This is a genomic window from Lebetimonas sp. JS138, from assembly GCF_000523335.1.
Classification (GTDB): Bacteria; Campylobacterota; Campylobacteria; order Campylobacterales; family Nautiliaceae; genus Lebetimonas.
In genome coordinates this window covers 1-40,514 of record NZ_ATHT01000003.1, presented here as the reverse complement: position 1 = coordinate 40,514, position 40,514 = coordinate 1, and the positions used below count along the sequence as shown (strand labels likewise).

Below are 40,514 nucleotides of genomic sequence, written 5' to 3'. Positions count from 1 at the left end.
ATCTCTTTGATTAAATTTTTTAATTCATTTTCAAGCTCTTCAATTGTCACTGGATTTCCTGATTTTAATCTTCTTTTATATTCTTCAATGTTTAAAATACTCATGTGTAAATCCTTTACTTTTATTTTTTTATTTTATCATCTCTCAACATCTATATTAGGATTTACACAGTTTTTTTGATGGGGCCACTATATCCGGATACTCTTATTGACATCTTTTTCAAAAGATGTATAGACTTCTTCCTATTCAAATTTAGAACACAAAAGAATAAGCAGAAAAAATAAAACTATTTTTTTCTGATATGAATTGACATTAAGACCTAATTACCTTTTAAGAGTTGAGGGTTGTGAATTTTTTGATATTTATAAAGTTTTGTAATTTGTTGTGGTATTTATTAAAGATTTGTTTGTTTTCTATTTCAAGTTTTCTGTTTTTACTTATTTTAAGATATTCATCCTCAATATCAATTCCCAAAAATTTCCTTTCTAACAAATTTGCAGCTATTCCGGTAGTGCTACTTCCGGTAAATGGATCTAAAACCCAATCTCCTCGTTTACTTGAAGCAAGAATTATTCTTGTTAATACGGATAACGGTTTTTGTGTTGGATGCTTTCCGCACGATTTTTCCCATTTTGCTATGGCTGGTAATGTCCAAACATCTTTCATTTGTTTACCAGCGTTGATTTCTTTCATCAATTCATAGTTAAAATAATGTGGAACTTTTGTATTTTTTCTCGCCCAGATGATTTGTTCTGTTGAGTGTGTAAAATAACGGCACGAAAAGTTTGGCGGTGGATTTGTTTTTTGCCAAGTAATTATGTTAAGAATTTTAAAATCTAATTCTGTTAAAATCTGTCCGATACTAAAAATATTGTGCATAGTGCCACTTATCCAAATAGTAGCGTCATCTTTCATTTTATCTCGAACAAGTTTTAGCCATCTGCGGTTAAAATCATTTATATATTCAAAACCTTTAGATTTATCCCATTTCCCTTTATTAACACTGGTAATTTTCCCGTTTTTTATGGTTAAACCATCGTTTGATAAAAAATATGGCGGATCGGCAAAAACCATATTAAACTTGAAATCAAATTGCGGTAATAATTCAAATACATCTCCGTGTAATAAGATAAATTTTTTATCTTTTGATTTAAAATAAGATTTAATCATTTTTAATTTTTTCTCTAAATTCTTCAATACTTTTCCACGACATCTCACGTCCTTCACCATTTGGATAGTTTACATCTTCTTGCCCCCAAATCCATTTATAAGCCTTTAACAGAGCTTCTGGACTTTCTCCAGTATTAAATTTTAATAGGTCAATTTCTTCTATAAATTCATTTGGTTCTTCACCATTTTTTACTCGTTCTAATAAATCAATAAGTTCGATAGTGAGTTTTTTATTCTCTTGCGATTTTTCTTCAATATCTTGGAATATCTGTTTATGTGTTATTTGCCATAATCCACTTTCTTTCGGATTATAAATAAAAACGAGAAAGTCTTCTTTTTTAGGTCGTCCGTAAACTGTCTTTCCACCAGGTTTTGTAATAACAATTTTATTTCCATTTTTTAATTGTTCGACTTCATAACCTCGGTATTCTATTTTTTCAAGAATTTTCACAAATTCTTCTCGTGATTTATTTTTTATCTCAATTTTCTTTAAATCAACAGAATGTGTGTAGTAGTTTTTTTTCATTCCAATATCCTTTTTAATACTCCGTTTCTTAACATTTCCAAATTCAAAAGATAATCCGCTTTATCAAAATATTCTCTCAATGGTTTTAAAGTTGATTTCCAGCCGGCTCCATCGGTTATCCAAATAAATTCAATGCCTTGGTTGTTCCAATAATCATTCATTCTAATATATTCAGTTGCAGTAGATTTAAGTTTGGAACCCCCGCCACCATAAAAATTAACCTCGATAAAATAAAGCTTACCGTTTTTGTTAACAGCAAAATCAATAATTCTTGATGACTTATCAACTTTAACATCAATATTCCATTTGTCTTTAATTTTCTTTGCGGTCGCTTGTGGCATATATTTAATGTTTAATTCTTTTGTTGTATCTCTTACAAACTCTTCCACAATATTTTCCATTAAAGTTCCTCCACGATTTTTTCTGCCATTACTATCCAAACCGACTTCAACACCGGTTGCATAATCAACCAAATTCTTAATTTTCTTATCTTTTAAAAGCTCTCCCAAACCACTTTTTAATATGAAATCAGAAAATATTTTTATTTCATCTTTTGAATAACTTTTCTTTGAAAAATTAAATTCTCGATAAATAAAATTTCTTGTATCTATCAAGACCTCCAACGATTTGTCTCTAATTGCAAGAAGCAAAGGAATTGCTTTAATTGTTTCGGGGTATTTCAGCAATAAATCAACTGTTTCTTTGTGTAATTTCTTTTTGCCAATAAGGTAGTTAAGTAAATTCAGTTCTTTTTCAATGGGCTCAATATTTTGTAAAACTTTTTTCCAGTTTACAAAATAATCCCATTGTGTAATCTTATCTTTAAAAGATGATGTAATCTCTTCAAAAAGTTCATCTTCTGTTTTATTGAGCAATTGACATAATTTTTTCATAAGCATTATTTGTAATTAACAATTCTGTTAATTCTCCTCTTTTATTTGGTTTTGAGTTAATATTCCTTCTTGCTAAAACTCTTTTTATCTTAAATTCACTATACAGCTCATCAAAGAAATTGTTATTTGAATCTTTTCCTTTAACATCTGAATTACTTAATATCCATTGATATCCGAGTAAATCAATTTTTTTACAGAATTTAGCAAGCCTTATTTGTTCGTTATCATCGAATTCATCTTTTACATAAGAATTAAAACTTGATGTTTTGCTTAAAGGTTTATAAGGTGGATCGAAATAAAACAGTGTATTTCCTTTTGCATATTTCAACGTTTCTTCAAAATCACCGTTTAATATAATTACTTTTTGAAGAACTTTATTTACGGCTCTTAAATTTTTTTCATCACAAATCATTGGTGTTTTATAACTTCCAATTGGCACATTAAATTCATTTTTTCTGTTAACACGATATAAACCGTTAAAACAAGTTCGATTAAGAAATATAAACAGTGCCGCTTGAATTGTTTTATCAGATTTTCTACTATTAAATAAAGTTCTCTTTGTATAATAGTATTCTTTTTTTTCTTCGGGTTTGTCTTTTAACAAATGGTATTCCTTTTCCCATATTTTTAAAATGGATATTAATTCTTCAACATTTTCTTTTATTGTTTTGTAAGCGTTGATTAAATCTGCATTTATATCATTGATTATCGCTTTTTTAATATTTTGGTATTTTTGTAAAATCCAAAACAGAACAGCACCTCCACCAACAAACGGCTCAATATATGTAAATTGAGTTTGTTTAATGTAATCAGGAATTAGATTATTAATTTCATCTAATAATTGTGTTTTCCCACCGGCCCATTTTATAAACGGTTTTACTATTTTATCTATTTGTTTTATATTATCCATCTGTGTTTTTTTTATTGTGCCTAACTTGTTCATATTCAAACTGTTTAGATATGATTTATTAGAAAGATAAGCAAAATGTTTGTATATGCTTCCCTCTAAATGAGCGTTATTTTTTGTTTTTTTATTCATATCTCGCATTCTCCTAAAGAAACTGTCAAATGAATTATTTTTATTCTAAAAGGTTTTTGTACTTACATGAATATAAATTTCATCATCGGTAAACTTTTGTGTCTATAAAAGTTTACTATTATTTAATATAACAAATATATCATAAAAAAAAGCAAAAATCAAATTCATTTTCATCCCAGATGTAGGTAAATCTCATTTGCTAATCCAAAATAGGAAAAAGAGTGTTTTATTCCTGTTTTCTGTAAATGAAACACCTACTTTTTAAGTTTTACCTCACAAAATGCTTATAAATTATATTTTTATTTTTCTAAAATTGAGGAAATCAGAGGAAATAGAAAAAAAATACAGGGATTATTTAGAAGCCCTTAAAAACCGCTGATTAATCCAATTGAATATTTTTTCTGTGATATCTTTGGACTATATCCGGGTCAGGATGGAGTGAAACTTTTGCCTTTTCTTTACCTTCATAAGGAATCTGGGAAAGCACATATCTGATACTCTCTAACCTTGCGGTTTTTTTATCATTGGAATTTACAATAATCCAAGGCGAATAGCTGGTATGTGTTTTGGAAAACATTTCCTCTTTATAATATGTTATCTGATCCCAAAGCTCCTGGGCTTTTTTATCAACAGGAGAGAGTTTCCACTGTTTTAATGGATTCCTCATTCTCTCTTCAAATCTTCTTTTTTGGGTTTCTTTTGAAATAGAAAACCAAAATTTAATTAATATGATTCCGTCATCTATTAGGGCATTTTCCATTTCCGGGACTTCTCTGATGAATTTTTCATACTGCTCTTTTGTACAAAATCCGAAAACAGGCTCAACAATCGCCCTGTTGTACCAGCTTCTGTCAAAAAAAGCTATTTCACCGGGATCCGGCAAATGTCTGAAATATCTTTGAAAATAAAACTGCCCCGATTCAACTTCTGTAGGTTTTGGAAGAGCCACAACCCTGTATTTTCTTGGATTTAAATGCTCGGCAAATCTTTTAATAGCTCCGCCTTTTCCTGCGGCGTCCCTTCCTTCAAAAATAATCATAACTCTTTTTTTATTTTCAAAAACCCAGTTTTGAAGTTTAATCAGTTCTATTTGTAATCTTATTAATTCCTCTTCATATTCAACTGTTTTTAAAATTTTTCTTAATTTTTTCTTTTTAACCAGCCCGCTGAGACCGGATTTTGTCCTTAATTTTCTAAATGCATCTTCAACCAAATTTATTTTTGTTTTTAATTCCGGATTTTCAATATTTTTTTTAAGCTCTTCTAAACTCTGCATTATCGTTTTCATTTTTCTCCTTGTTATTTAATATCTTTTATTTATTATAGCACACAATTTATCCTAATTTGCTATAATTTTGTTAAAAAAAGGCATATAATGTTCAGTAAAAGAATACAAAAACTTTCTCCCTCATTAACAATAGCAATTTCCCAAAAAGCAAGGGAACTAAAAGCCCAGGGCAGGGATATTTTGGCTTTCAGTGCGGGAGAACCTGATTTTGACACACCTGAAGTTATTAAATATGAAGCAATAAAAGCCATTACCGAAGGATTTACAAAATATACAAATGTTGCCGGAATTCCGGAACTTTTGGAAGCTATAAAAATAAAACTGAAAAGAGATAACCATTTGGACTACGAAATGGATGAAATAATAGTAAGCAACGGGGCAAAACAATCCCTTTTTAACATATTTGCAGCTATTGTGGATGAAGGTGACGAGGTAATAATCCCGGCTCCTTACTGGGTTACATATCCCGAGCTTGTAAAATATCATGGAGGGACACCTGTTATAATCCAGACAAATGAAAAAACAAATTTTAAAATAACGCCTGATATGTTAAAAAAAGCAATTACACCAAAGACAAAGGCATTAATGCTTACATCTCCGAGTAATCCCACAGGAAGTATATATTCAAAAAAAGAATTAAGTGCCATTGCCGAAGTTTTAAAAGAAACGAATATCTGGGTTATAAGTGATGAAATGTATGAAAAACTGATTTATGAAGGGGAATTTGTTGCAGCAGCAAGTATAAATGAAGATATGTATAAAAGAACTGTTACCGTAAACGGCCTGTCTAAATCCCATGCAATGACGGGTTGGAGATTCGGATACTGTGCAAGTAAAAACAAAGAGCTTGTAAAAAAAATGATAACCCTTCAATCACAAAGCACATCAAATATAAACACAATAACACAAAAAGCGGCTATTCCGGCACTTCTTGGAAAAGCAGACGAAGATATAAAAAAAATGGTAAATGAATTTAAAAGAAGAAGAGATTTTGTATACGAGGCTTTCAATTCAATTGAGGGGCTCAGTGCCATAAAACCGCAGGGCGCTTTTTATATTTTTGTAAATCATAAAAAAATTGTAAACGATTCAATGAATTTTGCCCTTGATTTGCTTGAAGAAAAAGGCGTTGCCGTGGTTCCGGGACTTGGATTCGGAAGTGAGGGATATTTCAGATTTTCATTTGCAACCGATTTTGAAACTATAAACAAAGGCATAAAAAGAATAGAAGAATTTGTAAAAGAAATATTATGATTAGACATGTAGTTATTTTTAAAACAAAAAAAAATGCCCCCCTTTTGGAGTTTAAAAAACAAATAGAAAATTTAAAAAATCTGATTAAAGAAATTAAACATATAGAAGTGGGAATTGATATAAAATTTGATGAAAATTCCAGTGATTTTTGCGTAATTACCGAAGTGAAAAACATTGAAGATTTAAAAATTTACGCCACACATCCAAAACATTTGGAAATCATTGATTTCATAAAGCCTTTTATACTCGAAAGAAGAGTTGTGGATTATGAAACACACTAAAACAATAATTTTTCTTCTTTTTTTTATTTTTTTAGTTATTCTTGTTAATTCTTTTTCTGTAATATATTTAGTACAAAACAATCAAATAAAAAATGCATACATTATAAATGAACTGGGGCAAATAAGGGGAGGAACACAAAGATACTGCAAACTTGCGCTGATAGGAAAAGATAAAGAAAAAATCAAAGACGTAAAAAAATATATTGACAATAAATATTCAGATGTTGAAAACATCTATAAAGACATCATTCCATATGAAGCTATGGATTTTTTTAAGAAAAATTTTTACAGTTTAAAAAACAACTGGGAAAAAATAAAAAAAACTAAAAATAAAAACAAATTATATATTTTAAGCGAACAAAGCTGGGAAACGGCAGACCCTCTTGTAATTTATATAGCAAAGGCAATGGAGAATAAAACACAAAAAATTCTGTTTTTTATAATTTTAATATCCATAATTTCAGTACTTACAACACTTGTGAGTATTTATATTGTTTACAGTGTAATAAGTAAAAGTCTGAATATAAAAACACTTAAAAATCCTGTAAGTAAACTTTATAATTTATATCATCTGGAAGAAACTCTTAATGTTTTGCAAAACAGATATCAAAGATACGGGAAAAATTTTGCACTGCTGAAAATTATTTCTGAGAATATCCCCTCTGAAAAGACGATAAAAGAAATTTCTAAAATATTAAAAAACAATATAAGAAGAAGTGACAAAATTTATCATTATCAAAATAAAATTGTAATAATTTTTATAGAACCTGAAAAAATGGACTTAAATAAAACACAAAAAAGACTAACTGAATTGATTCAAAAAAAACTTAAAAATATAAAAGCTGAAATTATTATATATTCCGGAGAAGACATAAAAAGATTTATTTAGTCTTTTTCAGTTCACTGAACACATAAACAGTGGCTATAATTATCACACTTCCGAGTAAAATCAAACTTCCGAAGACAGCACTTTTATGCGCTTTTTCTCCGGTTCCAAATAAAAAACCTACCATTATTAAAAATCCGGTCCATATCAGATTTGCCGAAAAAGTAAGAGGAATAAACCATCTAAGCGGCATATGGGATAAACCGGCGGGAATAGAAATATACTGTCCAAGTCCGGGAGTAAGAGGAGCTAAAAAGGCGGAAATTTTTCCATGATTTTTCCAAAATTTTGTTACTTTTTCTATTACAGGTTTGTCTTTTAAGATTTTATTTACCAAAAATTTTGCCAAAAAATAATTTACAAGAGCGCCGCTTAAACTGCCGAGTGCAGCGCATAACCAAACACTGATCAGATTCATTTTACCTGTTGCCGCAAGATATCCGGCCGGCAGTAAAACAAGCTCACTTGGAACCGGTATAAAAGTGCCGACTAAAAGCATATAAAAATAAATACCTATATATCCTAAAGAATGAGCAAAATTCACCAAAAAGTTTATTATTTCATTTAACAACCTAAACCTTTAAATATCAAATTCTGCAACTAACGGCACATGGTCAGATGGAGTCGGTTTTCTTTTTCGCCTGATTTCGGTTAAAATTTCCACATCTTTAAATTTTTCAAAAAGAGGCTCACTCACCAATATATAATCAAGCCTGAGCCCTTCGTTTTTATAAACCGCGGCGCCTCTGTAATCGTAAAATGAAAAGACTTTTTCATTAGGATGTTTTTTTCTTATAACATCTATAAATCCGCTGTCTAAAAATTTAGACAAAATTGCCCTCTCTTCTGGTAAATGGGTCACTTCACCGTCCCAGATTTCTTCGTCCCAGACATCAAGAGATGTATGTGATATATTGAAATCACCGCATATTAAAACTTTTTGCTTGTTTAAATCAAATCGTTTCAAAAATTCAAACAGTTTATTATAAAAATAAATTTTATATTCAAACCTTTCGCCGTAATTGTCTCCCAGAGGCGCATAAATATTGATAATATGAATATTATTAATCAATGTATAAATAAATCTCGATTCGCTAAGTTCTCCCTCAAAACCTTTTTGATAATTTTCAATTTCAAAAACGCTGCATGTCGCCACACCGTTTAATTTTTTTTGACCGTGAATAATGCAGTGCATATTGTCGAATTTTGGAAAATTATCCTCTTCGGTTTTAATTTCCTGCATACATATAACATCCACATTATATTCATTTATAATATTTTTTACAATTTCTTCTCTTTGTCTTATAGAATTTACATTAAAAGTACATAATTTCATTTCACTCCTTATTACTCACTACTCACTACTCACTACTCACTATTTTATATTCCCATTTTACCAGGATTAAGTATTCCGTTTGGATCAAATGCATTTTTTATTCGTTTAAACAGATTCATTTCAGCCGCACTGAATGCAAGTTTCATAAAAGGAGCCTTGCTAAGACCTATTCCGTGCTCCCCGCTGAGTGTACCCTCAAGTGAAATAACAAGTTTAAAAATTTCTTCCACCGCTTTATAACCCCTTTTAACCTCATCTTCATTTTCACCGTCAACCATTACATTTACATGGATATTTCCGTCCCCGGAATGCCCAAAACAGGGAATTGTTACATTATATTTTTTCCCTATTTCTTCTATTCCTTTTAGTGCATCCGGAAGTTTACTCCTTGGAACGGATATATCTTCATTTAATTTTTTACTTCCGTATATTGTAATAGACTGACTTGCATTCCTTCTTGCAAACCATATTTCTTCTGATTTTTCTTTATCTGCCGTTGCAATAAATTCTTTAGCCCCGTTTTGCTTAAATGATTTTTCCAAAATTTTTAATTGATAATCAATTTCTTCCTCGACATTCCCGTCAACATCGCCTACAAGTAAAGCCCCGGCCCATTCAGGCAGATTAACCCCTAATTTTTCCCTCAGCGCTTTTACAACAAGAGAATCCATAAATTCCATGGCAACAGGAACAGCCCCGGATGAAAGGGATTTATAAACGGCATTCATTGCATCTACCACATTTTCAAAAATTCCCATATATGTTTTTTTCATTTTAGGCTTTGGACGCAGTTTCAGCGTTATTTCCGTCAATACGGCCAAAGTTCCTTCGCTTGCTATTAATATTCCCGCCACATTATATCCGGCTACATCTTTTATTGTCCTTTTCCCTGCCCTTATAATATCCCCGTTTGGTAAAACAGCCCTGAGACACATTACATAATCTTTTGTAAGTCCGTATTTTGCAGCTCTCATCCCGCCTGCATTTTCAGCCACATTTCCGCCTATTGTGGAATAATCCATACTTGCGGGATCCGGCGGATAAAAAAGACCCCTTTTTTCCACTTCTTTTTGAAGCTCTGAATTAATAACACCAGGCTGTACAACAGCAACCATATCTTTTTCGTCAATTTCAATTATTTTATTCATATATTTTTCCACAGCCAGTATAATCCCTCCGTTTACCGGAAGCGCCCCGCCTGTAAATCCGCTTCCCGCACCTCTTGGAATTACAGCTATTTTATTATTATTGCAATATTTTAAAATTTCACTTATTTCTTTTTCATTTTCAGGAAATATTACCGCATCTGGGTAAAAATGTTCTTTTGTGGCATCATAGGAATACGCCCTTAAATGAGCTTTGTCTGTTTTGATATCATCATCACCCACAATGTTTTTTAAATTCTCTATATGTCTGCTTTCAATCATTTTATTCCTTTATTAAACTTTTGTAATATTTGGCATACGAACCGATACTTTGTTTAAACAGATTTTTAACTTTTGAAAAAACATTTCCCTCTATATGAAAATTTGGATAGGTTACAAAAAAAGGCTCGGTGTATTTATAATTTTTTTCAGCTGAAAACTCTTTTATGGCATAAAAGCTGTATGAATCCACAAGATATATTTTATCCAAAACAAAAGCATACAAACCTATATCCATCTTTTTTGCAAAATTTATAAAATCATCCCTAGTCGGATTTTCTTCCAAAAATGTCGCAAAAATATCAGGAGAAATCAGTGTTTTATTTTTAAATAACTCTTTGGCTTTTAAATAACTTTGCTGATTTGGGGCGATAATCATTATTCTGTTGTAATTTTTTGCCAGGATGATTTTATCACCGGGTTTTGGTATGGCTACAGGAAGAGCGAAAGAGTCGTTTTCCAAATTATCATAAACACTTAATTTACCTTCGGTGCCAAAAAGTGTGGCCTTCGCACAAATTATATTTTTATTTTCATAAGGACACAAAACTATTCCACTTACGCCCTTTTTTACATATTTGTCTACACTTATTTTATCATTTTGTATACTTTTAATTGTAACTTCATAACCCATTAAAGAGCTTATTAAAACAAATAAGATTAAAATCCTCTTCATTAAAAACCTTTTTTTGGTACAATTATATCAAAAAGGAAACTGATGCAATATGATATTTTGGTAATTGGCAGCGGAATTGCAGGAATGATGGCTGCCATTGAAGCAAAAGAACTTGGAAGCAATGTTGCAATTGTTACAAAAAAATCCCCAATGGCCAACAATTCATTTATGGCAAAAGGCGGAATAAACGCCGCTCTTAATAATATGAAAGACGGAGATTCAATTGAACATCACATAGAAGACACATTAAAAAGCGGTATAGGACTGGCGGAAGAAGAAGCAGTCAGAATTTTTTGCGAAAACGCCCCTCAGGTAATCAGAAATCTGCACAGAAAATACAAAGTTCCTTTTACCACACTTCCCGATGGAAGACTTGCCCAAAGACCCTTTGGCGGAACAAAATTCAAAAGAACATGTTTCTCAGCCGATGCTACAGGTCCCGCAATTATGAAAGCACTGAGTAAAACAATAAAAGAACTTGATATTCCGAGTATTACAAATCATTTTGCAATTAATTTATTAATAAACGATGGGAAAGTTGCAGGGGCCACATTTTTAGATGAAACCAATGAAGAAATAAAAATAATAAAAGCAAAAGCGGTTATAGTCGCAACAGGAGGATATGCGGGGCTTTACAGAGGATATACTACAAATATTACAGATGCAACGGGCGACGGAGTAGCAATGGGGCTTAGAGCCGGGCTGGAAGCTATGGATTTGGAATTTATACAATTTCATCCGACTGGTCTTGAAGGGACAAACTATTTAATTTCCGAGGCTGCAAGAGCGGAGGGAGGAAAACTTATAAACAGCGACGGGAAAGAATTTGTAGATGAACTCAATACAAGAGATTTTGTTACCCGTGCAATAGTAAAACAATTAAATAAAGGCAAAAAAGTATATCTGGACTTGACAATGATAGATGAAGAGATAATAAATACAAAGCTTATTAATCTTAAAAAAAGAGTTAAATCACTAAAAGGAATAGATATAAGCAAAGAGCCGATTCCTTTAAATCCGTTAGCCCATTATACCATGGGGGGTATTAAAACGGACACATTCGGTTTTACAAGCATAGAAGGTGTTTTTTATGCCGGAGAAGCGGGAAATAACGGTGTAAACGGTGCAAACAGGCTTGGAGGCAATTCTTTAAGTGAAGGGGCTGTATTTGGAAAAATCACAGGATACGAAGCCGTTAAATATTCTTTCAGGCAAAAAACATTTGTCGACATACCGGATGATACAATACAAAAAGACATAGAATTAATAAACAAATTAAAAAGCACAAAAATAGATGCAAAAAAAATAAAACATGAAATAGGCGAACTGTTATTTAAAAAAGTAGGTATTTTAAGAAACGGATATGCAATAAAAAAAGCACTCGAAAAATTAAAAACCATCAAAAATACTTTAAATGAAAATGATGAAAAAGATTCAAATTTAAAAGAAAAATTGGAATGTGTAAATGCAATTGATATTTCTAAAGCCTTGGCAAAAGCGGCACTTTACAGGGAAGAAAGCAGAGGTGCGCACTTTAGACTTGACTTCCCAGAACAAGACTTCTCATTTAACCACCATACAATTACAAAATTAGAGGATTAAATCCTCCTATATTTGTATAACTTTTATTTTATCTGTATTTAAACTTTTGTTCAATTCTTCTTCAATTCCCATCAAAGTAACCATTCCACTGGCACATGAAGCACATGCCCCGAGATATCTTACATACACTTCAAATTTATCGCCGTTTTCCTTTACATCAATGAGTTCCAGACTTCCTCCGTCCATTGCTAAAGCCGGTTTTATTTTTTTATCAAGTATCTCTTCAACCGCTTTAATTTTTTTAACCAGACTCATATCTTCAAATTTTTGAGACTCAGCCCCTTTTTGAAGTTTTTCTTTTTTCATTTCTTCTTGTACTTCTTTTATAATATCCACCAGATAAACATCCCTTTCTTCATGTCCCCCGGGTGCTACACAGCTTTTGCAATATGTACCGGCGTCAGTGTATTTTTGAAGCTCTTCAATAGTTTTTACATTATGTTTTCTTACTATTTCTTCGATTTCTCCTCTTGTAACCCTTGCACATTCACAGACTATTTCACTGTTTTTAAGTTTTTTTGCATCTTCACCTTTATATTTGGCCGCCGCTTCAATAATTACATCATACGCCATTACGCTGCAGTGCATTTTCTGAGGTGGAAATGCGGGTTTGTCCGGTTCGTCCCTCAATGCTTTTTCAACATCCAGATTTGTAATTTTCATAGCCTCATCCACTGTTTTACCGATGGTAAGTTCTGTCATCATATCCGAAGAGGCTATCGCCGTTCCGCATCCGAAAGATTTAAATCTCGCATCAATTATTTTATCTGTATTAGGATCAACCAGCCAGTAAAGTCTTACACTGTCCCCGCACGCTTCACTTCCAAAATCGGCAACCACCAATTTTGCCCCTCTTTTTTTAGCGTCTTCTTCACTGAATTCTCCCAAAAATTTCGGATTATTCATTCTTTCAATCACTTTATTTGAATACTGTTCCCAGACATTTCCGGTTATTAAATCGTTTCTACCCATTATTACTCCTTGTATAAAAATTTAAATTCAATTTGTGCGAATAAATTCGTAACTTCTAAAACATATTCATATTGGAGATAAGGCTTTAGTCTCATATAATTATTAGCGAATAAATTCGCTTTTCCATTCACTACTCACCACCCCGCCGCTTTTCAAGCGGCCGGGCAGGCTCACTACTCACTACTCACTACTCACTATTAATTAGGTTTCACCTTGGCATATGACATTGATATGCTTCTTAGTCTCTCAACAATTTTTGGTAACTTTTCTATTACATAATCTATTTCTTCTTCAGTCGTAAATCTGCTTAATGAAAAAATTATACCGGTATGTGCTATTTCAGGGTCTTCCCCCAAAGCCTCAAGCACTTCGCTTCCTTCAAGCCTTTCACTTGAGCAGCTGCTTCCTGTTGCAGCATATATTTTATTTAAATTCAAATCCCATAGCATAGCTTCACCTTCAATTCCCTTAAATGATGCAATTACACTGTTTGGAAGCCTCTGTTTTTTATCTACATATGTTTTAGTGTCAGGAATTTGTAAAATTGCATCTTCAAGTTTATCTCTGAGTGAAGAAACTTTTGTGTACATTTCATCCAAATGCTCATTTGCCAATCTTAAAGCTTCAGCCATTGCAACCATTCCGTTTAAGTATACACTGCCTCCTCTTTTTCCTCCCATTTGATTTCCCCCGTGTATCAAATTGACAAAAGGAGCGCCTTTTTTAATATATAATCCTCCAATTCCTTTTGGTCCGTGAAATTTATGAGCCGAAAATGTAAAATAATCAACTCCGAGTTCTCTTACATTAACCCTCGATTTTCCTATAGCCTGGGCTCCGTCACAGTGAAAAGGGATATTATATTTTTTTGCTATTTCTCCAATCTCTTTAATAGGTTGAATCGCACCGCTTTCATTACTTGCAAATAATACACTAATAAGAGCAGTATCATCTCTTATTGCATCAACCAGTTCATCAAGCCTTATTCTTCCGTTTTCATCGGTATAAAGATATGTAACCTCCATCCCCAAAGTTTTTGCATAAGCACATGGCGCTTTTATTGAGCTGTGTTCTGCAATAGTTGTAATTATATGTTTTTTTTCACTTCCTTTAAGATAGGCATCCAAAAAAGTTTTAATAACGGCATTGTTTCCCTCCGTTGTGGAAGAGGTAATTAAAATATCGTCTTCGTCACTTGCGCCAATTCCGGGATAAATAATGTCATATGCTTTGTTCATGGCCTCTCTTGCCTCTATTCCCAAATCATAAATAACATTTACATTCCCGAAAATATCGCTGCTTTGGCAATATATCTTTTTTACTTTTTCATCCATTGGTGTTGTGGAATTATTATCCAAATATACTTTCATTTTACACCCTTATTATAAGTTTTTCTTATTGTAATATAAAGAAGGTAAAAAAAAATTGACATATATCAAAAAAAATAAAAAATCAATCTTTTTTTAGAAGTTTTGAAAGAATTGCTTGCAGTTTCAACCAGCTTTTATGGGGCATTAAAGGAAATCCTCCGTAAATTCCGGGATTTTTTATAGTTTTTGTAACACCTCCTCTTGCTGCAATTGTAGTAAACGGAGCAATTTCAAGATGACCGGCGGTTGCACTCTGTCCGCCCATTATGACATTTCTTCCAAGTTTGGAAGAACCTGAAAGCCCGACTTGTGAAACCAAAATGGAATATTCGCCTATTTCACAGTTATGTCCTATTTGAACAAGATTATCTATTTTAGAACCTTTTTTTATCAGTGTTTCACCAAATACCGCTCTGTCAACAGTGGTATTTGCCCCTATTTCAACATCATCTTCTATTACAACTTTTCCCAAATGATATATTTTTATATGTTTTCCTTCTTTTGTATGCGCATATCCAAATCCGTCGCTTCCTATAACACTTCCTGCGTGAATTGTTACGTTTTTACCTATTTTTGTATCCCTGTAAATAGTTACATTCGGGTAAATTGTGCTTCCCTCATCTATTTCAACGTAAGGGCCTATTACGGCATTTGGCATAACTACAACATTTTTGCCTATTCTTGCACCTTTTCCAATCCTAACGGAACTGTCCACTAATGCATCTTTATTTATCTGATATCCTCCGTTTTCCCATGGGGCAAAAACAAACAATTTTGTAAGAAGGGCCAGTTTTAAATACGGTTCTTCTGTAATTAAAGGAATTATATTTTGAGGTAATTTTTTGGCATCTTCCTCTCTTACTAAAACAGCCCCCGCTTTTGTATTTTTTAAAAATTTTTCATATTTTTTATTTTCCAAAAAACTTATTTCATTTTTCCCTGCGTCATGCAAAGTATTTATTCCAATAATTTTTTTATCACTGTCCGGACAGTCAATATCCAAATATTTACATATTTCTTTTAAATTAAACTCTTTAATCTCATTTGCCATTTTACATTCTTTTGCCATATTTTTACTTTCCTATTTTTATTTTTTCATATCCGTTATTTATTATTTCTTTATCCTTTATATTCACTATTCACTACTCACTATTTTATCTTTCAATTACACTGACACCGCTTCTGACAATATCAACAGGTTTAAATCTTTTAATTGCCTTTAAAAAATTATCAATTCTCTCGGGTCTGTCAACAACACTTACAATCACATGCTTTTCCCCGACATTGCTTATACTTCCGTTATAACATCTGGCAAGTGCATCGATATCTGAGAGATTGTTTTCTATCGAAAATTTAACCATTGTCATTTCTTTTTCTATAAAATCACTGCTTTCAATTACTTTATAAACCGGAATCAACTTATAAAGCTGTTTAACAATTTGTTCAAATACTTTTGGATCACCTTCACTCATTATTGTCATTCTTGAAAACTCGGTGTTTGGAATCGGGGCTACTGTCAATGATGTAATATTATATCCCCTTGCAGCAAACATATTCACCACTCTTGCCAAAACTCCGTGTTCATTTTCAACTATTACAGATATTATTCTTTTCATTTGTCTTCCTTAAATACAAGCATATTTTTAAGAGGGCTGTTAGGCGGCACCATTGGAAGCACATCTTCCCTTCTGTCAACCTGAACATCAATAAATGCCACTTTATTTTGAGTTAAAGCGTCGTTTAATGCATCGATAAATTCATCTTTTTTACTAACCCTGTAACCTACTGCGCCCATACTCTCGGCAAGTTCTACAAAATCGGCCTGAACATCGCTTAAATCGGTTTCACTAAGTCTGTCATTATAAAACATACTCTGCCACTGTCTTACCATTCCAAGATAATTATTATTCAAAATAATATTTATTACCGGCAGATTATATTTGTATCCTGTTAAAACTTCCTGGATATTCATTATAATACTTCCGTCACCGCTGAAATTAACAACCAGTTTTTCCTTAACCCCTCTTTTAGCTCCAAGCGCTGCCGGAAAACCGTATCCCATTGTTCCCAAACCTCCGCTTGTAATCATCTGTCTTGGCTTTGTAAACGGATAAAACTGGGCAGCCCACATCTGATGCTGACCAACATCGGTAGTAATTATTACATCTTCGGGAACAATTTCACCGGTTTTTTGTATTACCCATTGAGGTTTTATTACTTCATCGCTGTCATTGTAAGCCAAAGGGTAAAGTTCTTTATATCTGTTTAAAATTTCGCGCCATTCTTCAAACTTTTCAGGTTTTACACCCTCTACCAAAAACGGCATCATATCTTCGAGTACTAATTTTAAATCCCCTACTATAGGATATTTGGTCTTAACCACTTTACCTATTTGACTGGGGTCTATATCAATATGAACAATATCTGCATTTTTAGCGAATTCGTCTATTTTTCCTGTAACCCTGTCATCAAATCTGGCCCCTAAGGAAATTATCAAATCGGCATCATTCATAGCCATATTTGCAGCAAATGTCCCATGCATTCCAACCATTCCTAAAAGAAACGGACAGTCAAATCTCAAAACACCTCTTGCCATTAATGTCTCGACTGCCGGTATTTTTGTTATTTTGACTATTTCTCTTATAATATCAGCCGCTGTGCTGAGTACTGCACCACCGCCTATATAAAATACAGGTTTTTTTGCTTTTTTTATAGCATCAGCCGCTCTTTTAATGGCTCTTGCATTGCCTTTATATGTAGGTTTATAAGTTATTAAATCTATTTTTTCAGGATATTTAAAAAATGTTTTGGCGGCGGTTACGTCTTTTGGAATATCTATATGTACAGGTCCAGGTCTTCCGCTTCTTGCAAGATAAAAAGCTTCTTTAATAACATATGCTAAATCTTCTACGTTTTTTACTAAAAAGTTATGTTTTGTGACAGGTCTTGTAATTCCGACAGCATCAACCTCCTGAAAAGCGTCGGTCCCAATTGCCGTGGTGGGAACCTGCCCCGAAATAATTACAAGAGGAATAGAATCTGCATATGCAGTGGCAATTCCTGTAATGGCATTTGTAATTCCCGGACCGCTCGTAACCATTGAAACCCCTACTTTACCCGTTGCCCTTGCATAACCGTCTGCCATATGAACGGCACCCTGTTCGTGTTTGGCTAAAATGTGCTGAAAAGATTTCTGTTTATAAATTTCGTCATATACATTCATTATTGCCCCGCCCGGATATCCGAAAACAACCTCAACATTTTCTTTTATCAAACTTTCTATTACCATTTGAGCACCCGTCATTTTCATTTACTGCCTTTTTTATGAAATTATATCAATTTTCTTTAATTTTACACTTTTCATTTTCCATCATTTATTTTCCATTTTACATTCACTTATTGCAACTCCTTCTCTCACACCGTCATCACACACTATACATTCTTTGTATTTGGTGAGTTTGAAAATTTCCCTGAATATATAAATTCCGGTAATTATCAAATCACCTCTGCCAACACCCACTAATTTCTCTCTTTTTTTCATTTCCATTTTCATAAGTTTATCTGCCCAATAATCCAAATCCGCCAAAGTTATAACAGTTCCATTTATTTTTTCCGGATCGTATGTATTATAATTCATACCTTTTTTCAAAGCCGCTATGGAAGTCGGGGTTCCGCTGCTTGCAACAAAATTTTTTGGTTTTTTGTATGTTGAAAATGCAAGGTCTATAAAATCTTTAAAAATTTTGGCCTTTTTCTTAACGGCTATTTTTATTGCGTCAGGTGTTTTATATTTTTGTGTAAAAGTTACAATCCCTAATTTAAAACTTTCAGCCATTATATTGTCTTTATTTTTTAATATAAATTCGGTAGAGCCTCCACCTATATCAATCAAAAAAAATCTTTCATTTTCAAATCCACATTTTTTTAAACAGTTTTCTACCGCAACCGCCGTATAATTTGCCTCCTCAAAAGGAGTGATTATCTCAAATTCCACACCTGTTGCCTCTTTTATTTTATTTAACACATATTCTTTATTTTTAGCGCTTCTTAAAGCTTCCGTCGCCACAGCTTTTATCTTATCTTCACCAAATCTTTTTTTTATATCTTTAATAGCATCTATAATCCTATTTATTGCCTCGTCGGAGATTTGGCCTGTCTCAACCAGCCTGTCGGCTGTTTTTATAATTCTTTCAAATTCTTTCAGCTTTTCATTTGTAGCACAATCATATTTAATAGCCCTAATAGTGTTACTTCCTAAATCAATTGCTATCATTTTTACCTTTCAATTTAATTTATAATTCAAAATTCATCACTCATAATTCACACTCACAACCCGCCGCTTTTCAAGCGGCCGGGCAGACTTTCACCATTTTCACTATTCCCTAACCTGCCCGTTTCCGTAAATTTTATATTTATATGTTGTTAAATCATCTATCCCCATAGGGCCTCTTGCGTGAAGCTTGTTTGTTGAAATACCTACTTCTGCCCCAAATCCGAAAACACCCCCGTCTGTAAATCTGGTAGATGCATTCACATATACACAGGCACTGTCAACCCTGTTTAAAAACTCTTCCGCCACGGAATAATTTTCTGTTATAATACTGTCACTGTGCCCTGAACCGTATTTTTGAATATGTTCAATCGCATCTTTTGCATTATCAACTATTCTGATTGAGAGTATTTTATCCAAATATTCTGCAAACCAGTCTTCTTCTGTGGCTTTATTTATATCAATATATTCCAATGTAATTTCGCAACCTCTAAGCTCAACCCCTTCATTTTCCATTGCCTCTTTTATTTTAGGCAAAAATTTTCCTGCAATTTCTTTGTCCACTAATAATGTCTCCATTGCGTTACAAACGCCCGGTCTTTGGACTTTTGCGTTTATACATATATTTATAGCTTCATCCAATTTAGCATCTTTATGGACATATACATGACACAGACCTTTATCGTGTTTGACTACTGGAACTTTTGAATTTTCACTTACAAATTTTATTAATTTTTCCCCTCCCCTTGGAATAATTAAATCTACAAATTTATCCTGTTTTATAAGAGTGCTGACCCCTCCCCTGCTGTAATCCGGTATTAAGGAAATTGCATCTTTTGGAAGTGAGTTTTTTTCCAAAACATATTGAAGTAGCTCAATAATAATTATATTTGAATGCATAGCCTCTTTTCCGCCTTTTAAAATACATGCATTTCCGCTCATAAAACAAAGTGCTGCGGCATCGCTTGTAACATTTGGACGGGATTCATAAATTATACCTATTACACCGATGGGAATTTTTACTTTTTCAATCCTAAGGCCGTTATCCAAAACCCAACCGTCAATTATTCTTCCCACAGGGTCTTTTAATTTGGCAATATCCCTGAGTGCCCCAGCCATTGATTTTATTCTTTTTTCATTCAATAAAAGTCTATCAATAAGTGCATTTGAAAGTTTGGCATTTTGAGCATATTCCAAATCTTTTTTATTTGCATTTATTATTTTTTCTTTGTTTTTTTCAATTTCATCAGCCATTTCTTTTAAAACTTTTCTTTTTATATCCGCTTTTAAGGTTGCCGTTATTCTGCTTGCTTCTTTTACTTTTTGTAACACTTCTTCCATATTAATCCTTTTTTATATATTATTTTACCATAATTAAAAATTTAATAAAAAAAGCCCGTAAAATAATGAATATTTATTCATTAAATTTTTAAAAATATATTACTTTTTAAAAACCGTTACTTTTTTACACATAAAAATTAATAATTGAGAATATTTGAAACATTGATAAACAATTGAGTTATAATAAAAGAAAAAAAAAGGAGCATAAATGCCTCAAAATTCATGTGATAAATTATATGATTTAATAATTATAGGAGCTGGTCCCGGAGGTGTGGCAAGTGCTATAGAAGCAAAACTTGCGGGTATAAATAAATTTATGATTGTGGAAAAAGCCGACAATCATAACGACATGATTAGAAAATTCTATAAACCGGGGAAAAGAGTTGACAAAGACTGGCAGGGTAAAAAATTTGAATTTATCGGAAACGTAACTTTTGAAGAATGCTCAAAAGAAGAATATTTAGCCCAGATGGACAAAAAAATAAAAGAGAATAAAATCGAAGGCAGATTTTATTATAATCACCATGTATATGCAGTTAAAAAAATATGTGATGATATTTTTGCCGTTGCGACAGACCATGAACTCGGAGCAATTCTTACAAAAAATGTAATAATTTCAATAGGAAGAATGGGAAAACCGAATAAACCGGCTTATAAATTCCCGGGAGCTATAAGACCAAGACTTAATTTTAACCTTGATAAAGTACAACCTGGTGAAAAAGTCTTGATAGTCGGTGGCGGAGATACAGCCGGGGAGTACGCATACGGCCTTGTGGATATGAATATCGGATGCGATGTCACATTAAATTACAGAAGAGATAAAATTACCAGAATGAACCCTACAAATAAAGATATGGTTGAAAAATATATAAACGAAGGGAAAATTCATTCAAAACTTGGTGTGGATATAGAAAGCGTGGAACCTGTGGAAAATGATGATGTCACTCCTCCAAGAGTAAAAGTAAATTATAAAGATTCTACAAGCGAAATTTTTGACAGAGTTGTTTATGCCTTAGGCGGAACAAGCCCGGTAGATTTTTTAAAAAACAGCGGAATTAAACTAAATGAATGGGGTGAGCCTCATTATAACCCCGAAACAATGGAAACAAATATAAAAGGATTATATACAATAGGAGATGTTGTTACAAGTGCCGGAAGTATAGCTTTGGCATTTAACCATGCACATCTTGCTCTCAAAGATATAGCCAAAAAACTTTAATTTTTTTTGGCAACGCATTTTAAAATTTCTATAGATTTGATTTTATTTACTCTTTTTATTAGTTCATCTAATTCATTTAACTGTTCTTCACATTTTTGTTTAAGTTCGTCTCTTTTTTCTTTTAAGATTTCTAACTCTTTTTCAATCTGCTCCATTGGTATGGTACATTCTTTTGCAGCTTCTTCTTCTTTTTCCAAAGCCCATTCGGTCATTTTTTTGATAAAATCTTTCAGCATATCAATCCTTTTTTAGAAATTATATCATAAGGAGACAAAATGCTAAAAAAGGCGGCAGAATTAATTCAATCTTCCAATTACACAGTTGCGTTCACAGGTGCGGGTATATCTGTTGAAAGCGGTATTCCGCCGTTTAGAGGGCCAAACGGCTTATGGAGTAAATATAATCCTGAAATTTTGGATATGGATTTCTTTTTAAATCATCCTGATATCAGCTGGAAATACATAAAAGAAATATTTTACGATTATATGTATAACGCCAAACCGAACATTGCCCATTACTGCTTTGCAAAACTTGAAAACTTGGGAAAACTAAAAGGTATAATTACACAAAATATAGATAATCTGCACCAAGATGCAGGAAGCAAAAATGTTATTGAATTTCATGGCACTACTAAAAAACTGGAATGCATAAAATGTAAAACAAAATATGATTCAAATAAAATATCTTTGGATAAATTACCGCCGCTCTGTCCAAAATGCGGAGGAATTTTAAAACCGGATTTCGTATTTTTTTCTGAGCCTATACCAAAAGAAGCATTTGAAAAATCCATAGAACTTGCCCAAAAGTGCAATTTAATGATTATTATCGGAACAACAGGGGAAATAATGCCTGCAAGTCAGATACCTTATTTAGCAAAAGAAAACGGTGCTAAAATTATTGAAATAAATCCGGATAAATCAACTTATACCAATACTATAACAAATATTTATATTCCTCTAAAAGCAACCAAAGCTTGTGAAAAATTACAAAAGCTGCTAATATAACATCAAAAAAGGGAAAAAATGAAAATCGCCATTCCTACTTCAAATGAAAAAACCATTTGCGAATATATTCCTTTTTGTAAATATTTTCTTATAATAGACACTGATACAAATATAAGAAAATTAATAGAAAACCCTATGTTTGAAATTGTAAAAAAAGAAAAAATAAAGAAAAAAGAATGCGGTGAAAACGGCCTTCATACAGGAGAAATAATTCCAAAATATTTAAAATCATTCGGCATTGAAATGTTAATTGCAAAAAGTTTAGGAGAGGGAATGCTCGATAATCTGGAAATTTTCTCAATAAAATATAAAATTACCGATTCAGACAAAATAGAGGATATATTACTCGGCTTTTAATTTTGTTGCAAATAAAAGACCTATTAAAAGCATACAAATACTAAACATATATAAAACATTGTATCCCAAATATTTAAGGATTATTCCTCCCGGGATGGCAAAAAAGAGCCCTATTGAAGTTATTGTGTTTTGAATTGCCACATATATGGGTCTTTTATCTTCAGGGGCTATTTCAAAAAGCAGATTCATACCGCTTATTTTAAACCCGTCCATTGCAAAACCTATTAAAAAGAAAACAGCAGCATAACTTACAATATTTTTAGCAAACATTGCAATTATAAAAGCCGTAATTACCAATGTATAAGAAGATAAAATAATTTTCTTATAAAAAGGGGCCAGTTTTTTCCAGACTATATTGCCGCAAAGTGCCCCAAACATCTGTATAGTGACAAAACTTCCCACAATCCAGCCGGTTAAATGTATGGAGCTTTTGGCTTTTAAAATTACAAAAGGAAGCGCAAATAAAACAGAATAACTTAAAAGAATAGTTAATATCTGAATTTGAAGTGCTTTGTCCGTTTTTAAAAAAATATATGAATTTTTCAAAAATTTAAAAAAACTCTCTTCTTTAATTCTTATATTTTCTTTAACAGGTTCTTTTATGGTTGAAAATGCAAAAACACCTATACCGAACAAAAAAGCACTTACCATAAAAAGAAATCCGTAACTTTGAGGCGCCTCGAATGTATTAAGCACCCATCCTGCAATCCCGCCGCTAATAATTGCACCTACGGCGGAAAAAAACTGTCTGTTTGCCATTGATTTACCGCGCTCGGTTTTATTAAAAATTTTTGCTATTATCTCACTGAAATACACAGCCCCAAATCCTGCCGAAAAAGAAAAAACAAAAAGAAGTATTCCGAAAAGCAGCAATGTAAGAGAAGGATTTTTATCTCCTATAAATAAAATTACAACACCTATTAAAAACCAGCTTAAAAACCTTACAAAAAAAACACCTCTCATATAAGGCATTACTATTTTATAACTCTGTGCATAAAAAGCCGCAAAAAGCTGAACAATTATCGCCCCTCCCCTTAAAAGAGAAGTAAAAATACCCACGAGTATAACACTCTGGCTAAAATGGTGGACAATAAGAGGTAAAATAGTCGAAGGCTCGGCCACGCTCATTGCAACTGCCAAAAAAAATCCGTGCAGTATATTTTTTATATTATTTTCTTTATAATTCATTATTTCCTTTCATATTTACTCACCACCCCGCCGCTTTTCAATCGGCCGGGCAGGCTCACCACTCACCACTCACCACTCACCACTCACCTCTCACCACTCACCACTCACTTATATTATATCCCGCCTCACTTAAAAATCTGCTTGGAGCGTATTGTATATTTTTAATTCTGTCTCTTTTTGCCAGCATAAAAAAAAGTTTATCTTTCGCCCTTGTTACGGCTACATAAAAAAGGCGTCTTTCTTCTTCAATTCCCCCTGCCGGTTTTGAAAGTTTGATATTCGGAAATCTTTTTTCCATTAAATCCACGATATAAACTTCTTTAAATTCCAATCCTTTACTTGCATGCACCGTTAATAAATTGACACCCCTGCCTTCGCTCATTTCATTTCCCCCGAGCACCAATGCATTTATAAATTTTTCCAATGATGAATAATTTTTAAGTAAATTTTTTAAAATTTCCACTTTTCTTTTTATTGCATCTTTTTTTTCGTCATACAAAGCTGTATCTATTTTTCCGTTTTTGTCACGGGAACGCTCTTTTGCCAAATTTGAAATTATATGATCAAATATTTTGGAACGAATAAGTTCATTAAAAATAGAATGTGGGTTTTTTAAAATTTTTATTCTTTTTAAAAACAGATAAAAATTATATAAAAATTCGGCCCCTTCAATTCCAAGTTTGGGATGTTTTAAAATAGGATTTTCCAAAAATTTTTCCTCAAATCCCAAATTTTTAAATCTGCTTAAACTCCCCAGTTCTATAAAATCATCAAAAAGACCCAACTGATAAGATGTCTTTTTTGCTGTAAATATTTTTTTATTCAAATCCGGTTTTAAAAACCCTTCTATCACATTTCCGTTTCCCAAAACACTCAAAGCCTCAAATAAATCGGTTGCGATGGAATTTCCTATTCCTTTTGCATTTTCTACTATATGAATAAAAGACATAATATCTTTGGGATTTAAAATAAAATATAACATATCAAGGGTTATTTTGATTTCTTTTGATTCAAAAAAACCGACCCCGCCTTTTCTCCTGCATTCAACTCCTTTTTCTCTTAAAATAGCTTCTATTGCATCTGCCGATGAATTGTTTCTAAAAAGTACCGCTGTTTCGTCTTTTTTAGTAGTGGAATTTAAAATCCTGTTTGCTAAGTCTCTGTATTCCTCAAACGTATCGTTATAAATCAATACTTTTGGAAATTCTCCCGAATATCCCCTTGTCACTTCCAAACTTTTTGGATAAACTCTCGGATTATAGGCTATCACTTTATTTGCAATTGATAAAATTTCCCCGTAACTTCTGTAATTTTTCGTCAGTGTAAAAATTTTTGCATCATCATATCTTTCATCAAACGTGGAAATAATATTAATATCCGCTCCGTTAAAAGCATAAATACTCTGGTCGTAATCCCCGACACAAAAAAGATTTTTTTTAACATTTTCTATAAATTCGTTTTGTAGGGGATTGGTATCCTGGTATTCATCAACCAATACCTCCGTATATGGATTTTCAATTCCGTTTTTGAGCTCATTAATCATATATATTAACAATGAATCAAAATCAACAAGATTATGTTTTTTTTTAATTTCTTCATATTCCTCAAATATATCCTCATAAACAATTGAATATTCAAGCTGGCTGGGTGCTTTTTTTTCTAAAAAATTCTCAAAATTTTCTTCATTTGAATTTAAAAACATAGAATAAAGTTCAAAAAGATAATTGGCGCTGTAAGGCTTTTCTTCCCCCAATATTCTGTTAAAATCCCTTTTTGCATAAATAGAACGGAATAAAATCTTCATATCTTTAGGTGTTTTTAATACTATATTTTTATTTAATTTCCTTAACCATCTGTAACTTACGGCGTGAAATGTTCCTGCTTCAATATTTTTAGCACTCGGAATAAAGCGAGAAACCCTTTCTTTCATTTCATTTGCGGCTTTGTTTGTAAAGGTTAAAAGCAGTATTTCTTCCGGTTTTAAACCGTTTTGAAGCAGATATGCGATTCTTCCTATAATTGTTGAAGTTTTTCCCGTACCGGCACTCGCTATTACCAAATTATGACCAAGCGGAGCGCTTGCGGCGACAAATTGTTCTTTATTTAATTTCGATAAAGGCAAAAGCACCCTTTTTGGTGGAATTATACTATTATTCTTTTATAAATTCTCCTATTTTTGCATAACCTTCATTATCTAAAATAATCTGGGAACAGGTTTTGTTTGATTTATTAAAAATAAAAGGGGCTTTAAAATTAACAACCGCTTCTGTAATAGGCTCTTTCATTACAACATTGCAAAACACTTCTATATCAGAATTTTCATTCAAATCCAAAAGTACTTTTACATCGTTTGGCACTTCAAAATCAAAATTATTTTTTAAAATAAAAGGATTAATCAATGTAAATAAAACATTCCCTTTAACATCTTTTAAAACTGCAAACGTTTCATCAATCTTTTGAAGTTCCACTTCGTTTATTTTTTCAAATCCAAAAATCGGTTTTTTAACTGAAAATTTCATCATTTCTCCTTAATTTTTAATTTCTGTCCCTATTCCTTCGCTTGTTAATAATTCAAGCAAAATGGAATGCTCTATTCGCCCATCTATAATATGGGCTTTTTCAACCCCTTTTTCCACTGCATCAAGTGCAGCTTCAACTTTTGGAATCATTCCTCCGGCAATTGTGCCGTCTTTTTTTAAATTTTCTATTTCTTCTTTTGTAAGAGAAGAAATTAAATTTTTCTCTTTATCCAAAACTCCGGGCGTATCCGTTAAAAATATCACTTTTTTAGCTTTAAGGGAAGCGGCTATTTCACTTGCAGCGGTATCTGCATTGATATTATATCCCGGATGAGTTGCACTCTCCCCTGCCGCTATCGGCGCAATTACCGGAATTAAGTTTTCCAAAACCAATTTATTTATAAAAACCCCGTTAACCGAAGTAATTTTTCCGGTGTATCCCATTAAAGATTTAGCCCTCATAAAAGACATATCTTTTCCGTTTATACCTATTGCTTTTGCCCCGTGCTGATTTAACATATTCACTATTTCCTTATTAATTTCACCGCTTAATACCATTTCGGCAATTTTTATTGATTCTTTTGTAGTAACTCTTATTCCGTCTTTAAATTCAGTTTTTACATTCAGGGCGTTTAAAATTTCCGTAATTCTTTTGCCTCCGCCGTGGACAATAACAGGTTTTATCCCGACCATATAAAGCATAGTAATATCAATGGCAAAACTCTCTTTTAATCTTTCGTCAATCTGAGCCGCACCGCCGTATTTTATAACAATTGTTTTTCCGTAAAATTCCTTTATAAAAGGAAGGGCGTCAAGAAGTGTTTCAACCGTTTTTATCTTTTTTTGCATTTTATCCCTTTAAAAAATGAAATCTATAAATTCTTTTATTTCTTTAAAAAACTGTTTAAATAAATTATTTCTTATTTTTTTGTTAAATATTAAATTGCTTACCATTACAAACTCGTTTTATATTTAATAGGATCTTTTATTCCCGCCTTTTCAAAGCCCTTGAGCCTTAGTCTGCAACTGTCGCATACTCCGCAGGCCTCCTCTTCATTTTTATAGCAGCTCCAGGTAAGTTCAAGCGGCGCATTGACTTTAATGGCTTCTTTTACAATATCTTCTTTTTTTAGATGAATTAAAGGGGTTTTAATTTCAATAACGGTTTCAGGTTTCGTTCCGGCATTAATTGCATTTTGCATTTTTTTTATAAAATCTTCCCTGCAGTCCGGATAACCGCTGCTGTCTTCCTCCACAACCCCTATAAAAACGGCGCATGCTTTTTCTTTTTCCGCAATAGCTGCTGCAATTGAAAGAAATATACCGTTTCTAAACGGAACATATGTAATCGGAATTCCGGGTTTTATCCCCTCCGTCGGCACTTCAAGATGTGTATCCACAAGGGCGCTTGCCCCGATTTGGGTAAAAAAAGGCAAATCAATTATATACTTATTGGTAATTTTTGCAAATTCACAAATATCGTTAAATGCTTTTAATTCCCTTTTTTGGGTTCTTTGTCCATAATTAAAATGAACAGGTATTATGTCATATCCTTCTTTTTTTGCAATAAACAAAGCTGTAGTGGAATCCATTCCACCGCTCAAAATTACAACGGCTTTTTTCATTTTTACTCCTAATATTAAACACTGCCTTAATCAAAAATTTACATTATTTATTATAATTTTACTAAAAAAAGGAAAATAATGATAGATTTTGACAACAGGAGTAATTATAATTTTAATATAAACAAATTAAAACCGGTTTATGAATATCTCACAGATAAAGATATAGAACTGATTTTAACAGATAATAATGAAATTAAAGCTTTAAATAAAGAATACCGCAAACTGGATAAACCCACAGATGTATTAAGTTTTCCTCTTGAAAATATTCCCGGTATGCCACTTGGCAGTATTGTAATTTCAATTGATAAGGCAAAAGAAGGCTCTGTTAATTTTGGTCACTCAATTGATGAAGAAATAACACTGCTTTTTATCCACGGGCTTTTGCACCTGCTTGGATATGATCATGAAATTGACAACGGGGAGATGAGACAAAAAGAGGCTGAAATAATTAAAAAATTCAATCTGCCTGAAAGTTTAATTGTTAGAAGCTAAATTGATTTTATAAAGTTTTTTCCTCTCTCTGGAGCTGGGGATTTCAAGGGCGTCCCTGTATTTGGAAATAGTCCTTCTTACTAAATTAAGATTATATTTTTCATTTATAATATCCGTTAATTTATCGTCGCTTAAAGGCTTGCTTTTATTTTCATTTTTAATAAGCTCTTTTATTTCTTCTTTTATCTGTCTTGCTGAAATTTCTTCATCCAGGCCGAAAGAAAAAAAATTTTTAAGAGGTATTGTACCTTTGTCACATAAAAGATATTTGTTTGCAATAGCTCTGCTGATAGTGGAAGGCGCATATCCCAACTCATCAGCCAAATCTTTTATTTTCATGGGTTTTATAACTCCGCCTAAGAAAAATTCATACTGAATCTCAACAATCATAAGGGCAATTTTTTTTAAAGTCTCCTTTCTCATTTCAAGTGCTTCGACTATATTTCTCGCCTCTTTAAATTTTTCTTTTACATATTCATTGTTTAATTCTTTTTTATTTATATTTACTTCGGGATAATGTTCGTCATTTAGTTTTATTTCCAGATTTCCGTCATTATTTAAAACTATAATTTCAGGAATAATTTCCTCGTCCTTAAAAAATTCACCCGCAGGAATAATGTTAAGCTGTTTTATTACTTTTAAACTCTCTTCATAACCATCTTCATCAACATATCTGTCTATATGCTCCAAATCTTTTATTATGGCTTTTGAAAGTCTATATACCTTTTCATCTATATTCAGAGTTTCAATCTGAAAAAGCATAGCTTCTTTCATATCTTTTGCACCTACACCTGAGGGCTGTAGATAAATAAAACGTTTTCTTATTTTTTCCACTTTTTCAGGCTCCACACCTGTTTTTTGCGCTATTTTTTTAATATCACCTTCAAAATAACCTTCATTGTTTAAATCCTGGATAATTTCTAAAGCAATGCTTTTTGATTTCTGTGTAGGGAAAAAGTGGGAATTTTCTATCTGTTTTATCAATGTTTCATATAAAGTAGATTTAGAAGTGGTTAAAGCTTCTATTTCGTCAGTGTTGGCATTTTTAAGATTACTGATTGTAATAAATCTTTTGTTTTTAACCTCCAAAAAAGGATTTTCTTTTGAAATTTCATTTATTTCTTCAAACAAATCATCTACGCTTGCTTTTAAAAACGGTAAAAAATTCAGCAGTTTTGTAGAAAGTTTATTTGTTATTTTTGTTTTTAATTTCATAAAGAAAAATCCTCTCCCAAATAGCTTTTTCTGACTTCTTTATGAGATACAATTTCTTCGGCTTTGCCCTCAGTCAATATAAGTCCGTCTTTTAAAACATAGGCCCTGTCGCATATTGAAAGCGTCTCCCTGACATTATGGTCTGTAATAATTATACCGATATTTTCCTTTGAAAGAAAAGTTATCAGATGCTTAATGTCATTTACATTCACAGGGTCCACCCCGGCAAAAGGCTCATCAAGAAACAGAAATTTGGGTTTTACGACAAGAGCCCTTGCTATTTCCACCCTTCTTCTTTCACCTCCGCTCAAATTTATACCTTTTCTTTTTCTTATAGGCTCAATATTGAATTTTTCAAGCAAATCTTCCACCACTTTTTCTTTTTCTTTTTTGTCATAATATTCTTCCGCAACAATATATAAATTATCTTCAACACTCAAATCCCTGAAAATTGAGCTCTCCTGCGGCAGATAACCGATACCTAACCTGGCTTTTTTATATAAAGGGAGTTTTGTCACATCTTTGTTTTCATAAATAACTTCCCCGCTATCAGGTTTTAAAAGTCCGCAGATTAGATAAAAAGTTGTTGTTTTTCCGGCACCGTTAGGCCCGAGTAATCCTACAACCTCCCCTCTTTTAGCCTCAATGCTGACACCTTTTATAATTAAATTTTTTTTAAAAGATTTTTTAAGATTTTTTGCTATAAGTTTTGACATTCAAAAAGCCTTTTATCATTATCTATCGTAATTTTTATAAAAAGATATTCAATTCCGAAACTTTCCAAAACAGGGGTTAAATCTTCTCCCCATTCGATAAAATGATATCCCTCTTTTTCAAGTTCATCCAAAAGCCCGAGACTTAAAAATTCATTTACACCTTTATTGTATAAATCATAATGAAAAATTATGCCTTCATAAATATTTTGAATAGCAAAAGTGGGGGAAGTGGCATTTTCTTTTATACCCATCCTTTTGACAAACTCTTTAACAAGTGTGGTTTTTCCGCTTCCAAGAGTCCCGCTTAAAATAATAATATTTTTACCACTATTTTTTATACAATCAATTACATTTTTTAAATCTTCAATTGTTTTTATCTCAAATTTTCCATTTTCCATTATACATTTTCCATTATTTTAGTTTATTGCTGATTTCTATTATTTTTTTAAGATGTTTTACAGCCCTGCCGCTGTCAATCGCTTCGGCAGCCAAATTTAAACCTTCCTCAATTGATTTTGCTTTTCCGTCTACAAAAAGTGCGGCACCGGCATTTAATAAAACTGCTTCTCTTTTAGCATCCTTTATAACTCCTTCTAAAATTCCTCTGGTGATTTTTGCATTTTCTTTTGCATCTCCTCCTACTAAATCTTCTTTTTTCCCGTTGATTCCAAAACTTTCAGGTCTGATTGTTAAATCCTCTAATTTAACCCCGTTATAATAAACAGCTTTGGTTGGCGCTGCAACTGAAATTTCATCCATTCCGTCAAGACTGCTTACAACCATAGCCGAATTTATATCCATAAGAGTTAAGGCTGATGCAATTTTTTCCACAAAATCGGGAGAAAAAACTCCTAACAAATATTTTTTTGCTCCGGCGGGATTGGTAAGAGGACCTAAAATATTAAAAATAGTCCTATGACTCAAACTTTTTCTAATTGGCATAATATATTTCATTGCCGGATGATGATTTATTGCAAAAATAAATGTAAAGTGAGCCTCTTCTAACATTTTTACCTGATTTTGGGGAGTCAGATTAAGATTAATTCCTAAAGCTTCAAGCATATCCGCACTTCCGGACTTACTTGTAATGCTTCTGTTTCCGTGTTTTGCCACAACACTTCCAAGAGATGATATTAAAAGGGCTGTTGTGGAAGAAATATTAAAACTGTTGGATTTATCCCCGCCCGTTCCTACAATATCAATTAATTTGTCTCTTAGTTCATCACTCACAGGGAGTTTAACGGAATGCTCTCTCATAACATCAGCGGCGGCGGCTATTTCGCTGGGGCTTTCCCCTTTTTTATAGAGTTCAATCAAAAAATCTTTTGCTTCATCTTCTCTCATTTCATTATTAAAAAGTTTCTCAAATTTTTCTCTTGCCTCATTATACTCCATTTATTCTCCTTATTAAAAATTTTTAACTTGGAACTTGGCAACTTGGCTACTCACCACTCACCATTCACCATTCACTATTTTCACCATTTTCACACTTTCACTCTCAATTTAGCTTACAAACTTTCCGCTTCTGATTCTGTCCGCTTCCATAATCTCAATTTCCCTTGCACCGCTTACGACTATTCCTTCATCAGGCACATAATTAAGTTCATTGTTGCGCTCTTTATAATCAACGGCATTTAAAATTACTTTCATAGCATTTAACCTTGCCAAATGCTTATCATCACTTCTGATAACAGTCCAAGGGGCGTAATGCGTGTGAGTTGCTTTTAGCATTTTATATTTCATTTCTGTAAATTCATCCCATTTATCCTGTGCCTGCAGGTCTATTTCACTTAGTTTCCACTGCCTCAAAGGGTCTCTTCTTCTTTTCTCAAACCTTTTAGCCTGTTCTTCTTTTGAAATTGAAAGATATATCTTAACTAAAATTGTCCCTTCCATTACAAGGGATTTTTCAAACATAGGGCATTCTTCAATAAAAGTTTCATACTGCTGCTGAGTGCAAAATCCAAAAACGGGTTCAACCATTGCCCTGTTGTACCAGCTACGGTCAAACAATACCATTTCTCCGCCTCTTGGAAACTGTTCTACATATCTTTGAAAATACCATTGGGTTTTTTGAACATCGCTCGGTTTACCAAGGGCAACCACACGGTAGTGTTTTTCGTTCATATATCTGACAATTCTTCTAATAGTCCCGCCTTTTCCCGCTGCGTCTCTTCCTTCAAACAAAACAACCATTCTTACAGAATTTTCTTCCAAATAATTTTGCAGTTTTATAAGCTCGGCCTGATATGGCTTTAACTGCTGTTCCTGCAAATATTTTTTTAACGCTTTTTTATTGGAATATTTTAACTCAACATAATCATTTATCAAATCATCCAGTTTCATTTTTTTATTGCCGACTAATACATATTCCGGATTTTTAATTTCATTTATGTTAATTTCCTGCATTTACAACCCCCGGTATTTTTTGATATTATACCAATTAACAAGTGAAAAGTTAAAATTGAAAAATGAAAAAATGTCACTTTATACTTTTAATTTTTAAAAAGGGGATTTTATTGATTATAGCCATTTATAATATAAAAGGAGGCGTGGGCAAAACCACAACATCTGTTAATTTAACATATGCGGCTGCCAAAAACAGTAAAGTTTTATTATGGGACTTAGACATTCAGGGAGCTAGCAGTTATTTTTTTAATAAAAATCCGAAAAAAAGAAAAATTTATAAAAAGCCTGTAGAAAAAATAATCAAAAATACAAAATACAGCAATATCTACATAATTCCAGCAGACACTTCACTTGAAAGATATAAAAATTCGATAAAAACAATACTTCAGGACATAAAAAACTTATATGATATAATAATCATAGACGCCCCTGCGGTTTTAAGCCCCCTTACAAAAGACATCGTAAAATATTCGGACATTGTAATTGTTCCGGTTCTTCCCAATATTTTATCACTAAGGACTTATAACCAGCTGGTAAAAGAGAATTTAAATAAAAACATTAAACTTTTTGTAAACGCCTTTGAAAGAAAGCCCACGCACAGGGAAATTATAAAATGTATTTTAAAGCTTCCTAAATCACAGTATCTTAAAACGTATATTCCAAAAGACGAAAGAATCGAGAGAATGGCTGTTGATAAAATGAGCGTAGTGGAAAAATATCCCAAAGACAAAATATCAAGAGCCTATGAAAAACTTTTAAAAGAGATTATTTAGACCTGTTTACAATTTTATCCGCCAGAATTTCTAATTTTTGTATATTATATTTTTCAATTGCTTTTTTAGCACTGTCCACCAAATTTTTGGCTTCCAGCAGACATTTTTCTATAATCAAATCCTCTTGCATTTTCTCTTTTATCCAGTTTTTTTCATTTTCATTTAAATCTTTTTTAAACAGTGAAACCAATTTTTCTTTTTCTTCATTATTTAATCTTTCAAACAGATAAATATAAGGAAGCGTGGTTTTTCCTTCTTTAAAATCATGCATATTTGGTTTTCCAAGCGTTTTTTCATCCTGGGTAATATCCAAAACATCATCAACTATCTGAAAAGCAAGCCCTATGTTTTTACCGTACAATCCGAAATCGTTTTCATCAAAACCTTTTGTAAGTGCAGCCGCCCTGCATGCCGCTTCAATCAATGAAGCTGTTTTTTTATAAATCATCTGCATATATTTATTTTTATCAAGGTTTATTTTGTTTGAGAGTTTCACATCTTCAAGCTCTCCCTGAGAAAGCAAATATACTGCATTTGAAATAATTTTGGCTATTTTTTCACCAAAATCAACAAGTTCGTAAAAAGCCCTTGAATAAATAATATCCCCAAGCATAACAGCACTAAATTCCCCGTATTTTGCATTAATGGATTTCACACCTCTTCGTATGTCGGCTTCGTCAATCACATCATCATGCAATAAACTTGCCAAATGCACTGCTTCTACCACAGCGGCCAGTTTTTCAGCCTCAGGGTTTATAATTGTTATCAGTTTACCCCTGACGCCTTTTCCTTTTTGTATATCTTTATATTCTTCAAAATCCCTAAACATATCATCTAAAATATCAAAATACATTTTATTCCTTTAAATCCGCTTTTACTTTTTTACCGTTAAACAGATATATTGTAAATATTGCAATTTTACCATTAAAACCGTCAAATTTTATATAAAAATATGGATAATTATCGGGAATTTTGGCAACGGGAACTTTAAATGCGTTTTGGGAAAAAACCTGCTGAAGCTCAACCTGTCCTGGAAAATTATCATATCTGTATAAAACGGTAATAATATCGTTGATATATAAAGTCCATCTCATCTCAAACGGATAAACTTTCTTTAAATAATAAACATCCATTTTAAAAAGCTGGTCTTTTTTTAATTTAACAGTATGCGGGAATCTGAGAGGCACAGCCAAAAGAAAAAGAGGTAAAAATAATAAAAAAATTTTATTCATTTTTTGTCAGAATCTTTGACATGGTATCAATATACAAATCATTTTGCATCTCTTCAAATTCATCAGATTTATTGAAAACAACCTCGTTTATTTTTTGATCCACTTCATCCCCAAAACTCTCTTCAGCCAAAATTTCCAATGCTGCAAGCCTTTTGAACACGTCTTCCAATTCGTCAATTACTAAATTTTTATTTGCATTAAAAACAATTTCAAAAAATTTGTCTTTGGGTGTTTTGTTTTCATCAAAAAAATCATTCATAATAAACCTTTTTTTTATTTAATTTAACATATTAAATCAATTTTTGCAAATTATTTTCAATTTCTTCTATTTCTTTTTCATCTAAAACCGATTTTAATTCCTGAATAAAAAGACCTTTTTCTTTTTTAAAATAAGCCCTTAAAATTTCTTCAAAATCATCAAATTTCAAAAACGCATCCATACTTTTTTCCACACATTTTGCTTTCATAAAATCCAGCATCCTAAAAAGGATATCCCTTACTAATTTGTTTTTCAAAACAAATTTTTTAGCTTTTTCATTTGTAACAGAATAAAACTGTAAATTAAAATGATAATCTAATTCACTTCTTATATCTTTAATTAAATCCATTAATTCTTCATAAAAGGCATCCTGATTTTCCAAATTAAAATTATCCCTTAAAAATTTCATTTTTTTATAAATATCTTTTATCTCTTTTTGATGTTCAATTATCGGTTTTAACATAAATCTCCTTTATAATAAAATATAAAAACACAACACATAAACCTGTTAAGGAAAAATAAAGGGCTTTCATTTCCCCGAAAAACTGCCAGATATTTCCTATAACACCTGCCCCAAGAGCTCCGCTTATTGCGACACCTCCGTAAAATATACCATAAACGGTTGATTTATTCACTGCAAACTTTGAAATATAACTCCTTATTGCATTTAAGCTTGAAACCGTAAAAAGATACAAAAATATAAAAGCTAAAACAATTTCATTGTATAAAAGCATAAGCATAGAAAGAATTCCAAATACAAAACCTATAGACAAAATACTTTTACTGCCGATTTTATCTATCTGAATTCCAAAATAATAACTTGAAACTGTCTGAGTAAAATTATAAAGCACTATAAATAAAGGAATAAAAGCCATATCAATTCCTGCTTCCTTAGCTTTTATTATAAAAAACGAATCGTTAAACATAAAAAAAATAAACAGAAAATATATAACTAAAATTCCAAGAAGTTTTCTGTCTTTTGAAAAATCAAATTCTGTTTTTTTTCTTTTGTACGGGGCGTCATTCACAAAAAAAGCGACAATTATTACCGCTATGATTCCCGGTATCAATGTAAATACAAAAATATCCCTGAAAATATTTTCATTTTTCCCCAGATAATAAAGAGCCAAAAAAGCAATCACAGCCCCGCTCATTTCACCCGCGACGTCAAGCATTTTATGAAAACCGAAACTTTTTCCACTTTTAGCTCCGCTGTAAGCGCTGATTAAACTGTCTTTGCTCGCCGCCCTTATCGCCTTTCCCATTCTCTCAAGAGCCCTTAAAAGGGCTATGCTTTTATAAGTATGTGAAAAATAAAGCAAAGGTTTTGTAACGGCCGAAATTATATAACCTGTAACAACAAACGGTTTTACAATCTGATATCTGTCGGATAAAAAACCAAAAAAAATTCTGAAAATATATGACACAAAAGTTGCAATTGCAACGACATATCCCAGTTTATCAACACCTTCGTTTAAAACGTAAACAATAAAAAGAGGCAAAATAGAAGTAACCATACTGCTTGCCATATCCGTAAAAAAACTTACAAACCCTAAAGCCACAATATTTTTATTTATCATTTTAACTCCAAAAATAAATTATAAACCCTCCCCAGACAAAAACAGGTATAAAAACACTTACAAAAACCCCAAATGCGGAAATATCTTTTGCTTTTTTCGCCAAATGATGAAAATCTTCGCTTGCCAAATCGACCGTTTTTTCTATAGCTGTGTTAAAAATTTCCGCAATAACCGGGAAAAGCATACTTGAAAACATAAATATTTTCGCCCACAAAGGATAAGGAAGTATTACCAATACAACACTCATCAAAACAAAAAAGAATATTTCTATTTTGAAAGAAACTTCTTTAAATACTTCTTTTGCACCGTCCATTGCATATAAAAAATTGTTTTTTAAAGAATATTTCGGTTTCATTTTTTTCTTTTTTTATGAAATTATACTATGTTATAATTTTAAATATTAAAAATTTGAAAGCTTAAAAATGGATATAAACAAACTGACATACGGGCCTGTTCCTTCAAGAAGACTTGGAAGAAGTCTGGGAATAAACAATATTCCTGCAAAAATATGTTCATATGCGTGTATTTACTGCCAGCTGGGAAACACTTTAAAAATGAGCATTGAAAGAAAATCTTTTTATAATCCTGAGGATATTTATTTAAGTGCAAAAAAAAGGATTTCTTCTTTAAAAGAAAAAAACGAAAAAATTGATTATCTTGCATTTGTGCCCGACGGAGAACCTACTTTAGACATAAATCTAGCCAAAGAAGCGAACCTTTTAAAAGAATTTAACATAAAACTTGCAATAATAACCAACGGTTCTTTAATGTACAGGGAAGATGTGCAAAACGATTTAATGCAATTTGAGTGGGTCAGTTTAAAAGTTGATTTCGCAGTTAAATCCGTCTGGAAAAAAATAGACAGACCCCACGGAAAATTGAATTTTGAAGATATAAAAAAAGGATATATTGATTTTTCAAAAAAATACAAAGGTTTATTAAATACCGAAACAATGCTTGTAAAAAACATAAATGACGATGAAGAATCCCTTAAAAAAACAGCCGGATTTATAAAAACTTTAAATCCTAATAAAGCCTATATTTCAATTCCAATAAGACCTCCGGCAGAAAATAATATTCAAATTCCGGATGAAGAAGATATAAACAGAGCATATTTAATTTTCAATGATTACGGGTTAAACACCGAACTTTTAGTTCAATACGAAGGAGATAATTTTACATATACAAATGATTTTGAAAAAGACATCCTTGCCATTACATCAGTGCATCCGATAAGAGAAGACGCACTTGAGAAATTTTTAAAAAAATCCAATGCCTCATGGCAGAATGTTGAAAATCTTATAAAAAAACAGTTAATAAAAAAAACTTTTTACAACAACCATTATTATTTTTCAAGAATTTTAAAAAAAGAAGCTGTTTAATTCTTAAAAATTTTATCAATAATCAGCCCTTCCATCAGTGCCGCAATCAGTGTATACAAAGAAATAAAAAAAGTAAATTTCCAGCCGAAATAATTTAGCATAACAGGAAGAAGCGGAACTTTTATAGCCCTTGCATAAAAAAAAGTTGCAATATATCCGTAATTTAAACCTTTTTTTATCAAATTTTCAATCAGAGGATACCATCCGTACATTGGACCGTGGGAAACAACACCCGCAATTAAAGCTATAAAATATCCCATTTTTTTATTTGAAAAATATTTAATCAGTTTTTTAGGGCTTACAAAATAATTTATAATAGCCGTTATTAAAACCACTACCAATAAAATCGGTATTATTCTTATTAAAATTTTTTCACTTTTTTCCAAAGCAAAAACAAATTTATCATAATTGAAAACAGCAACAATTGTATATACAACTATAACACTTGTTAAAAATTTTATTCCACGAAAATTCAATTTATTGACTTTAGTGTCAATACAACAGACACAGAAACAATAATGGTAAAAATAAAGGAGAGTAGATTTCTGTAAACTGTAAATTTAACACTTAAAATCTCAGCTTCCGCCGGAAGCTGGACAATACCAAGAGTTACCCATGCCAGAATGAAAGAGCTCACAGCATACATTGAGACCCCTTCTTTTAACAGTTCTCCGCCTATAATATAACTGACAATCGCCTGCCCCACGGCCACAGCCCCCGCAACAGTTCCGCTAAGCGTATCCGTTACAGGATTTCCGCTAAAAAAAGAAGCCAATAAATCTTTTGATACAAAAACCTGAAAAAGCCCCACAAGCCCGATTACTGCTAAAAAAAGAGGGAGCATAAAAATTAGCTCTTTAAAAGAATTTTTTAAAATAAAAAAAAATCTTTTCATTGAATGGTCTTTAAATTCTTTTTTATAAATTCACTAAATTTTTCGAATATTTTGGTTTTTATTTTATTTTTATGATAAACAAGATAAAAATCCCTTTTTAAATTTAAATTCTTTATTTTTATTTTAAATAATTCACCTCTTTTTATTTCTTCTTTAACAGCATATTCGGAAATACAGGTTATTACATCAGGATTTTTTAAAAGCATTTTTATTTCGCTTATTGAGTTTGTTTCATAAAAAACAGGTAAATCGATATCATAAATTGCATTTAAAAACATTTCTCTTGTACCGGAACCAGTTTCTCTTAAAATCCATCTTTTATTGAAAAGTTCATCTATAAAGTATTCTTTTTTTAATTTTTTATCACTGCTTACAATTATCAGCCTGTCCTCCCCGATTTTTTCTCTGATTATGTTTTTATTTTCAATTTCACTTTCAATAAAACCAAAATCGCTTTTTCCCTCAAGAATGGAATTAACAATAAATTTTGAATTTTCATTTTTTTTATTTATTGAAATTTTGGGATAATTTTGTTTAAATTTATAAATAATTTCAGGTAAAACAAAACTTCCTATGGTTTTACTGGCAATAATATTCATTTCTCCTATTAAATTATTTTCATTGAAAAGATGCTTGGCATCTATTAACTCGGTATAATTTTTATATGTTTTTTCTTTAAAAACACGGCCGTATTCATTTAAAACAAGTTTTTTTCCGATTCTGTTAAATAAATTAACTCCCAAATCCTCTTCAAGGGATTTTAATGCAAGTGATACCGCACTTTGAGAAATATTTAATCTTTTGGCAACCGCACTAGGAGAATTATATTTGCAAAGTTCGTAAAATATATTCAATTCTTTAAGGGTCATTTTTTATCCATTAATTTTTTTAATTATTTTAACAAATTTTTTTAATTTTTTAAACCTAAAACAAATATTTATAATTTCACAAAAAAAAAGGAGTTATATGTTTACAAAAACCCAATTACCCCATACACTAAACGGAATTTTATTTGTGGGGCTGTTTTCAACTGCAGCATGGTATATTGCAAGTTTTTCTTTTTTTAAAAATTTAGGACTTTCACCTTTGATTATAGGTATAGTTATAGGAGCTTTTTATGCAAATACCTTGAGAAATCATCTGCCCCAAGAATGGAATCCTGGAATTAATTTTTCAACAAAAACCCTGCTTAGGGCCGCTATCATATTTTACGGATTCAGAATCACATTTCAAAACATAGCGGCTGTAGGAATTCCTGGAATTTTCGCATCTACTATGATTGTAACTTTTACATTTATTATCCTGTCTCTTATACACATCT

47 protein-coding genes are annotated in these 40,514 nt (G+C 32.0%); 11 read left to right on the top strand and 36 right to left on the bottom strand.

What is annotated here, in order from left to right; all coding sequences use genetic code 11:
* Positions 1–330 precede the first annotated feature (330 nt).
* The 5 genes from DZ67_RS0109190 to ppk2 (DZ67_RS0109165) form a co-directional block, all read right to left on the bottom strand.
* On the bottom strand, positions 331–1,170 hold the full coding sequence (locus DZ67_RS0109190) for a DNA-methyltransferase (RefSeq protein WP_024788334.1): 840 nt from the start codon (positions 1,168–1,170) through the stop codon (positions 331–333).
* A complete protein-coding gene (locus DZ67_RS0109185; RefSeq protein ID WP_024791055.1) occupies positions 1,163–1,696 on the bottom strand; it encodes a hypothetical protein in 534 nt (177 codons plus the stop codon). Before DZ67_RS0109185 ends, DZ67_RS0109190 begins: the two co-directional genes overlap by 8 nt.
* Entirely contained in the window at positions 1,693–2,589 is an 897-nt protein-coding gene (locus DZ67_RS0109180) for a type II restriction endonuclease (RefSeq protein ID WP_024791054.1), read from the bottom strand. Before DZ67_RS0109180 ends, DZ67_RS0109185 begins: the two co-directional genes overlap by 4 nt.
* On the bottom strand, positions 2,561–3,499 hold the full coding sequence (locus DZ67_RS0109175; protein ID WP_035907623.1) for a DNA adenine methylase: 939 nt from the start codon (positions 3,497–3,499) through the stop codon (positions 2,561–2,563). Before DZ67_RS0109175 ends, DZ67_RS0109180 begins: the two co-directional genes overlap by 29 nt.
* Positions 3,500–4,007: 508 nt before the next feature.
* Positions 4,008–4,916, bottom strand: a complete 909-nt coding sequence (gene ppk2 / locus DZ67_RS0109165; protein ID WP_024788331.1) for a polyphosphate kinase 2 — start codon at positions 4,914–4,916, stop codon at positions 4,008–4,010.
* An 87-nt stretch (positions 4,917–5,003) separates the two neighbouring features.
* Here ppk2 (DZ67_RS0109165) and DZ67_RS0109160 point away from each other — a divergent pair, with 87 nt between their 5' ends.
* Genes DZ67_RS0109160 through DZ67_RS0109150 form a run of 3 tightly spaced genes read left to right on the top strand, consistent with a single transcriptional unit; the run spans position 5,004 to position 7,340 of the window.
* Positions 5,004–6,170: a pyridoxal phosphate-dependent aminotransferase gene (locus DZ67_RS0109160; protein WP_024791053.1), complete on the top strand. Its 1,167-nt coding sequence runs from the start codon at positions 5,004–5,006 to the stop codon at positions 6,168–6,170.
* Positions 6,167–6,451: a Dabb family protein gene (locus DZ67_RS0109155; protein WP_024788329.1), complete on the top strand. Its 285-nt coding sequence runs from the start codon at positions 6,167–6,169 to the stop codon at positions 6,449–6,451. Before DZ67_RS0109160 ends, DZ67_RS0109155 begins: the two co-directional genes overlap by 4 nt.
* Positions 6,438–7,340 carry a hypothetical protein gene (locus tag DZ67_RS0109150; RefSeq protein ID WP_024788328.1) on the top strand — a complete coding sequence of 301 codons (903 nt, stop codon included), beginning with the start codon at positions 6,438–6,440 and terminating at the stop codon, positions 7,338–7,340. Before DZ67_RS0109155 ends, DZ67_RS0109150 begins: the two co-directional genes overlap by 14 nt.
* Here the strand turns inward: DZ67_RS0109150 and DZ67_RS0109145 are convergent.
* The 4 genes from DZ67_RS0109145 to DZ67_RS10330 are packed head-to-tail and all read right to left on the bottom strand — an operon-like array spanning position 7,333 to position 10,773.
* Positions 7,333–7,908 (bottom strand): DedA family protein, encoded by a 576-nt coding sequence (locus DZ67_RS0109145; RefSeq protein ID WP_024788327.1) that lies wholly within the window; start codon positions 7,906–7,908, stop codon positions 7,333–7,335. The genes DZ67_RS0109150 and DZ67_RS0109145 overlap by 8 nt on opposite strands.
* Positions 7,909–7,917: 9 nt before the next feature.
* Positions 7,918–8,673: an exodeoxyribonuclease III gene (gene xth, locus DZ67_RS0109140; RefSeq protein ID WP_024788326.1), complete on the bottom strand. Its 756-nt coding sequence runs from the start codon at positions 8,671–8,673 to the stop codon at positions 7,918–7,920.
* A 44-nt stretch (positions 8,674–8,717) separates the two neighbouring features.
* Entirely contained in the window at positions 8,718–10,100 is a 1,383-nt protein-coding gene (locus DZ67_RS0109135) for an FAD-binding oxidoreductase (RefSeq protein WP_024788325.1), read from the bottom strand.
* A 1-nt stretch (position 10,101) separates the two neighbouring features.
* Positions 10,102–10,773 (bottom strand): plasminogen-binding N-terminal domain-containing protein, encoded by a 672-nt coding sequence (locus DZ67_RS10330; protein ID WP_024788324.1) that lies wholly within the window; start codon positions 10,771–10,773, stop codon positions 10,102–10,104.
* 42 nt (positions 10,774–10,815) lie between these two features.
* Here DZ67_RS10330 and DZ67_RS0109125 point away from each other — a divergent pair, with 42 nt between their 5' ends.
* The gene (locus DZ67_RS0109125; RefSeq protein WP_024791052.1) at positions 10,816–12,375 is read left to right on the top strand and encodes an L-aspartate oxidase; all 1,560 of its coding nucleotides are present in this window, start codon (positions 10,816–10,818) and stop codon (positions 12,373–12,375) included.
* Between the two features lie 6 nt (positions 12,376–12,381).
* Here DZ67_RS0109125 and DZ67_RS0109120 read toward each other — a convergent pair whose 3' ends face one another.
* The 7 genes from DZ67_RS0109120 to DZ67_RS0109090 form a co-directional block, all read right to left on the bottom strand.
* Positions 12,382–13,347, bottom strand: coding sequence for an iron-sulfur cluster assembly scaffold protein NifU (locus DZ67_RS0109120; protein ID WP_024788322.1), 966 nt, complete (start codon positions 13,345–13,347; stop codon positions 12,382–12,384).
* 197 nt (positions 13,348–13,544) lie between these two features.
* Positions 13,545–14,717 carry a cysteine desulfurase family protein gene (locus DZ67_RS0109115; protein ID WP_024788321.1) on the bottom strand — a complete coding sequence of 391 codons (1,173 nt, stop codon included), beginning with the start codon at positions 14,715–14,717 and terminating at the stop codon, positions 13,545–13,547.
* A gap of 82 nt (positions 14,718–14,799) precedes the next feature.
* Complete coding sequence (gene lpxD / locus DZ67_RS0109110; RefSeq protein WP_024788320.1) at positions 14,800–15,768, bottom strand: UDP-3-O-(3-hydroxymyristoyl)glucosamine N-acyltransferase; 969 nt, start codon at positions 15,766–15,768, stop codon at positions 14,800–14,802.
* 103 nt (positions 15,769–15,871) lie between these two features.
* On the bottom strand, positions 15,872–16,333 hold the full coding sequence (gene ilvN, locus DZ67_RS0109105; RefSeq protein ID WP_024788319.1) for an acetolactate synthase small subunit: 462 nt from the start codon (positions 16,331–16,333) through the stop codon (positions 15,872–15,874).
* Positions 16,330–18,027, bottom strand: coding sequence for an acetolactate synthase large subunit (locus tag DZ67_RS0109100; protein ID WP_024788318.1), 1,698 nt, complete (start codon positions 18,025–18,027; stop codon positions 16,330–16,332). The genes ilvN and DZ67_RS0109100 overlap by 4 nt, the downstream gene beginning before the upstream one ends.
* A 60-nt stretch (positions 18,028–18,087) precedes the next feature.
* Complete coding sequence (locus DZ67_RS0109095) at positions 18,088–18,990, bottom strand: Ppx/GppA phosphatase family protein (protein WP_024788317.1); 903 nt, start codon at positions 18,988–18,990, stop codon at positions 18,088–18,090.
* Positions 18,991–19,092: 102 nt separating this feature from the next.
* Positions 19,093–20,328: a glutamate-5-semialdehyde dehydrogenase gene (locus DZ67_RS0109090; RefSeq protein WP_024788316.1), complete on the bottom strand. Its 1,236-nt coding sequence runs from the start codon at positions 20,326–20,328 to the stop codon at positions 19,093–19,095.
* Positions 20,329–20,536: 208 nt separating this feature from the next.
* Between DZ67_RS0109090 and DZ67_RS0109085 the strand changes: the two genes are divergently transcribed.
* Positions 20,537–21,547: an NAD(P)-binding domain-containing protein gene (locus DZ67_RS0109085; protein WP_024788315.1), complete on the top strand. Its 1,011-nt coding sequence runs from the start codon at positions 20,537–20,539 to the stop codon at positions 21,545–21,547.
* Here DZ67_RS0109085 and DZ67_RS0109080 read toward each other — a convergent pair.
* Complete coding sequence (locus DZ67_RS0109080) at positions 21,544–21,783, bottom strand: hypothetical protein (RefSeq protein WP_024788314.1); 240 nt, start codon at positions 21,781–21,783, stop codon at positions 21,544–21,546. The genes DZ67_RS0109085 and DZ67_RS0109080 overlap by 4 nt on opposite strands.
* Before the next feature lie 39 nt (positions 21,784–21,822).
* Between DZ67_RS0109080 and DZ67_RS0109075 the strand changes: the two genes are divergently transcribed.
* Together DZ67_RS0109075 and DZ67_RS0109070 are read left to right on the top strand one after the other, a co-directional pair.
* Complete coding sequence (locus tag DZ67_RS0109075; protein WP_024788313.1) at positions 21,823–22,551, top strand: SIR2 family NAD-dependent protein deacylase; 729 nt, start codon at positions 21,823–21,825, stop codon at positions 22,549–22,551.
* 18 nt (positions 22,552–22,569) lie between these two features.
* Positions 22,570–22,908: a NifB/NifX family molybdenum-iron cluster-binding protein gene (locus DZ67_RS0109070; protein ID WP_024788312.1), complete on the top strand. Its 339-nt coding sequence runs from the start codon at positions 22,570–22,572 to the stop codon at positions 22,906–22,908.
* On the opposite strand, the gene DZ67_RS0109065 is transcribed toward DZ67_RS0109070, so the two are convergent.
* The 5 genes from DZ67_RS0109065 to queC form a co-directional block, all read right to left on the bottom strand.
* Positions 22,894–24,096, bottom strand: coding sequence for an MFS transporter (locus DZ67_RS0109065; protein WP_024788311.1), 1,203 nt, complete (start codon positions 24,094–24,096; stop codon positions 22,894–22,896). The genes DZ67_RS0109070 and DZ67_RS0109065 overlap by 15 nt on opposite strands.
* Positions 24,097–24,193: 97 nt before the next feature.
* Entirely contained in the window at positions 24,194–26,218 is a 2,025-nt protein-coding gene (locus tag DZ67_RS0109060) for an ATP-dependent helicase (protein WP_024791050.1), read from the bottom strand.
* Between the two features lie 28 nt (positions 26,219–26,246).
* Positions 26,247–26,615 carry a flagellar assembly protein FliW gene (fliW, locus tag DZ67_RS0109055; protein WP_024788309.1) on the bottom strand — a complete coding sequence of 123 codons (369 nt, stop codon included), beginning with the start codon at positions 26,613–26,615 and terminating at the stop codon, positions 26,247–26,249.
* Between the two features lie 9 nt (positions 26,616–26,624).
* Complete coding sequence (argB, locus tag DZ67_RS0109050; RefSeq protein WP_024788308.1) at positions 26,625–27,464, bottom strand: acetylglutamate kinase; 840 nt, start codon at positions 27,462–27,464, stop codon at positions 26,625–26,627.
* 104 nt (positions 27,465–27,568) lie between these two features.
* Entirely contained in the window at positions 27,569–28,240 is a 672-nt protein-coding gene (gene queC / locus DZ67_RS0109040; protein WP_024791049.1) for a 7-cyano-7-deazaguanine synthase QueC, read from the bottom strand.
* A gap of 78 nt (positions 28,241–28,318) precedes the next feature.
* On the opposite strand from queC, the gene ybeY reads away from it, so the two are divergent.
* Complete coding sequence (gene ybeY, locus DZ67_RS0109035; protein WP_024791048.1) at positions 28,319–28,732, top strand: rRNA maturation RNase YbeY; 414 nt, start codon at positions 28,319–28,321, stop codon at positions 28,730–28,732.
* Here ybeY and DZ67_RS0109030 read toward each other — a convergent pair.
* The 5 genes from DZ67_RS0109030 to ppk2 (DZ67_RS0109010) form a co-directional block, all read right to left on the bottom strand.
* Entirely contained in the window at positions 28,715–29,947 is a 1,233-nt protein-coding gene (locus DZ67_RS0109030; protein WP_024788305.1) for an RNA polymerase factor sigma-54, read from the bottom strand. The two genes, ybeY and DZ67_RS0109030, sit on opposite strands and share 18 nt — an antisense overlap.
* The gene (gene lptB / locus DZ67_RS0109025) at positions 29,944–30,663 is read right to left on the bottom strand and encodes an LPS export ABC transporter ATP-binding protein (protein ID WP_024788304.1); all 720 of its coding nucleotides are present in this window, start codon (positions 30,661–30,663) and stop codon (positions 29,944–29,946) included. The genes DZ67_RS0109030 and lptB overlap by 4 nt, the downstream gene beginning before the upstream one ends.
* A complete protein-coding gene (tsaE, locus tag DZ67_RS0109020) occupies positions 30,648–31,061 on the bottom strand; it encodes a tRNA (adenosine(37)-N6)-threonylcarbamoyltransferase complex ATPase subunit type 1 TsaE (protein WP_024788303.1) in 414 nt (137 codons plus the stop codon). Before tsaE ends, lptB begins: the two co-directional genes overlap by 16 nt.
* Positions 31,062–31,074: 13 nt before the next feature.
* Positions 31,075–32,058: an anthranilate phosphoribosyltransferase gene (gene trpD, locus DZ67_RS0109015; protein ID WP_024788302.1), complete on the bottom strand. Its 984-nt coding sequence runs from the start codon at positions 32,056–32,058 to the stop codon at positions 31,075–31,077.
* A gap of 108 nt (positions 32,059–32,166) precedes the next feature.
* Entirely contained in the window at positions 32,167–33,072 is a 906-nt protein-coding gene (gene ppk2 / locus DZ67_RS0109010) for a polyphosphate kinase 2 (protein WP_024788301.1), read from the bottom strand.
* Positions 33,073–33,182: 110 nt separating this feature from the next.
* Here ppk2 (DZ67_RS0109010) and DZ67_RS0109005 point away from each other — a divergent pair, with 110 nt between their 5' ends.
* Entirely contained in the window at positions 33,183–33,845 is a 663-nt protein-coding gene (locus DZ67_RS0109005) for a ParA family protein (RefSeq protein ID WP_024788300.1), read from the top strand.
* Here the strand turns inward: DZ67_RS0109005 and DZ67_RS0109000 are convergent.
* The 6 genes from DZ67_RS0109000 to DZ67_RS0108975 are packed head-to-tail and all read right to left on the bottom strand — an operon-like array spanning position 33,838 to position 37,271.
* Entirely contained in the window at positions 33,838–34,698 is an 861-nt protein-coding gene (locus DZ67_RS0109000) for a polyprenyl synthetase family protein (protein ID WP_024788299.1), read from the bottom strand. The genes DZ67_RS0109005 and DZ67_RS0109000 overlap by 8 nt on opposite strands.
* Before the next feature lies 1 nt (position 34,699).
* Positions 34,700–35,077 (bottom strand): hypothetical protein, encoded by a 378-nt coding sequence (locus DZ67_RS0108995; RefSeq protein WP_024788298.1) that lies wholly within the window; start codon positions 35,075–35,077, stop codon positions 34,700–34,702.
* Positions 35,070–35,336, bottom strand: coding sequence for a DUF2018 family protein (locus DZ67_RS0108990; protein ID WP_024788297.1), 267 nt, complete (start codon positions 35,334–35,336; stop codon positions 35,070–35,072). Before DZ67_RS0108990 ends, DZ67_RS0108995 begins: the two co-directional genes overlap by 8 nt.
* 31 nt (positions 35,337–35,367) lie before the next feature.
* Positions 35,368–35,799 (bottom strand): hypothetical protein, encoded by a 432-nt coding sequence (locus DZ67_RS0108985; protein ID WP_024791047.1) that lies wholly within the window; start codon positions 35,797–35,799, stop codon positions 35,368–35,370.
* Positions 35,780–36,916: an MFS transporter gene (locus DZ67_RS0108980; RefSeq protein WP_024791995.1), complete on the bottom strand. Its 1,137-nt coding sequence runs from the start codon at positions 36,914–36,916 to the stop codon at positions 35,780–35,782. Before DZ67_RS0108980 ends, DZ67_RS0108985 begins: the two co-directional genes overlap by 20 nt.
* Position 36,917: 1 nt before the next feature.
* A complete protein-coding gene (locus DZ67_RS0108975; protein ID WP_024788294.1) occupies positions 36,918–37,271 on the bottom strand; it encodes a diacylglycerol kinase in 354 nt (117 codons plus the stop codon).
* Positions 37,272–37,338: 67 nt separating this feature from the next.
* On the opposite strand from DZ67_RS0108975, the gene DZ67_RS0108970 reads away from it, so the two are divergent.
* Positions 37,339–38,298 carry a radical SAM protein gene (locus DZ67_RS0108970; RefSeq protein ID WP_035907612.1) on the top strand — a complete coding sequence of 320 codons (960 nt, stop codon included), beginning with the start codon at positions 37,339–37,341 and terminating at the stop codon, positions 38,296–38,298.
* Here DZ67_RS0108970 and DZ67_RS0108965 read toward each other — a convergent pair.
* Genes DZ67_RS0108965 through DZ67_RS0108955 form a run of 3 tightly spaced genes read right to left on the bottom strand, consistent with a single transcriptional unit; the run spans position 38,295 to position 40,062 of the window.
* Positions 38,295–38,774 carry a permease gene (locus tag DZ67_RS0108965; protein WP_024788292.1) on the bottom strand — a complete coding sequence of 160 codons (480 nt, stop codon included), beginning with the start codon at positions 38,772–38,774 and terminating at the stop codon, positions 38,295–38,297. The genes DZ67_RS0108970 and DZ67_RS0108965 overlap by 4 nt on opposite strands.
* A complete protein-coding gene (locus tag DZ67_RS0108960) occupies positions 38,771–39,193 on the bottom strand; it encodes a hypothetical protein (protein ID WP_024788291.1) in 423 nt (140 codons plus the stop codon). Before DZ67_RS0108960 ends, DZ67_RS0108965 begins: the two co-directional genes overlap by 4 nt.
* Positions 39,190–40,062 (bottom strand): LysR substrate-binding domain-containing protein, encoded by an 873-nt coding sequence (locus DZ67_RS0108955; protein ID WP_024788290.1) that lies wholly within the window; start codon positions 40,060–40,062, stop codon positions 39,190–39,192. The genes DZ67_RS0108960 and DZ67_RS0108955 overlap by 4 nt, the downstream gene beginning before the upstream one ends.
* Before the next feature lie 97 nt (positions 40,063–40,159).
* On the opposite strand from DZ67_RS0108955, the gene DZ67_RS0108950 reads away from it, so the two are divergent.
* Positions 40,160–40,514 (top strand): putative sulfate exporter family transporter (locus DZ67_RS0108950; protein ID WP_024791994.1); only part of this gene is annotated, 355 nt, incomplete at its 3' end.

Coding starts and splice junctions, on each gene's coding strand:
- DZ67_RS0109190 (WP_024788334.1), bottom strand. CDS start 1,170: ATGATTAAATCTTATTTTAAATCAAAAGATAAAAAATTTATCTTATTA.
- DZ67_RS0109185 (WP_024791055.1), bottom strand. CDS start 1,696: ATGAAAAAAAACTACTACACACATTCTGTTGATTTAAAGAAAATTGAG.
- DZ67_RS0109180 (WP_024791054.1), bottom strand. CDS start 2,589: ATGAAAAAATTATGTCAATTGCTCAATAAAACAGAAGATGAACTTTTT.
- DZ67_RS0109175 (WP_035907623.1), bottom strand. CDS start 3,499: ATGGATAATATAAAACAAATAGATAAAATAGTAAAACCGTTTATAAAA.
- ppk2 (WP_024788331.1), bottom strand. CDS start 4,916: ATGAAAACGATAATGCAGAGTTTAGAAGAGCTTAAAAAAAATATTGAA.
- DZ67_RS0109160 (WP_024791053.1), top strand. CDS start 5,004: ATGTTCAGTAAAAGAATACAAAAACTTTCTCCCTCATTAACAATAGCA.
- DZ67_RS0109155 (WP_024788329.1), top strand. CDS start 6,167: ATGATTAGACATGTAGTTATTTTTAAAACAAAAAAAAATGCCCCCCTT.
- DZ67_RS0109150 (WP_024788328.1), top strand. CDS start 6,438: ATGAAACACACTAAAACAATAATTTTTCTTCTTTTTTTTATTTTTTTA.
- xth (WP_024788326.1), bottom strand. CDS start 8,673: ATGAAATTATGTACTTTTAATGTAAATTCTATAAGACAAAGAGAAGAA.
- DZ67_RS0109135 (WP_024788325.1), bottom strand. CDS start 10,100: ATGATTGAAAGCAGACATATAGAGAATTTAAAAAACATTGTGGGTGAT.
- DZ67_RS10330 (WP_024788324.1), bottom strand. CDS start 10,773: ATGAAGAGGATTTTAATCTTATTTGTTTTAATAAGCTCTTTAATGGGT.
- DZ67_RS0109125 (WP_024791052.1), top strand. CDS start 10,816: ATGCAATATGATATTTTGGTAATTGGCAGCGGAATTGCAGGAATGATG.
- DZ67_RS0109120 (WP_024788322.1), bottom strand. CDS start 13,347: ATGGGTAGAAACGATTTAATAACCGGAAATGTCTGGGAACAGTATTCA.
- DZ67_RS0109115 (WP_024788321.1), bottom strand. CDS start 14,717: ATGAAAGTATATTTGGATAATAATTCCACAACACCAATGGATGAAAAA.
- lpxD (WP_024788320.1), bottom strand. CDS start 15,768: ATGGCAAATGAGATTAAAGAGTTTAATTTAAAAGAAATATGTAAATAT.
- ilvN (WP_024788319.1), bottom strand. CDS start 16,333: ATGAAAAGAATAATATCTGTAATAGTTGAAAATGAACACGGAGTTTTG.
- DZ67_RS0109100 (WP_024788318.1), bottom strand. CDS start 18,027: ATGAAAATGACGGGTGCTCAAATGGTAATAGAAAGTTTGATAAAAGAA.
- DZ67_RS0109095 (WP_024788317.1), bottom strand. CDS start 18,990: ATGATAGCAATTGATTTAGGAAGTAACACTATTAGGGCTATTAAATAT.
- DZ67_RS0109090 (WP_024788316.1), bottom strand. CDS start 20,328: ATGGAAGAAGTGTTACAAAAAGTAAAAGAAGCAAGCAGAATAACGGCA.
- DZ67_RS0109085 (WP_024788315.1), top strand. CDS start 20,537: ATGCCTCAAAATTCATGTGATAAATTATATGATTTAATAATTATAGGA.
- DZ67_RS0109080 (WP_024788314.1), bottom strand. CDS start 21,783: ATGCTGAAAGATTTTATCAAAAAAATGACCGAATGGGCTTTGGAAAAA.
- DZ67_RS0109075 (WP_024788313.1), top strand. CDS start 21,823: ATGCTAAAAAAGGCGGCAGAATTAATTCAATCTTCCAATTACACAGTT.
- DZ67_RS0109070 (WP_024788312.1), top strand. CDS start 22,570: ATGAAAATCGCCATTCCTACTTCAAATGAAAAAACCATTTGCGAATAT.
- DZ67_RS0109065 (WP_024788311.1), bottom strand. CDS start 24,096: ATGAATTATAAAGAAAATAATATAAAAAATATACTGCACGGATTTTTT.
- fliW (WP_024788309.1), bottom strand. CDS start 26,615: ATGAAATTTTCAGTTAAAAAACCGATTTTTGGATTTGAAAAAATAAAC.
- argB (WP_024788308.1), bottom strand. CDS start 27,464: ATGCAAAAAAAGATAAAAACGGTTGAAACACTTCTTGACGCCCTTCCT.
- queC (WP_024791049.1), bottom strand. CDS start 28,240: ATGAAAAAAGCCGTTGTAATTTTGAGCGGTGGAATGGATTCCACTACA.
- ybeY (WP_024791048.1), top strand. CDS start 28,319: ATGATAGATTTTGACAACAGGAGTAATTATAATTTTAATATAAACAAA.
- DZ67_RS0109030 (WP_024788305.1), bottom strand. CDS start 29,947: ATGAAATTAAAAACAAAAATAACAAATAAACTTTCTACAAAACTGCTG.
- lptB (WP_024788304.1), bottom strand. CDS start 30,663: ATGTCAAAACTTATAGCAAAAAATCTTAAAAAATCTTTTAAAAAAAAT.
- tsaE (WP_024788303.1), bottom strand. CDS start 31,061: ATGGAAAATGGAAAATTTGAGATAAAAACAATTGAAGATTTAAAAAAT.
- trpD (WP_024788302.1), bottom strand. CDS start 32,058: ATGGAGTATAATGAGGCAAGAGAAAAATTTGAGAAACTTTTTAATAAT.
- ppk2 (WP_024788301.1), bottom strand. CDS start 33,072: ATGCAGGAAATTAACATAAATGAAATTAAAAATCCGGAATATGTATTA.
- DZ67_RS0109000 (WP_024788299.1), bottom strand. CDS start 34,698: ATGTATTTTGATATTTTAGATGATATGTTTAGGGATTTTGAAGAATAT.
- DZ67_RS0108995 (WP_024788298.1), bottom strand. CDS start 35,077: ATGAATAAAATTTTTTTATTATTTTTACCTCTTTTTCTTTTGGCTGTG.
- DZ67_RS0108990 (WP_024788297.1), bottom strand. CDS start 35,336: ATGAATGATTTTTTTGATGAAAACAAAACACCCAAAGACAAATTTTTT.
- DZ67_RS0108985 (WP_024791047.1), bottom strand. CDS start 35,799: ATGTTAAAACCGATAATTGAACATCAAAAAGAGATAAAAGATATTTAT.
- DZ67_RS0108980 (WP_024791995.1), bottom strand. CDS start 36,916: ATGATAAATAAAAATATTGTGGCTTTAGGGTTTGTAAGTTTTTTTACG.
- DZ67_RS0108975 (WP_024788294.1), bottom strand. CDS start 37,271: ATGAAACCGAAATATTCTTTAAAAAACAATTTTTTATATGCAATGGAC.
- DZ67_RS0108970 (WP_035907612.1), top strand. CDS start 37,339: ATGGATATAAACAAACTGACATACGGGCCTGTTCCTTCAAGAAGACTT.
- DZ67_RS0108960 (WP_024788291.1), bottom strand. CDS start 39,193: ATGAAAAGATTTTTTTTTATTTTAAAAAATTCTTTTAAAGAGCTAATT.
- DZ67_RS0108955 (WP_024788290.1), bottom strand. CDS start 40,062: ATGACCCTTAAAGAATTGAATATATTTTACGAACTTTGCAAATATAAT.